The sequence below is a fragment of the Thermostichus sp. OS-CIW-26 genome (assembly GCF_054058395.1).
In genome coordinates this window covers 114887-170022 of sequence record NZ_JBSSAG010000001.1, presented here as the reverse complement: position 1 = coordinate 170022, position 55136 = coordinate 114887, and the positions used below count along the sequence as shown (strand labels likewise).

The following is a 55136-nucleotide window of genomic DNA, read 5'->3' as shown; positions in this document are numbered from 1 at the left end:
TTACAAAGAGACACCAAACGTTAGGATAGAAACAGGCAGGGCAAGGGAACACCATGTTGCAAGACCCAAAGTTGATCCGGCACTATCAGGCTTTGACCGATGCTCTGGTGGATACCTGGCAGCGGGGCTACCGGCGCACCGATGAGCTACGTCTGCTGGTGGATGGCTATCTGCTGGCCTTGCGAACTGGCAAACAATTGGAGCCCTTCGAGATCTATCGCATTGAGGACGAGGTCAACCGCTTCCTCTACGATCCGTCCAACTTCATAGATCCGGAATTGGAGCCAGAGGCGGAGCCGATGCGGGGTTATTGATTTTGTGAATCCCTGTTGGCGATCCCTAGAACAGGTGGGGCAAAGTTTTGATTCCAACCTTTTCTGATCTCCCCTCGCCCCTTGGGAGAAAGACTAGGGGGGAGGGCGCTGAGTAAACTACCCGGCTCCGACCGCTAAGCGGTACGGAGCGGGCTTTCAGTAGCCCTGAGCCTGTTCTGCTCTACCAGAGAACAAAACAAGCCCGGACCTCTAGGCTGGTTTACGACAGCCCCCAAGAGCGCAATCACATTCGCACCATTCAAATCCGCATCCCCTTCCCATCCACAGTGCCCACACTTGAACGACTTGCCACTGCGGTAGGATTGCGCAGGATCGGGATGGATATGCAAACACTTGTGACAGGTCTGCGACGTGTAGGCAGGCGGAACAAGAATCAGAGAAACCCCTGCAACCCTCGCCTTGTACTCCAGAAACTGACGTAGTTGGTAGAACGCCCAACTGTTGGCCCTGCGCCGCTCGGCTTTGCTGCGCGGCTGTTGATTGACTCTTTTCCGGATCCCTGTCAGGTCTTCCAGAGCAATAGCGCTGTTGGTAGCTTTTGCCCTAGAGACAATAGCTTTGGAGATGCGATGATTGACCCACGCCTGAAAGCGCCTCTCCTTGCCAGACAGCCGTTGCAACAGTTCTCTGCATCTGCGCCGCGAACTGCGTGTGCCCTTACTGGCTTTGCGTTGGAGTGCCGCCCTCAGCTTGGAGTAGTGGTCTCGGACTTTGTTCAACTGCTGTCCATTCCAGTTATCACCCTCTGACGTATGGGCAATATCTGTCCTGCCCAAGTCCACCCCGATCACCCTGTCGGTATCTTGTTGCTTGGGTGGCTTTTTCTCTACGCAAATCTGGATGTAGTAGGAGCCGTCCTTCCGCTGGACTAGGGTGGCCGATTTGGGGCTAGAGCCAGCCAGCATTCCCCTCTGGTAGTTACCAATGGCTAGTTCAAAGCGTTCTCTCCCTTCCACCGTGGTCAGCGACACCGTCCAGTCTTTCTCGCGGAATGAAAAGATACGTGCATCGTAGGTAACGAACCTACGCTTGAACTCTTTAACCGGACGGTTGCGCTGTCTCGCCACTTTGCGAGCGCCTGCCACCCGTCTGCACACCTGTTGAGCCAAGTTACTGGACAAGCCGAACCGGGCGCGAATCTCGTAGTAGCAAAGGGATTGCAGTTTGACCGCGTTGACGATCTTCTCCGGCGTGTTCTGGTTGACCCAGTTCAATGCCTGCACAAAGGCATCCATCGTCGCGTCCAATTTGGCGGCTTGTGACGGGAACGCCTTGAGCTTACAGGATATGGTCAGGACTTGGCTCATAAGTTCATTGTACTTCATCAAAGCGCATTCCTTCCGGCACTGACCCTACGGGTACAGTGCGGGGCTCCTGCGATTTCTAGCTGACTGAGTTCTGGTTTTGTCGAGCATCTTGCGCCTGGTAGGCTGAGAGGGATCGATTCGTTCCTGATTCCAGTCGTATCGGTTCTATGGCGGTTTGGGATAGGGTGATGACCTCCCGGCATCTGCCCCTGCTGGGATCCGGCTTGGGGGTAGCCCTGATCCTCTGGTACGGGGTGTTTGGCTACCACGTGCTGCAGATTGGCCTCTGGCTGCTGAGCATCCTGCTGGTGGGGTTGTATTGGGCGCAGTTTTCCCCGGCTCAACCCCCTTGGGATCCGACGCGGCTGCGCTGGCAACAGGAGCTGTTGCACCTGGGGCTGTTGGTGTTGGTCTTTGCCCCGATCTACCTCTACGACCTGCCCAACATCCCTTTTCAGATCAATACTGACGAGATTGTGATCACCTCCATGGCCCGTCGCGCCTCAGGGGTGCGCTATCCCGATATCTTTGGGCTGATGCCGGAGTATTTCTATTTCCCCCGCTTCATGTTCAGCCTCTTCGGCGGCCTGACGCGGCTGATGGGGGGAGTCACGCTGCTCAATGTGCGCACGGTACATGCCGCCTTCGGGGTGATCACCATTTTGGTGGCTTACGGGTTTTTTCGGGCATTTTGGGGATCCCGGCTGGCTTTGGCGGGGGCGGCCCTCTTGGGATCCAACCACGCCTTGCTGGGCATCAGCCGCATGGCCATGCGGGAAAACCTGATTGTGCTGGTGGAGTGTGCGGCCCTGGCCTTGCTCCTCAAGGGCGTGCGGGAAAAAAATCCCCTGTTGCTCTATCTGGGGGGAGGAGCGGCGGCTTTCTCCCTCTACGGCTATTTGCCGGGGCGGGTGGTGATCCTGCTGGGGTTGCTGTTTGGAGTTCTGTACCTGCTCCTGGGCCGGGAGGATCTCCGAGGAGAAAACAAGCAAGCTAATCCCCTCTGGGTCCTGGCTAAGCTGACGGTGCCCGCGGCGCTGGGCTTTTTTCTGGTGGCTGGGCCCATTCTGGTGGCCACGGTCACAGCACCTGCGGTGAGCGCCGAGTACTCTCGCCAACAATTTCTCTTTTTCCCGGAAGGGCGGGCGTTACAACAGATGTGGGTGAATGCGGCTACGCCAGAGGAGGCGGTCTGGCGCAACATCTTCAACGGCCTCAGCATGTTCAACGACCCCGGCCAGCACGACCGCGGCTACATCTATCCCAACTACGGCCATGCTTTTGTGGATCCCTTGACGGGGGCTTTGATCTGGCTGGGGCTGGGATCCGGCCTCTACCGCCTTTTCAAGAAGCGCAGCCAACCCCACGACTGGCTGTGTATCGGCAGTTTCCTGTTTCTTTACTTGCTCTTTAGCTTGGCCATCACCAAAGCCCCCAACTACACCCGCCTGCTGGTGATCCTGCCCTTTGTAGCCTATCTAACCTTGGAAGGGATCCAAGTGCTGGCAGGTCTCCTGGAACGCTGGGGATCCCGGGCCGGGAGTTGGCTGCCGGCGGCGGCGATGGCGGGGGCAATCCTGCTGATTGGGGGGTGGAACCTGGCCATTTTTGGAGACTTTGTCCACAAAGGCTGGACGCAGGGCAACGATGTGGGGGCCACCGGGCGCTATGTGGCAGCTCGCCAAATGGATCCCGACTACCGCTTCTATCTGGCGGCTAGCACTGCCTACCCCTATTTCAGCTGGGGAGAGCCTATCTACTGGCAAAGTTGGATTCAATTTTTTGCTGGGCCGGAGCAGGAGGTGAAGGTTTTTTCCCCAGAGACATTGCCCGGCCAAGACCTAGAACCGCCGTTTACCCTGTTCATGAACGAGTGGGTATGGGATCAGCAGGGGGCAGAGCTGCAACGGCGCTTTCCCAAGGGGCAGTTGCATCGGATCCCTGCCGAGCGGGGGCTATGGGCCTTTGAGGTGGCGGATCCCTAGAGCTCCCCCCTGGTTTGGCCAACCCACTGTTCGCGGGACGGAGTCCTTTCGCGTCAGCGGGACGGAGTCCTTTCTTTTTACCAGGCTAAAAGTAGCTGAAAGCACACTATGCAGATCCAGAGCCGCCAACAGTAGAAGAAGTAGAAGAAGATGATAGCGTTCCAGGGATCCCAGACGTGCGTTTTGATGCCTACGACCCGGGCGAGGGGTTTTACGACGAGCTGTTTTTGGGGCGTAACCAGCCCCGTCCTGAGGCGATCCCGCTGATTGAGCGCATTCATTCTCTGGAAGAAGGGGAACTGCAGCAGCGGCAAGCGGCGGCGCAGGCGGCCCTCTTTCAAATGGGGGTGACCTTCAACGTCTATGGCGATAGCCAGGGCACGGAGCGAATTTTCCCCTTTGACATCATTCCCCGCATCGTCTCGGCTTCCGAGTGGCAGCGGCTGGAGAAGGGTCTCAAGCAGCGCATCCACGCCCTCAACCTGTTCATCGACGATGTCTATCACGACCAGAAGATCCTTAAGGATGGGGTGATCCCTGCCGAGCTGATCGAGACGGCCAAGGGATTTCTGCGGCCCTGTGTGGGGCTCAACCCACCGGGGAGAATTTGGTGCCACGTCACCGGCACCGACTTGGTGCGGGATCGGGACGGGACTTGGTACGTGCTGGAAGACAACCTGCGCTGTCCGTCGGGAATCTCCTACGTGCTGGAAAATCGGCGGGTGATGAAAAGCACCTTTCCCTCCCTGTTCAACACAATGGGGATCCGCCCGGTGGACGATTACCCCAGCCACTTGTTGGATACTCTGCTCTACCTGGCGCCGCCGCAACTGGCCAATCCAACGGTGGTGGTGCTCACCCCCGGCATCTACAACTCCGCCTACTTCGAGCATTCTTTCCTCGCCCAGCAGATGGGGGTGGAGCTGGTGGAAGGACGGGATCTGGTGGTGGCAGATGGCTATTTGCAAATGCGCACCACCAAGGGGCTGCAGCGGGTGGATGTGATCTACCGCCGTATCGACGACGACTTCATCGATCCGCTGGCCTTTCGCCCCGATTCTCTACTGGGGGTTCCGGGCCTGTTTGAGGTTTATCGGTCAGGGCGGCTGGCGATTGCCAACGCTTTGGGAACAGGGGTGGCGGACGACAAGGTGATCTACGCCTATGTGCCGCAGATGATCCGCTACTACCTGGGAGAAGAGGCCATTTTGCCCAACGTGCCCACCTACCTCTGCTGGGATCCCAAGGATCAGGCGTATGTGCTGGAGAACCTCGACAAGCTGGTGGTGAAGGCAGCCAACGAGTCGGGTGGCTACGGCATGTTGATGGGATCCCAGGCTACACCGGCAGAGCGGTCTGCTTTTGCTGAGAAAATCCGCGCCCAGCCGCGCAACTACATCGCCCAACCCACCCTGTGCCTTTCTCGCGTGCCCACCTTGGTGGATCGGGGAGAAGGCCCCCGTCTAGAACCCTGTCATGTGGACTTGCGGCCCTACATCCTCTATGGCAAGGACATTTATGTTCACCCAGGGGGGCTGACCCGCGTCGCCCTCAAGAAGGGATCCCTGGTGGTGAACTCCTCCCAGGGGGGCGGCAGCAAAGATACCTGGGTGCTCTGTGTGGATCCCGGCTGTTGAGAGACGGCTGGCAAAATAGGCTCAAAGTCGCTCGCCCGAACCTCTGCTCCACCGGCCAAAGCGGCTGGCATGCTGAAGCGCCAAATCCACGTAGTGCTGAGCGTGAAGGCGCAGTTGCTCGACCTCTTCCTCGGTGAGGGTGCGGATAACCTTGGCCGGGATCCCCGCCGCCAAAGAGCGAGGTGGCACAGACCGGGTGACCACCGCTCCAGCTCCCACCATGCTGCCTGCCCCGATGGTGACCCCGTTCAAGATAATGGCCCCAATCCCGATCAGACATCCCCCCTCGATGTGGGCACTGTGGATGACCGCTCGATGGCCTACGGTCACTTCCTCGCCAACCAGGGTCGGCTGTCCGGGATCCCCGTGCAGAATGGCTCCATCTTGGATGTTGCTGCGGCGGCCAATCACAATGGGCGAGAGATCCCCCCGCAAGATGGCCCTGTACCAAATGCTCACCGCTTCCGCAAGTTGGACATCGCCGATCAGTGTGGCATTGGCGGCAATAAAGGCTGCCTCATCTACTCCCGTCGGCTGCCGATCCAGCCCAATTGGCCAGGTGTCCTGTTTTTCTCGTTGCATTTAGAGTCGAGGCCGTTCATGTCAGTTGGGCTTGACGTTGAGAGAGTAGAGGGGATTCAGACGGTTGCAAGGGGCGAATGGCAAAGAAAGTTTCGTAGATGCAATCGCCAACGTGGTTCATTTGTAGCTGCAATTTGTCGAGAAACTCATGTAAGCCCTGCTCCATAATGTCGTCGATGGTCAGGTAGTCCAGCTCAGAACGCAGGCGGCCCAAAGCTCGCTCGCTGGGATCCCGCCAAGTATCGGCTGGGGTGCCGGTGATCTGGTGCAGGGATCGATCTGCGTGAATAAGACAAAACTGAATGGAGCGGGGAAATTGCCGATCCAAAATGAGAAAAGAGGCCACCTCTCTGGGATTGATGCGGTGCTGGCGGCTGTATTTCCGATACATTTCATAAGCACTGGCCGACTTCAGCAAGGCGATCCACTGCAACTCATCCAAAGCCGTACCCACATACTGCAGAGAGGGCAGCAAAATAAAATACTTAACATCCAAAATGCGCGCCGTTTTGTCCGCCCGCTCCAAAAGACGGCCAATCTGGCCAAAATGCCAACCTTCCCCGTGGGTCATGGTGGCATCCATCACCCCGGCGAATAGGTGGCTGGCCAGCTTCACTTCCGTGAAAAAATCATGGAGCTGACTCAGGTGGGGGCCTTGCTGAGCCGCTTCTTTGACCATCAAATAAAAGCGGTTGACCCGCTCCCACATTTCTGAAGAAATGACCTCCCGCACAGAGCGGGCATTTTCCCGCGCCAGCCGCAAACAGGAAAGGATGGAGTTGGGGTAATCCCTATCAAAAGCCAGGAACTGGATGACTGTTTCTTGGGTTGCCTGGCCATAGCGCTGGTAAAACAGCTCCTGATCCCCAGTGGTGTAGACGATGGGATCCCACTGCTGAGCGGGACCGCTGGGCAAGTCTAGGATGAGGTTGAGATTGACATCGATGAAGCGGGCGATGTTCTCGGCGCGCTCCACGTAGCGGTTGAGCCAGTAGATGGAATCGGCCACGCGACTCAGCATGCTGTTACCTCCTCTGGAGTTTCTTGTCTCCGCGCTCCGTTCAAACCCAGCAGGCGGAGCAGCCGCCGCACCTTCACCAGCAGCACCCCCGTTAGGCCAGTCAGGATCCATCCTATCCAGTCGGCTGGGGTACCCAGATAGCGCACCTGCACGCGATGATCCCCCGGCGGGATCCGCACCTGCAACAGCCCCAGTCCATTGTGCTCGGCAGATGTGAGGCGACCATCCACCTGTACCCGCCAAGCAGGGTAGTAAAACGTGCGCAGGACTACCCATCGATCCTGAGCAGTGGGGTTAACGGCCCGAAAACGACGGTAGCCATAGCGCCACTGCTCCACTTCCAACAGTGGCTCCAGATCGCTTTGTTCTCGTCCAAAGTTCACCATGTCGCCTTGCCACCGCAGCAGCGGATCCACCTCTGGGGGCGGCATGGGCAGGGTTGCTTGGCGAGGTCGGTACTCCAGCACATCCACCAGCGCCAGCCCATCGGGAAAGATCCAGTGCCAGTGAAGAAAAGCGATGCCCGGTCGCTGCTGGGGCTCATTGGGAAATGGCTTAGCGGCAGACAGCTCTTGAAAAGTCTGGATGGTTTGCGGGTCAAACCTGGCTCTGGACAAGACCTGCCAGCCCTGCCAGCTTTGTATCCCCATTGCCAGACCTATCCCCACAATCAAGAGGATCCTCCAGCCCTTTTGCCCCCACCCCCAGGCGGCCAGGGATCCCAACAGCCAGGGCACCGTTACTGATGTCACCGCCATCCAGCGCCAAGAAAACTGAATGCGCCGCAGGGGCAAAATCCACTCGTAGAGCCAACCCAGCAGATCCGTCATCATCAGCAAGGCCACCAAGCTGGCCCCCAAGCTGTAGAGCAGGATGGCTTTGGCCAGGGGAGCAGAGGATTCTAAGGCACCATGGGACTCCGTCTCGCCAGCACGAGCGGAATGGATCGGGGTCATCCCCCTTGTCCTGCGGGCCAGCCAAGTTGGGAGAATCAGGATTCCAACACCCAAGACAACGGCTACCATCCAGAGCCAGTACCCTACCAGGCCGCTTTCAAACCAGTGCTGCGTCAGTTGCGGCTGGAGCCGGGTTAGCCCACTCACCATCAAACGATGTTGGGGCATGTACTCTTCGACGAAATTGACGAAGTCCACCTGGACAAAGCGCTGATCCCAAAAGGCTGGCAGCAGATAAAACGCCGTCCACCCCAGCCCCAGCCCAAACCCCAAGTAGCAGCGCCCCACCCTGGGCCAGAGGGGATCCCAGCGGCCCAGCACCCAAGGCAGAGGCAGCCAAGTTAGCGTAAAGACCAGCAAAGTGGGCAAGTGAGATAGGGCCAACAGGTCGTAGCTAATGGCTAAGGCCACAATCGGCCAAAGGGACTGGGGCCGGCAGATCACCTGGACTGAGGCCCAGAAAATCCAGGGAGAGACAGCAATGGCCCACACTTCCCCAATTGCCCCCCGTTGGTAAATATCCACCAGCCAATAGGGGCCGGCCATACCCGCCAGAGCCAAAACCAGAGCCCAAGCCCAGGGGATGAGTTGCCGGAGAAGGGCATACAGCCCTGCGCCAAAGACTGCCATCGCCAAGCCCATGCTGGCCACCAGGGATCCGGGCATATCCAGCTCCAGCAGGCGAAACGGCAGAGGGGCCACCATGCACAGAGGGGGGTAAAAGGCAAAGGTAGGATTGCCGTAGCCGAAGTTGGAATACTCCAGCCAGCGGGGGTAAAACTGCCCGCCGAAAAACTGTCGTTGATACTGAAAGGCCCAACTGAGGTTGAAGTGGGTGGAATGAGTGATGGGATATCCCTGGTGCAGCATGGGCCAGAGCAGCACCACGACTCCCACCAGCAACCCTATCCCAACACCCCTCTCCGGTTGGCACAACGCTTTTAGCATTTCTCGGCGTTATCCCGATCCTCTGCCTCGAAAGGCCCAGACTTCCCCCCATACTTGCGCAGCAGCCGGATGTGTTCGATCACCATCGTCTTCTCCAAGGCCTTGGCCATGTCGTATAGGGTGAGGGCAGCCACCGAAACTGCTGTCAAAGCCTCCATCTCCACCCCTGTTTGGGCGTTGGTTTTCACTGTAGCGGTGATCAGAAAGCCGGGCAGATGGGGATCCGGATTCAGATCCACGGTGACGCTGCTCAAGGGGAGAGGATGACACAGCGGGATCAGATCGGCGGTGCGCTTGGCAGCCATGATCCCGGCCAGCCGGGCTGTTTCCACCACATTCCCTTTGGGCCCTTGACCGGCCAGAATAGCCTGCAAAGTCGTTTCTGACATGCGTACCTGCCCTTGGGCAGTGGCCAAACGGGCAACCATGGGCTTGTGTCCCACTTCCACCATTTGTGCTCGGCCAGAGGCGTCCAGGTGGGTGAGGGCTTGCCCAACAAAGGACTCTGTCCTGCTGGCGCGACTAGAACTCGAATCCGATGGCACCCCGGCCTCCCACAATCCTTGAGAGCTGAAGAGTTGGCTTAGGCTCCGATGAGGTCGGCAAATCGGCAACCAGACCCGCAGGGACTTGACAACTAGTAGCGAATCCAGGCATAGGCGGCATCAGAGAGCACCGGCACCTCGGCATAGTGGCCGCGAATGTTTTGCACCCAGGCGTAGACGGTGATGGCAATCACCCCCAAGAGAGCCGTGGTGGCCAAAATGCTGACCATCGCTGCCAGGCCAAGGTTGCCAAAGAGCATGCCGAACACCTGCATCAGCACCTGCACCAAGAACAAGGCAATGCTGAGCAAGAGCGCCTGGATGGTGTTGAAGCGAACAAAATGGGCTACGCGGGTGTTGCGGATCACCAGGAACAGCAGAACCAAAAACACCCCCATTCCCAGCCAGCCCGTGGCCAGGGGCACCAGACGAAACAGAGGCGCAAAAATGGGGATCAGCCCTGGCAGAGATTGAAACAGCCCAGAGGGCAAAAAGCCCAAGGGCAGAGCCGATACCAAAGGCAGAAGGTAGGGAAGGGATCCCCACAGCCGATTGATGGGAGTGATGTCGCCGCGCCAGGTCATAATCCGTCGATCCCTATTAGGTGCAGTGGTCATTGAAGTGAAGTTTGCTTGTCGGTGCGCTTCCAGGATCCTCACCAGCTAAAGATTCAGAGAGAGAAAGCAACACCCAAGCCTTGGGCCTATTGTAGTCGATGGATTTGGGTGGCTCAACGCGCTTGGCCGCAAGCTGGCTTCTGCTTTCCAGTGAGCAGAAAAACTGGAGGCCAAAACGTTCAGAGTGAGCGCTCCGATGAATCCAGGCTGATATAATCAACGGCAAATTCTGGCTGCATCACCGGTTTTTCAGGTTCTCTACATTTTTCAGCTTCCACCATGAAGATTTCATCGTCTCCCGCTGCTCGCATCGTCGGAGCTTTTGTCTGGCAAGTTTGGTCTGGGCTCATTGGTTTTCTCAACGACCGTCTGTTGCCGGAGCGCTATCACATTCGGCCCGAAGCTTTGCCGGAGTGGATTGCCCAGGTGTGGGCAGGCTATCTGCGCTATCGGGAAGCCTCTCGTCCGGGGGCGATCCAGTTTCGCGGCTTGACGGTGGATCCCAGCCGAGAGCTGCGCTCGGCTCACCTCGGATCCCGTCCGCTCCGCTACCGCGGCAGCCCTGTGGAGACGGTTGCCCGACCTGGGGATCCTTCTCCTACCGCCCAACCCATCCCTGAAAAGGCTTTTGTGCCCCCCTACTGGAAACTCCTCAATACGCTGCGCTTGAAGTTGAGCCTGGCCGATATTGATCGCTACCCCGTCACTCCGGCCCTGCAGCGGGTTTACCGAGGTCGAGAGTTTTAACACCGCTCTGCTGCTCTGCACGACAGTGGAGTTTTAAGGCTGGGGATCCCTGCAGTGGGTGGGGATCCCTTTTTGGATTTTGTTCGCGACAGCGGGACGGAGTCCCCAGATCGGACTTGTGGGTTTGGGTGAGATTGCGATCGGGTGGTTTCTCCTGAGGGGAAAGCTGAGAAAGACTGCAAAAAAACTTAAGGTCACTTTCCCGCTGTGGGATAGTGGATAAAGAAGAACATGGTGCTCCGCACCGCCAACGCGATGAGCCTTGTTATGTCCAAAAGCGGCGTGCTCCTACTGAACTTGGGGGGGCCAGAGACCCAGGCTGATGTGCAGCCCTTTCTTTACAATCTGTTCGCCGATCCCGAGCTGATCCGCCTGCCATTTCCCTTCTTGCAGCGGGCCTTTGCCTGGGCCATCTCCATGCTGCGGGCCGAAAAATCCCGTCGCAACTATGCGGCCATTGGGGGGGGATCCCCCTTGCGGCGCATTACTGCTGAGCAAGCGCGAGAACTGCAGGCCCACCTGGTGGCTGAGGGCTATGACGTGCCGGTGTATGTTGCCATGCGCTACTGGCATCCGTTGATCGAGTCGGTGGTGCAGCAGATCAAGTCGGATGGGATCACCCGCTTGGTGGTGCTGCCGCTCTACCCGCAGTATTCCATCAGCACGACGGGATCCAGCTTTAAGCTGCTGGATCGGCTCTGGGCTGAGGATCCGGAGCTGGCCCACATCGAGCGCTGCCAGATCTGCTCTTGGTACGATCAGCCCCAGTATGTGCAGGCGATGGCTAGAGGGATTCGGGAACAGTTGGATGGGTTTGCCGCTCCCGAGGGGGTGCATGTGCTGTTCAGCGCCCACGGCATTCCCGAAAGCTATGTCACCGAGGCCGGGGATCCCTACCAACGGGAAATGGAAGCCTGCGTGCGGCTGATCTGGCAGCAGGTGGGACGCCCCAATGACCACACCCTCTCCTATCAAAGCCGGGTGGGTTCGGTGCGGTGGCTGCAACCCTATACCGAACGGGTCATCCTGGAGTTGGGATCCCGAGGTGTGAAGCAGTTGCTGGTGGTGCCGATTAGCTTTGTGTCGGAGCACATCGAGACCCTGCAGGAGATTGACATCGAGTATCGGGAACTGGCCCATCGAGCTGGGATTGCCGATTTTCGCCGTGTGCCCGCCTTAAATACCGACCCTCTGTTCATTGCCGGCTTGGCGGCGCTGGTGCGGCCTCATCTGCTCACTCCGGGCTTGGCAGCTCCTGCCTTTGTCCCTGCTGCTGTGGGCGGCTCGCTGCTGGAGCGGTAGGGAAGAACGCCAGGCATTTCATTGTTGCTCTGCTCATTGTTGCTCTGCAACGCTGACCCGACCAGACGAGGACGCTGACTTCATACCCCCAGAAGCGTTCTCCTACCACCCCAGGTGTCTCATCTTCATGGAGTTTTGACTGGGAATGACCCTAAGCCCGAGCGAAGCCTTGCTGACGAAGTGGCTGCTGACCTATTTTTACCAACGGCTGCCTTTCCCCCAAGAGTGGCTGCCGCAGAAAAGCTATTGGGTAGGGGGATCCCTGCGGGATGCTTACCTGGCTTGGCTGCAGGGCCGTGCTGCTGGGGATCCCGCTCGCGACGGTGGGATGGAGTCCTCAGCGTCGGTGGATTTGGACCTGATGTGCGCTGTGGATCCCGTGGGCTGGGCGGCAGGGGTGGCGCGACGGCTGGGGGCAGGCTTTGTGGTGTTGGATCCCGAACGGCAGATTGCCCGCATTGTGTTGGCAAAGTTGACCGTGGACGTGGGGCTGCAGGCGGGATCCACCCCTGAGGAGGATCTGAGGCAGCGGGACTTCACCTGCAATGCCCTGGCCTTGGATCTGCAACGGGAGCAACTGCTGGATCCCACAGGCGGACAAGCCGATATTCGCCAGAGCCGGATGCGCATGATCCACCCCGACAACCTCAGTGCTGATCCGGTGCGGCTGTTGCGGGGTTATCGACAGGCGGCTCAGCTGGGGTTTGTGCTGGATCCGGCTACGCAAGAGGCAATCCGGGAGCGGGCCCCCCTTTTGGCCAACGTGGCGGCAGAACGAGTGCGGGCAGAGGTAGTGGCCCTCTTGGAGGCAGGGATCCCCGGGCTGGCTCACCTACAGGGGGCGGTGGCGGCGGGGTTGCTGCAGGCTTGGCTGCCCCATCTGAAACCGGAAAGTCCGGGCTTCCCTCAAGCTCAGGCGGTGTGGGAGTGGGCCGAACGCTGGCGACTGCTGTATCCCCGCACGCTGACAGAGCTGGCCCAGCCCTTGACATCCTCACGCGAAGGGCGCGGCAGGCTGTTGGCAGTGGTGCTGGCGGCCTTGTTGTGGGATCCGGCAGGAACCAAGGCCTCCGTCCCACTGACACAAACGGCAGAAGGGGTGGAAACCGAGCTGGAGCGGCTGCGCTTCAGCCGGGCAGAAATGCGGGCCATCCAAAAGCTACACCATCTTCTGCCTCAGCTTCAGCTTCTCCTGACGGACTCCCCCACCCCTGCGCAACAGTGGCGGCTTTATCAACAGGCGGGATCCCTGTTCGGTGGCCTGGCGCTGTTGGCGGTGGCTACGGGCGGCGACCCTCAAAAGCTGGAGTCTTGGCTCAAACGCTACGAAGACCCCCAGGATCCCCTGGCCCATCTGGTGCCCCTACTGGATGGCCGCGATCTGCTGCACAGCTTGGGGGCCAAACCCGGCCCCTGGGTAGGCCAGTTGCTGCAAGACCTCCAGGAGGCGCAGGCTTGGGGGCAGATTCAAACTCGTGCCGAGGCGCTCTCTTTTGCCCGCCGGTGGCGTGGCCAGCAAAAAGACTAGCCGAAGCGATAGCCGAACCCGCGCACCGTCACCAAATACTCTGGGTTACTGGGATCCAGCTCCAATTTTTCCCGCAGCCAGCGGATATGTACATCGACGGTCTTGCTGTCGCCCATGAAGTCGGATCCCCAGATGCGCTCCAGAAGCTGTTCCCGCGTCCAAACGCGGCGGGGATTGGACATAAACAGCTCCAACAGGCGAAATTCCTTGGGGGAAAAACTCACCTCAACGCCCCGCACCAACACGCGGCACTCCTGGGTAAACATACACAGATCCCCGTAACGGAGCACCGTGGCATCGCTGGCTTGGGCCAGTTGTTGCCGGCGCAACACCGAACGACAGCGGGCGATCAGCTCCCGCATGCCGAAGGGCTTGGTCAGATAATCGTCGGCCCCCAGTTCCAAGCCCACCACGCGGTCGGTTTCGCTACTTTTGGCCGTCAACATCAGGATGGGAATCGTGTTGCCCTCCCTGCGCAGCAGCCTGCACAGATCCAGACCGTTCAAGCTGGGCAACATCAAATCCAAGATCATCAAATCCAGCCGCTCAACCGTATGCACCATCTCAAGGGCTTGCCGACCATCAGCGGCTTGTAAAACCTGATACCCCTGCTCTTCTAAAGCCAGGGCAACCGTTTCCCGAATGGCATCCTCGTCATCCACCACCAGCAGGGTCTCCAGATGGGGAGCAGCTTCCTTGGCTTGAGGAAGTGAACCAGTCATGGAGAGGGTTGCTTCCATACAGAACTCCGTTGCGCCTGCACGCAAGTGCTCCGCACCGCCGTCACGAACGCGGAAGCGTCACGTAGCGATAACAGCCTCACAGGGTGAGAAGGGCAAGTGCCGCCACCTTCAACAGCAGCCCCCCGATAGGATATCAAACTTCCAGGGCAGGCCAATAAAGAGAACAGGGGCGGACTGACTTGCACAGGGCCTTGAGACGGCGAATGGAACCGAAAGGATTCCAAAAACCTGCAATTCAGGATGATTGATAATTCAGGATGATTGATTTAAGATCTCTAATGTGGAGCCGCCCCTACCCACGCCTCATGGTGCTCTGCACCCCTCCCGCGAACGGCAACTCACGCTTTAAGGACTCCGTCCCGCTGTCGCGATTGGCCGGAAACCGGTTATGTCTGCTTCCCCTTCTGCACTCTGGGCCACTGGCGGAGCCATTCTGCGGCTGTTGCGCTGGCATAAGCCGGCAGGGCGATTGATTTTGATGATCCCGGCGCTGTGGGGAGCTTTTTTGGCCGGACGGGGAACGCCCCCTTGGCCGTTGGTCGGGATCATCATTTTGGGCAGCCTGGCTGCCAGTGGGGCAGGCTGTGTCATCAACGATCTTTGGGATCGAGATTTGGATCCGCTGGTGGAGCGCACCCGCCATCGCCCGTTGGCCAGCCGGGAGTTGACCGTTGGCGTCGGGATCCTGATGGCGGTGGTGAGTTTGGCCTGTGCGGCAGGGCTGGCGCTGTTTCTCAACCCGGTTAGCTTTGCCCTCTGTGTGGCGGCGGTGCCGGTGATCCTGCTCTATCCGGGGGCCAAGCGGGTGTTTCCGGTGCCGCAGTTGGTGCTGGCTCTGGCGTGGGGATTTGCCGTGCTCATCAGTTGGACGGCGGTGAGCGGCCAAGATGCCAACACACCCCTGTGGGAAGAGGGGCTGGGCTGGCTGTGGCTGGCCACGGTGTTGTGGACACTGGGATTTGATACCGTCTATGCTCTTGCGGATCGGGAGGACGATGAGCGGGCCGGGATCCATTCCAGCGCCCGTTTTTTCGGGCAGCGGACGCCGACGGCGGTAGGGCTATTTTTTTTGGGCACTGCCATCGCGCTGTTGGGGGTAGGCCTCAGCCTACGGTTGCATGGAGTTTATTTTGTCAGCTTGGCCATCGTCACTGTCCTCTGGGGCCGGCAAACCTGGCAGCTCCACCAAAGGAATGCCTCTCCCACCTTGTACCTGGCCATCTTCGGCCAAAATGTGGTGCAAGGGTTTATTCTGCTGGCGGGGATGATCGGCGGGTCCCTGCTGGCCTGAGGGATCCCCTGGCCTCTCGCATGGCCAGATGCCTCTCTGAAGAACGCCTTGCCCCTCAGCCGACGCTGGGGCTGCCTCTTTGGGAAGGGATCCCGACAAATCTCCGGACTGGCAGGAATCGGCCCAGGGCCATGGGCAAACGGTAGAATGAGACGATTAATTGCAGGATCCCAGCCTCCGATGGCCCCACTGAGCAGCGGTGAGCCTCCCTATGACATTCTTATTCTCTCAAACGGCCCTGGAGAGCTGACCACCTGGGTGCGTCCGGTGGTGATGGAATTGCGCCAGCAACTGCCTCAGGCACGCCTTTCTCTGGTACTTTCCCCCTGCCCCCATGCTTCCGGGCAGGAGATGAAGATAGCCCAAGCGTTCATCGATGTGGATCGGGTGCAGGATCCCGATTTTTTTCTGGCTTTTTTGCTTACCGGCCAAACCGAAGAAGCCTGGGATTGGGCCAAGCAAGGGGTGGTGCTGTTCCTGGGGGGAGATCAGTTTTTTGCCGTCTGGATTGCTCGCCGCTTGCGCTATCGGCTGGTGGTCTATGCTGAGCATCAACCCCGTTGGCGGCCTTGGGTACATGCTTTCGCCGTGCGAACCGAGGCAATCAAACGCCGCTACGATGGCGGACGGCTGCTGGGCCACCCTTGGGCCCACAAAATGCACGTTGTCGGGGATTTGATGGCGGATGGCGTAGCCAGCGCTGTCTATTTGCCGGGGGTGCCCCTTTCCGGCTGGCTTGGCAGCAGATCTCCTGCCGCTGCCTCCAAACCCACGGCAGGCTTTTCTTCCCCAACCCAAGCCTTTGGCCTGCTCCAAGATGCATCTCCCAGCTCCATCGGCGAGGGGGAGCCTGTAAGAACTGCGCCAGAGAGAGTGGGGAACCGCTTCACCGATCGCGTAAGCGGGCCGGAGGCCTTTCGCGTAAGCGGGCCGGAGGCCTTTGAAGAATTGCTACCGCGCGGCTGGCAGCGTCTGAGCGATGAGAACCGCACCCACTATCAGGTGGGGCTGCTCCCAGGCTCCAAGCCAGCCAAGCTCTCCTTGGGGGTGCCATTGGTGTTGGCTGTGGCCGATGAGCTGCGACAGATGCTGCCGAATGTCCGCTTTGTGATCCCGGTGGCCCCAGGACAAACCCCCCAGTCATTGGCAGCCTATGCCCATCCCAAGCTCAATCCCGATATGGCTTTGATCTATGGCACCTCAGCCATTCTGGAGCAGACCAATCTGGGATCCCAGTTTGTTACCCCCTTTGGCAGCACGGTGCAATTGTGGACAAGCTTCCCTGCCTATTCTGTGCTGGCCAACTGTGATCTCTGTCTGACCACCATTGGCGCCAACACCGCCGAGCTGGCCTATTTGGGGGTGCCGATGGTTGTGGTGATCCCTACCAACAAGCTGGAGGCAATGCGCGCCTGGGATGGGATTCTTGGCCTGTTGACCCGCCTTCCAGGCTTGGGCACTTGGCTGGCCCGCGTCTTCAATAGGATTGCTCTGCGTTGGCTGGGCCACTTGGCTTGGCCGAACATCTGGGCGGGGCGAGAGGTGGTGCCAGAGTTGCGGGGCCATTTGCGCCCGGTGGCCGTGGCCGAGCAAATGCGAGTTCTGTTGGAAGATCCCCAGCGCCGTCAGCAAATGCAGGCAGAGTTGCAGCGGCTGGGGGGCAAGCCGGGAGCCGCGCAAGCCATTGGAGAACTGGTGGCTCAGCAGTTGAGTAAAGGCTAGGGCAGAAGGCAATTTGCTTGAGCTCGACCCAGTGGAGAGTTGCGCGAGGAGCTCCCTTGGCGCGATTGGAGATCTCTCCTTGCTGCCGGCAAAAAGTGCTAAAAGGGGAGTGGAGGTTCCTAAACGGAGACCATTCATGCTGACGGAGGCCGAGCAGTCGGCGGTGGAAAGCCCCAAAACGGGGGAGGGCAATTCTCTCCCTGCTGGCAAGCCGGAGCCAAAACTGGGGTTCTGGCAGCAATTTTGGGAGGATGTTGATTGTGTCTTCGATCGGGATCCGGCAGCACGCAATCGCTGGGAGGTCATCTTCACTTATCCCGGTGTGCATGCTCTGTTTTTGCACCGCATCGCCCACTGGCTGTGGAAACGGCGCTGGTTTTTCCTAGCGCGGCTGCTCAGCTTCTTGGCTCGTTCTTTCACATTGATTGAAATCCACCCGGCAGCCAAGATTGGGCGGCGCTTTTTCATTGACCACGGCTGTGGGGTGGTGATCGGTGAGACGGCAGAAATTGGCGATGATGTTACCCTCTACCACGGGGTCACCTTGGGGGGTACCTCTTGGAACAAGGGCAAACGTCATCCCACCCTGGAAAATGGGGTGATTGTCGGCACGGGGGCAAAGATTCTGGGGCCGGTTCGCATTGGGGAAAAAGCTCGTATCGGAGCCAACGCGGTCGTGATTCAGGATGTAGCTCCCGGCATGACGGTGGTTGGGATCCCAGGCCGTGCGGTCATCCCGCCCCATCAGCGCCGCATCCCCGCCCATGGCATTGACCTGGATCACCATCTCATGCCTGACCCGGTGGGGCGTGCAATCGAGCAGTTGCTGCACCGTATTCAAGATCTGGAGGCCCAGGTGGCCCGCCTTAACCGGGAACGGGAACAGGCTCGGCAGGATCAGGTTAGAGGCGAAGCAGACTATTCCTGAGAGGACTCCGTCCGAGCAGCGCGAACGGGCTCTGTTCACTTTTGAACACCATTGTGCTCCGCACCGCTGATGCGAACGATATGAACCAGGTGGCTGGACAAGAGGGTCCAGCTTTCGGGGTATGCTGTGAGAGCGCTGGCCAGCTTTTTCCTCTGAATCTCTATTGGGTAACGCCGTCCGATGTCCCTTGTTGCTCCGCAACCCTGTCGCGACCAGGATTCTGTACCGTTGGCTTTGTTGAGTGTATCCGACAAAACCGGACTGATCCCGCTGGCCCAGTCCCTCGTGCAAGAGCATGGCTTTCAACTGCTCAGCAGTGGGGGAACCGCCAAGGCGCTCTCAGAAGCTGGGATCCCGGTCACCCCTGTCTCTGCCCACACTGGCGCGCCGGAAATCTTGGGGGGAAGGGTGAAGACGCTGCACCCCCGCATCCACGGCGGCATTTTGGCCCGCCTGGAATGCAGCGAAGACCGGGCAGACCTAGAGGCGCTGGGGATCCCTCCCATCCAACTGGTGGTGGTCAACTTCTACCCTTTTGAACAGACAGTGGCCCAGGCAGGAGTGTCTCTGGAGGAAGCTTTTGAGCAGATCGATATCGGCGGGCCCACTTTGGCGCGGGCGGCAGCCAAAAATTATCCCTACGTTACGGTGCTGACGGATCCCAGCCAGTACCCCCAGTATTTGCAACTGCTCTCCGGGGCCTATGGGGAAACAGAGCGGCTGGCGTTTCGCTTCCAGTGTGCTCGTCGGGCCTTTGAGCAGGTGCTGGCCTACGACCGCGCCATCGTCACCTACCTGGCTCGCCTGGAGCTAGCAGGTCCCTCCCAGTCCTCCGCAGCTGCCGCTGAAGACAGGTTTCAACTGCAAGGGATCCTGTGGCAACGCCTGCGCTACGGGGAAAATCCCCATCAAGCTGCCACTTGGTATGTGACGGATCCGGCTGCCCCCGGCTGGCATAAAGCCAAACAGTTGCAAGGGAAAGAGCTGAGCTACAACAACCTGCTGGATCTGGAGGCGGCCCGTGCCCTGGCGGCAGAGTTAACCTTGTTACTCCGCAATGCTGATGCGACGCGGCCCACTGACGGGAAGGGCTCTGTGTCTTCTGGCTCTGCTCGGAGGGAGTTCTTGCAACCTGAACAAGCGGTGGCGGTGGTGGTTAAGCACAACAACCCCTGCGGGGTGGCCATTCGCCCATCGCCGGCTGCCGCCCTCGAGGCTGCCCTGGCTGCTGATCCAGTTTCGGCCTTTGGGGGCATCGTCGCCCTCAACCAACCCTTGGACGCAGAGACCGCCCGACGGCTGGTGGAGCCTTTTTTGGAGTGTGTGGTGGCTCCCGATTGCACTCCAGAAGCGGCTGAGCTACTGTCAGTCAAAAAGAACTTGCGGGTCTTGATCTTGCCGGACTTGTGTGTGGGGCCTGCCCAAACAATCCGCACCCTGGCCGGGGGCTTTCTGGTGCAAGACGCCGATTCACCTGTTGCTCTGCAACGCTGTCGCGACCAGGAACCGACGCAAACCGACAGCCCCCCTTCTTGGCAAGTGGTCACCCAGCGCCAGCCCACACCGGAGGAGTGGGCGGATCTGGAATTTGCCTGGATAGTCTGCAAACATGTGAAATCCAACGCCATTGTCGTCGCCAAGCAGAGGCAGACGCTCGGCGTCGGAGCCGGACAAATGAATCGGGTGGGAGCAGCGGAGATCGCTCTCCAGCAGGCGGGATCCCAAGCAGCAGGAGCTGTTTTGGCCAGCGATGGCTTCTTCCCCTTTGCCGACAGCGTGGAGATGGCTGCCCAAGCAGGGATCCGCGCCATCATCCAGCCGGGGGGGAGCATCCGCGATGCCGATTCCATTGCTGCTGCCAACGCTGCCGGTATTGCCATGGTTTGCACCGGCATACGTCACTTTCTGCACTGAGCCCGCCTTTCTGCTCAAGAGAGAAATCTTCCCAAGAGAGACAAAAAAGAGTAGGGAGTATCCTCAACTTTAGGGCAACCCCCAGGCTCTGGCCCGCTCTGTCAGCCAGCCCTCAGCCCGCAAATTCTCCAGTTCTCGGCGCACCCGCAGCCGCAATTCGGCGTGCTGCAGCCCCTTGGGCATGGCAATGCCCAGCCCCACCGTTGCCAAGGGGGATCCCAGAAATTGAAACTGTTGCTCCGCAGCGCTGTCGCGACGGGGATGCTCTGCTAGCCACCCTGCCAGCACCGAGCGATCTGCTGCCCACCCCTGCACCGCCCCTTTCAGGAGCAGTTCCGCCCCTTCTCGGTAGGAATCGACAGGCACCAACTCCACCCCTGGCAGGTATCGATTCAGCAGGGGAATGGCGCTGGAACCGCGCAAGACTGCAACGCGACCGCCCCGCAAGTCCGACCAGCTTTCCCAGTTGTGGGAACGAGCCACAACCAAGCTGGGGCCATCCTGATAGTAAGCAGAAGTGAACTCCACCTGGCGCGCCCGATCCGGGGTAATGCCGATCTGAGCGATGGCCAGATCCACTTGGCCATCAGCCAACACTTGCAGCCGCTCTACATTCGAGACCGGCACCAACTCCACAGCCTCTGCCGAGCCCAACAGCCGGGATCCCAGCTCACAAGCCAGCTCGATCTCAAACCCCTGCAGATCCCCTTGGGGAGTGCGAAACCCCAGCGGCCTCAAGTTGTCTTTTACGGCAACGCGCAGCCGCCCAGAATCCACAATCTCCGGCCAAGGACGAGCCACAGTAGGGATCCCTCTCCCCAGGCAGGCGAGGGCCAGAATGGCTGCCAGGAAGGACTTCTGGATAGCCGTCGGAACCTGATACATTCACGCTGAACTCTCCTGAACATGGTTCAGGAAAGAAGCGATCGCATCCTGCCTATCTCTGAGCAGGAAGGCGGTATCCCGCAAAGCCCTGAGGAATACCCCCCGAGCGCTTTCCCCCTTCACTTCCCGGCAACCGTTGCGGTGGACTCAAGGATCAGGGGGAAACTTGGTCTACTATATCCCTCTCAATGACTTTTGCCAAACCGCCTAAAGCTCAGTAAATTCAGCAAAGTTCAGGGTTTTGGGGGTTAGAGGCATGCTCCTCAGGAGGCGCGAGACTGGCGCGCTGCCTCCACCACCTGGGTAAAGGCCTCTGGATCCAGGAAAGCCAAGCGGGCCAACATTTTGCGGTTGAGCTGGATATTGGCTTTTTTGAGACCATCGATGAACTCGTGGTAACGCAGGCCCTGGGCACGGGTGGCCGCGTTGATGCGGGTAATCCATAGGCGACGAAAATCCCGCTTCTTGCGGCGGCGATCCCGGTAGGCGCTGCGCAAAGCCTTCATCACCTGCTGGTTGGCGGTGCGGAACAGCTTTGAACCAGCTCCCCGAAAGCCTTTGGCCAGCTTGAGGATCTTTTTGCGGCGCTTGCGGGCGACATTGCCCCGTTTGACTCTCATGGCAGTAACTCAATAGGAACTTGAACAAACTCAAACTGAAGGGTAGAAGCACTCCGTCCTGCTAACGGGATCGGAACTGCTGTCGCCAATGCCAGCCCCTGAAATCTTCTTGCCGGCGCGAGCGGGATCCCGGCTAGTGGGTGTTGGGCAACATCAGGCGCACATTGACCACATCCCGCTTGTCCACCAGGGCCACACCGGCCAATTTGCGTTTGCGCTTGCTGGTTTTGTGCTCCAGCAAGTGGTTGTGCCCGGCCCTGCGACGCATAAACTTGCCGCTGCCGGTCAGGCGGAAGCGCTTGGCTGCTGCCTTGCGGGTTTTGATTTTGGGCATGATGACAACCCCAGAATATGCGGGGCCAGAGCTAAAGGTCACAGCTTTCTAGGATAAGCCATAGAAGAACAAGAGGGCAAATGCCAAGGTTCGTCCCGCTGAGGCAAGGGAAAGGGGTCGAGAAACTCTCAAGAGACCGAGTTTTGCGGCTCCAGCAGCAGCACTTGCCAGCGCAGCAGGCGTTGCAGTTGCTCAAAGCTCAGGGGGCACTCTAGGCCAGCCTGGATCTCTTGGACGGTGCGGATCCCGTCCACCTGTTGGAGAAAGGCGAAGGCTTCTTCGCTCAGGGAGATGGCTTCGTAAGCATAGTTGAAAATGCTCCGCCCCGGCCACAGGCCCAGACAGGGGCTGAGGTGGGCAATGGCTGATGCTACACTTTCCGGGCTTGTCCATTCCCAGCAGCGGATGGGGGGCTTGCCGAGAAACAGCTCGTAGTGGGCTACCACCGGATCCAGCAGCTCGATCAGGCGATAGCGTTCCGGTTCCGGCAGCTGAGCCGCCTGAGCCAGCAGGGCCTCGTCCTGGCCCAACACCCGCTCCAGCCGCCAAAACTCCGGGTTGGAAAAGCGCAGAAACTGCAGTCCGGAAGCCCGGATTAATTCAAACAGAGTCTCGATGGTGTAGTCCACTTCCTGGGGGTGCAGGTACATATCGGCGAAGCATTCGTCGTCCACGTTCTCGATGGCCCAGCGGGCCCGTTCTTGCTGCTGGATGCGGTTGGTTTCCGGCAAGATCTCGAAAAGGCGGCGGCCCACCTGGAGACCCCTCTGCAATTGCTCCGCCGAGGCAAGGGTCTGGTGTTCAGAACCCGTTACCAGCAGGCGGATGGCCTTTTGCATGAGGCGGATTTCGTGGCGGCCCAGCTCACCATACACAAACAGGTGCAAGAGCCCGCCGGGAGCCAATTTGCCGGCCAAAGCCTGCAGCCCCGCTAGCGGATCGGGCAGGTGGTGGAGCACGCCCACGCAGTTGATGAAGTCAAACTGCCCCGGCAGCTGGTCGATGTCGTAGACGTTGAGCTGGCGAAACTGCACCGGCGGTGCCTGGGAAGCCCGACAACGGGCCTCGGCAATCTCCAGGGCGCGGCTGCTCAGATCAAAGGCCCAGATTTCTGCGTTGGGGTTTTGGTGGGCAATGTATTCCGTTCCCACTCCCGAGCCACAGCCGGCATCCAGAATGCGCACCTTGCGCCGACCCGGATGGGATCCCGTACAAAAGGCATGGGCCTGGGGCCAGCTCCAGCGCCAATTCCACCCTGGCGGGGGAACAGTGCCGACGGGCTGCGGGGGGAAGGGGTAGAGCTCGTAGAGCTGCCGCACTTGGTTGAGGACTTGTTCGGCGCTGGGGGAGTTGGGCTGCATGGACTATCTGTTGGAGCCAGCAAGACTATAGTGACAATATCCCCCTCCCAAACTCCTGCTGAGCCTACTGTTATGAAAGTGCTTCGCACTGCCAGCGCAAAAACTTCTTCTCATCCTCTACAGACCGGCCTCACCTTCGACTGGATCAGGCTGACGGCTGAGCTCAAAAAGATTCTGGATCCCCAGCGGGTGATCAGCAAGCCGGAGGAGCTGCTGGTTTACGAATGCGATGGGCTGGTCAGCTACCGGCAAAGGCCGGCGCTGGTGGTGCTGCCCCGCACAACAGAAGAGGTAGCGCAGGTGGTGAAGCTGTGCAGCCGCTACCAGGTGCCCTTCGTGGCGCGGGGATCCGGTACTGGGCTATCGGGGGGGGCCCTGCCGGTGGAAAATAGCGTCGTCATTGCCACCACCCTGATGAAGCAAATCCTGGAAATCGATCTGGACAACCGCTGCATGGTGGTGCAGCCGGGGGTCATCAACACCTGGATTACCCAGGCCGTTGCCGCCCAAGGCTACTTTTATGCGCCGGATCCCTCTAGCCAGTCGGTTTGCTCCATCGGCGGCAATGTGGCGGAGAACTCCGGCGGTGTTCACTGCCTCAAATACGGCGTAACAGCCAACCACATTCTCGGCCTGACGGTGGTGCTGCCGGATGGGGAGGTGGTGCGCTGGGGGGGTAAGCTCCCGGAGATGCCCGGCTACGATTGGGTGGGGCTGTTTGTGGGATCCGAGGGCACCCTGGGCATTGCCACCGAGATTACCCTGCGCTTGCTCAAGGCCCCGGCTCAAGTGCAGGTTTTGCTGGCAGACTTTGACAGTGTGGAAGCGGCGGGATCCACCGTCTCCGACATCATTGCTGCCGGGATCATCCCCGCCGGCCTGGAGATTATGGACAACTTCAGCATCAATGCCGTGGAGGATGTGGTGCAGTTGGGCTACTATCCGCGGGATGCGGCGGCCATTTTGCTGGTGGAGGTGGATGGGCTGGAACTGGAGGTGGAAGAAGCCAGCCAACAGGTGAGGGCGCTGTGCTTCAAAAATGGGGCGCGACAGGTGCAAGTCGCATCCGACCCGGAAGAGCGGGCGCGGGTGTGGAAAGGACGTAAGGCAGCATTTGCCGCCATGGGCAAGCTCAGCCCCAACTACTACGTTCAGGATGGGGTGATCCCCCGCAGCCAGCTAGCCTTTGTCTTGAAGGAAATCGAGCGCCTCAGCCGTGAGTACGGTTATCCGGTGGCCAATGTGTTTCACGCCGGCGACGGCAATCTGCACCCCTTGATCCTCTACGACGAGTCGGTGCCGGGATCCCTGGAACAGGTGGAGAAACTGGGGGGCGAAATCCTCAAGCTCTGCGTGCGCCTGGGGGGCAGCATCTCCGGCGAACATGGCATCGGGGCAGACAAACGCTGCTACATGCCGGAAATGTTTACGCCTGCGGATCTGGAGAGCATGCAATGGGTGCGGCAGGTGTTCGACCCCCAGCACATCGCCAACCCCGGCAAGATCTTTCCCACCCCCCGCACCTGCGGTGAGTCAGCCCACGCCCACAGCCAACCAGAATGGCAAGGGATCCCAGTCTTTTGATTTTGAAAGTTTGAAGGTGCTCCGAGCCGCTGGCGTGATGGGAATAGCCCTCAGGCTGGGATCAGCCGGCTTGGCGTTGCTGCTGCAGCTCGGCAAAGGCTCGACAGAAGTCTTCCTGTTGGATGACCAGGGTTTTGGCATCCACCGTCTCGGAAGTGGCGCGGTGGCGGCGGATGGCGGCAATGGCGGCGCGGTTGCTGAGCAGGGCCAGGTCGGCACCACTCCAACCTTCGGTCTGCTCGGCCCACCCCTGTAAGTCCACATCAGGCCCTAGGGGACGCTTGCGGTTGTGAACGGCCAAAATTTCCCGTCGCCCGCTGCGATCCGGCAGCTCCACGCTCAGGTGCAGCTCCAACCTGCCGGCCCGGGTGAGGGCGGGATCCAAACTGGCTTTGCGGTTGGTGGCGGCCACCACCAACACCCCCTGGCTGGGGCGGATCCCGTCCAGCTCTGCCAGCAGCTGCCCCAGAACGCGGTCGCTGACCCCACTATCCCCGGAGTAGCTTCCCCGCGCCGGGGCGAGGGTGTCGATCTCGTCGATGAAGATGACACAGGGGGCGCATTGGCGGGCGCGGGCAAAAAGTTCCCGTACCGCCTGCTCGGAGGATCCCACCCATTTGCTCAAGAGCTCCGGGCCGGAGACGGCAATGAAGTTAGCCTTGGCCTGGGAAGCGATGGCTTTGGCCAACAGGGTTTTGCCAGTGCCAGGGGGGCCGCTGAGGAGGATGCCCTTGGGCGCTTGGGCCTGAGCCTGCTCGTACAACTCAGGGTGCAGCAGGGATCCCTCGATGGCCTCTTGCAAAATCTGCTTGGCGTGCTCCAGGCCGCCAATTTGATCCCAGCTCACCTGCGGGGATTCAATCTCCACCGAGCGCAGCACCGCCGGCTTCACCTGTTGCAGAGCCTGTTGAAAATCCGCTGCGGTTACCGTCAGGGACTCGGGGATGGGGGATCCCAAATCGGGCACCTGCCGCCGCAAAGCCGCATAGGCTGCTGCCTGGCACAGGCCCCGCAGATCTGCCCCCACAAAGCCCAGCGTCTGATCCGCCAGGCTGTCCAGATCCACATCCTCCGCCAAGGGCATGCCGCGGGTGTGGATGGCCAGGATCTCCCGCCGCCCCTCCCGGTCCGGCACCTTGAAGATCACCTCCCGATCAAAGCGCCCCGGTCGCCGCAGAGCCGGATCCAGAGCCTCGGGCCGGTTGGTGGCTGCCAGCACCACGATCCCCTTTTGGGCCACAAACCCGTCCATCAGCCCCAGCATCTGGGCCACCAGGCGTTTTTCCACCTCCCCCTCGACAGTGGCGCGGTTGGGCACTAGGGCATCGATTTCGTCAATAAACACCAGACAGGGAGCCGATTTGGCTGCCTTTTCAAACAGTTGCCGCAGGCGCGCCTCCGCCTCGCCGTAGTACTTGCCGATCAGCTCCGGGCCGACAATGGCGATGTAGTTCACCCCCAGGCTCTCGGCCAGGGCGCGGGCCGTCAGGGTTTTGCCGGTGCCGGGGGGGCCTACCAACAACACGCCGCGGGGCGGATCCAATCCCAGCTTGGCCAGCAGATCGGGCCGCTTGAGGGGGATCTCCACCATCTCCCGCAGCGCTTGGAGCTGTTCCCTCAGTCCCCCCACATCCTTGAGGCGTGGCCCAGCCCAAGACTCTGGGCGGTCGGCAGAAGTTGCTGGCGGGTCGGGCACAGCAGCCTGGGATGGTTCCTGAAAGCGGGTTGCAGACACCACTCGGGGCTCGCTGCTCCAGGGGGGATCCCCCGTTTGGGCAGGGCTGCGGCGGCGGGGGATGGAGCCGGAAGGGGGAATAGAACTGCCCAGAGGACGGGCCTGGATGCGGACTTCGGTTCGCAGCTCTCCACTTTGCTTTTTCTCGTCCAGCTTCTGAGCCAGCTCGATCAACTGCTCAATGCCCTGTACAAAGTCACTTAAATTGGCCATAGCCGGGATTTTCCATCCACACAAGTTATCTGCAAATTGACCCGCCAGAGGTGCTAACTCATCCCCTGCCTGGCCAGCTCAGGTGAGGAGAGTTCCACGGCTAGATGCTCAGTATGATACCCTTCACTGCGGCTGCCGTCGGTGTTGGGCAAGGAGAATCTGCTCTCGGATCCAGCCCAGCCAGGGCTCCAGCCCGTCACCCGTCTTGGCAGAAAGACAAAAAATCGGCACAGAAGGGTTGATCTCGCGGATATTGGCCTGGATCCGATCCAAATCCACCTCCAACACAGGAACCAGATCCACTTTGGTGATCAGCAGACAATCCGCCTCTCGAAACATGATTGGGTACTTGAGAGGCTTGTCTTCCCCTTCTGTGACGCTGAGCAGTGCTACCTTGGCGTGTTCCCCCACCTCAAACTCCGCCGGGCAGACCAAGTTGCCGACATTTTCCACCAGCAGCAAATCCAGTTGTTGGGGATCCAGCAGTGCTTCCAATTGCTGCAAGCCCCCGGCCACCATGGCCGCATCCAAATGACAGGCCCGCCCCGTGTTGATGGCAATCACCGGGATCCCGTAGCGACGCAACCGCTCCGCGTCCAGTTGGGTCGTCATGTCTCCCTCGATCACCGCCAGGCGCAGCGAGCCGGCAAGAGCGACCACGGTTTTCTCCAGCAAAGACGTCTTACCCGCCCCCGGCGCGCTCATGAGGTTCAGACAGGTTACTCCCCAGGCATCAAAATGCTCCCGGTTGTGGTCGGCCTGGTGTTGATTGGCGTGGAGCAGGTTAATCCCCAGATCCAAGACTTGGTGCATGGCACAACCCGCGTTGCAGTTGAGGAGAAAACGCTCTAGCTGCGGAAAGAGCTGGATTCGGCCACCGTAGGGGTGGGAGAAGGGCCGACGGAGAGTTTACGCACCTCGGAGCAGAAAGAAGCCATGCTGAAGCCACCGAACCGCTTGACAGTGCTGGCCCGCAGGCGCAAGTTGGGGCTGGCAAACCAAATGCGCTCTTCCGACTCAGTCATCTCATACTGGGTGTAAAGGGTAAGGGCGCCATCGGATCCCATGACATAGGTACCGGCCACCGGTACTTTCTCAGCGTAGCCCTGATCCCGCAGCAACTGCCCGCGCATGGGATCGGTCTCATCGGGGATAGGTACCAGCACCACGTCTCCCTTGTACTCTTCGTTGTCCCACTCCTGCTCGCCATCCCACCGCACCCGCGCTGCTCCCACAGCTCGTCGGGGATCCACCCTGAACAACTCGCAAACCCGGATGACTGCTGGATCGGTTGCCGCAAGGGTGGCAATTTGTAGCCGCGACCTCCCACCCTCAGAGCGGCGAAAAGCCAAGTGATGGCTGGTGCGTTGGCACATCCACTCCCCAGCACTGAGGGCGAAAAACTCCATTACGGTCATCATGGCCGACGCGGATCCTCATCGATGGAACAGGGTTTGCCGATCTTAGCTTGCAGAGCAACTCAACGATTTAGCTAACGGTGGTGCGGGGGCAATCAGTCCTGCGCTCTACCCGCAGGGTAAGCACCGGGATACAGGGATCCCCACCATACCCCTGAGCGAAATCTGTAGCAAAACCTACTTATGCTGGTGTAACCTACAAGCACCGGATTGATCCAGATGCCTCCCAACAAGCCGCTCGCGTCAGCGGGACGGAGGCCTTGCTGTTGGCGTGGCTGGAGATTGGCCGGGACGTATACAACTACACTTTGCCGGAAATCAAAGAGTGGATAGCATCTTGCTCTTGGCCGGTGGACAGGGGTTCCTGGGTGCAGGAGTCCATCCTGTCTGCCGATGCACCGTTCCCTGGGATTAGACTTGTTTTGCGAGCTGGCAGTAGCCAGGGAGGCTGGGGAAGGGAAACTGCCTGTTCAGTCGGTCTGTCGGGGGTTGTAGACCCAGACAAGTGGCGTGGGGCAGGAATGCCCGACCGCGAGGTAAGGACTCCGTCCTGCTGACGGGAAGGGTGGCCAGCGCTCTGTCCACAGGAGGAGCGCCGGGAGGATGTCACCATACTCCCCTGCCCAAAGGCAGAGGATTCTGGCTCTTGGTTCCAAGACAGCACTTGCCGTATCGGGTTGCCCCTTTACGACAGCGGTGCCCATCTCCCCAAGCGGGGCAGTTCCCTTCTGCCCTAAGTACCGTTGAAGAGAAAGGGCAAAACCTATTTAGGTTGCTTGCGTAGTCGCCGGACTACCGGGTTTTTTAAGTGGTTGACTACTCTACTACTGGTCTAGAGTACAGCACAAAAGCTGCCGTGAACGGCAGGGCTTTAGACCCAATTCTTTGGTAAAACAATTGCCAATAAAATGCCAATAAAAGGCTACCCGCTTGCTCGCCTTGCAGGGGCCAACTCAAGCGCTAGACCAAGAGAGCCAAGGTTTTTTTAACTCAGCACAGGTGTCTTTGGGGCAAGGGATCCATCCGACAAGCGCCAACCGACTGCCAGTTGTTTCTAAGTAAACTACCCGACCCTGACTGCTTCGCAGTACAGGGCGAGCTTTCGGTAGCCCTGCAGTTGGCAAGCCAACCACGAACCTCTAGGCTGGTTTACAGCAGCCCCCAAAAGCGCAATCACATTCGCACCATTCAAATCCGCATCCCCTTCCCATCCACAGTGTCCACACTTAAACTGCTTCCCATTGCGGTAGGATTGCGCAGGGTCGGGATGGATGTGCAAACACCGGTGGCAGGTCTGCGACGTGTAGGCAGGCGGAACCAGCACCACAGGTACTCCGGCAATGGCAGCCTTGTAGACCACGAACATCCTAAGCTGGTAGAATGCCCAGTTATTGGTTCTGCGGCGCTCAGCTTTGCTGCGTGGCTGTTGATTGACCCTTTCCCGGATCCCTGTCAAGTCTTCCAGAGCAAGAGCGCTGTTTGTCGCCTTTGCCCTAGAGACAATAGCTTTGGAGATGCGATGATTGACCCACGCCTGAAAGCGCCTCTCCTTGCCAGACAGCCGTTGCAACAGTTGACGGCATCTGCGCCGCGAACTGCGTGTGCCCTTACTGGCTTTGCGTTGGAGTACCGCCCTCAGCTTGGAGTAGTGGTCTCGGATTCGGTTCAACTGCTGTCCATTCCAGTTATCCCCCTCTGACGTATGGGCAATATCCGTCCTCCCCAAGTCCACCCCCAGCACTCTGCCCGTGCGTTGCGGTGGGGATGGCTCCGCTTCCACACAGATCTGAATAGAGTAGGAACCGTCTTTACGCTTGACCAGAGTGGCGGATTTGGGGTTGGAGCCTGCCAACTGTTCTCTCTGGTAGCGGCCAATCGCCAGCTCAAAGCGCTCCCGACCCTCCACCGTGGTCAGCGACACCGTCCAGTCTTTCTCGCGAAACGAAAAGATACGGGCATCGTAGGTCGCAAAGCCTCTCTTGAACGCTTTGACCGGACGGTTTTTCTGTCGGGCAACTTTACGGGCACCGGCCAGCCGTCTGCAGACCTGCTGGGCCAGATTACTGGACAAGCCAAACCGAGCGCGAATCTGGTAATAGCAAAGGGACTGGAGTTTGACTGCGTTGACTACTTTTTCTGGTGTGTTTTGGTTGACCCAGTTCAACGCCTGCACAAAGGCATCCATTGTCGCATCCAACTTTGCGGCTTGCGACTGGGACACCTTGAGCTTGCAGGAGACGGTCAGGACTTGGGTCATGGTTCTATCGTAACTTCCGCATTCCTCCCGACACTGACCCTACGGGTACAGTGCGGGGCTCCTGCGATTTCTAGCTGACGGCCACGGGCGACTTAGCGGCAGCAGCAGCGCGATTTTCCTCTTCCTCAGGAGGGACAACGGCAAACTCGATGTGATTGAGCAGGGTGGTCACGAAGGCGAAGAGCAGGAAAGGCAGGGAGATCACCAAAATCAGAGCAATGGTGAGAAAAGCGTAGAGGGGGCTATTCATCAGGGAGAGGGCAGCGGCCAAGCTGGCAAAGATGACAATCAGCCAAACGATGATCTGGCCGTAGATATCTCCAAAGGAGAGGGTGCAGGTGAAGCGGTAGCGGGTGTGGGTGTTCATGGCAGTTCCTCTGGATAGCCTGGATGGTTCGATCCTAAGGACAGATCAAGCCCCATCCTGAGAAATATGTCGAGATTTTAGACGAGAGACGAGGAGATGCCTCTCTTTGCTAAGAAATATCTCAAGAATCGGCTGAGAAAGAGGGGATCCGCCGTCTGGAAGGAGGCAGGATGCTACCCTCAAGATTGGGAACCGTTTCTTGCAGGCAGCAGCCATGTGTATTTGTATTCACTGCTACTACGTGGATCGCTGTACCACCTACCATGCCGTGGAAGCGCAGCATCAGCAACCTCATCTCACGCTGACGCCGGATTTTGAGCCGCAGGGCCCCCAGATCAATGTCAATATCCGCAATGGGGGCACCGAGATGGAATGGGATGTGGTGGGCTGCCAGAGCTTTCGCGAGGAACGGAACAAGTGGGCGCGACTTCGTCCCTATGAGGCGGTTCCCACGTAAGATCCAAGAGCGGCCTGGATTTCCAGGGAGTTTCTTGCCCGGCCAAGTTAGAACTCTTCAGTTTGGCAGTTCGGCTCTCCCAGTCTGAGAGGTTTGATGGGGGCTGGAGAGGTTTTTGTCGAGTTTCGAGAGATTGGAAGACTATGATGCTGGCCTCAAGCCCTACAGCGCTGCCAGTGGATGCCCGTCAACAGGTGAGCCAATTCATGCAGCGCCTACAAGATGACATCTGTGCCCGTCTGGAGGCCCTAGACGGAAAAGCCAAGTTTCGGGAAGACCGTTGGGAACGCCCTGGAGGAGGGGGCGGGCGCTCGCGGGTCATTCAGCAGGGAGACGTGTTTGAGCAGGGGGGAGTCAATTTTTCCGAGGTGTTCGGATCCCATCTGCCCCCTTCGATTCTGAAACAGCGTCCAGAAGCAGCAGGGCATCCTTTCTACGCCACAGGCACCTCTATGGTGTTGCATCCTCGCAACCCCTATGTGCCGACGGTACACCTGAACTATCGCTATTTCGAGGCGGGGCCGGTTTGGTGGTTTGGGGGCGGGATGGATCTCACCCCCTATTACCTGTTTGAGGAGGATGCGGCCCATTTTCACCGCACCCTCAAGGCAGCCTGTGACCGCTTGGATCCCGTCTACTACCCGGTTTTCAAGATCTGGTGCGATCGCTACTTTTTCCTACCTCATCGCGGCGAGGCGCGCGGCGTTGGCGGCATTTTCTTCGACTATCAGGATGAACGCCCTGGGCTGCTCTATCGGCCCGAAGGTCAGGCGGAAGGGGATCCCGAACAACTGGCTTCTGAGCCACCATCGTTACAGGTGCGGGTGGGACCCCGCAGTTGGGAACATCTTTTCCAGTTGGTGCAAGCCTGTGGCGAAGCCTTCTTGCCGGCCTATGTGCCGATTGTGGAGCGGCGGCAGGGGATGGAATGGGGAGAGCGAGAACGGCAATTCCAGCTCTATCGTCGCGGGCGCTACGTGGAGTTCAACTTGGTCTATGACCGCGGCACGATCTTTGGACTCCAGACCCAGGGCCGCACCGAGTCGATCTTGATGTCTTTGCCGCCATTGGTGCGCTGGGAATATGGCTACGAGCCCCAGCCGGACACGTGGGAAGCTAAGCTCTACCAGGTGCTCCGCCAGCCCCAGGATTGGGCGTAGGCCGGCCATACCCCGTCTCTGCTTCTGAGGATCCGTGGCGTGTTTTCTCCTTTCCCCCTCACCTACCGCGTTCAGCCCCCCCGACAGGGCGGCTTAGGACCCGCGCCTGCGTTGGTAATGCTGCACGGGATCGGCAGCCACGAGGGGGATTTGTTCCAGTTGGCCCCCTATCTGGATCCCCGGTTGGCGGTGATTAGCTTGAGAGCCCCTATTCCTTGGAGTGTGGGCGGGTTTGCCTGGTTTGAAATGGCCTGGACGCCAGAAGGGCTGGTGGGGGATCCCCAGCAAGCGCGCAATAGCCTCAAGCTCCTGAGCCGCTTTCTAGAACAGACGCTGCCCAATGGGATCCCGGATATTGCCTTGGATCCCAGGCAGGTGTATTTGCTGGGGTTTAGCCAGGGGGCGATCATGAGCCTGTACTTGGCTCTGACCCAGCCGGAGAAGCTGGCGGGGGTGGTGGCAATGAGTGGGCGCCTATCTCCAGAGATCCTGGCCGAGGCGGTGGAGCCGGAGCGGATGAAACACCTGGCCATCCTGGTGGTTCATGGCACTGCTGATGCTGTTTTGCCGATTGCTTTTGGCCGTCAGATCCGGGATTATTTTGCCCCGCTGCCACTGAACTTTACCTATCGCGAGTACGAGATGGGCCATGAAGTTTCCCCGGAGAGCCTGCGGGATATTCAGGTGTGGTTGCAAAACCTGTTGGATAGGAGAGATTCGGAAGTGAAAACCTGAAGAAGTTTGACCCAATTGGGATGACCCTAATTCAGGTGTTGAGCAAGGCTGTGCAGCACTTAGCAAGCTCCTCAATGGCACAGCTCCGGTTCTCGCCATCTTCAGGGTTTCGAGGGGCAAGTGATAGGGATCCCTGCCCCATTCAGTTTTCCGGCTCTCCTTCGGGTTCGGATGTCAGAATATGGTGATTAATTGTTAAAGCGTTAAAGCCGGGCAGAATGAGCACTTAGTACCGATGCTCCCCTACCCAGAGGCCGACCAATGCTGCCTTGCCCCAGGGATCCACTTTCACTTCTGCCCGCGTGGCTTCAGGGTAACGCCGAATATCCTCTTCCAAGGCATCTCCAATCGCTTCGGGAATAAAAAATTCTTCGATTCCCAACTTGAGCTGCCACCCGTCAAACCAGCCTCGCAGCACTTTCTCTTCAGGCTGCAAATCTTTGGGCATCTCCCGGCTGACACCGATTGCTTGCCAAGGTTGAGTGGGATCCCCTTCGGGGAGAGCTAAGCGCAGATAAAGGATCCCTGGGGTCTCCAATTCAGGTGACCAACCCGGCAGTTGCTCTAGGGTGGAGCGTCGAGCGACGACGTAGCCCAAGGTCACGTACCGGCCCCGCAAAAGGTCATAGGGATCCACAGGGGCCGTTTGCAGGTAGATCGTGGTTCCGACAGCAAGAGTCAGCGCTTGCCGAGCCGGTATCAGCAGAACGATACCCAGTTGCAGCAGGAGGGGTAGCCAAAGCCGCCATTTGGGCAGGGATCCCTTCTGAGAAAGATTCGACGGGCTAGCCATAGCAGCCAGAGAGAGTGACCTCTCTCTTATGGCACAGGTTCGCCGATCCCGGACAGAAGCGGGTAGAAGTGCCCCACTGGCCCCTGACCTGACCCGATGGCCAAAGGATGTCGCAGAGCTTCTGTTACATAGGCTTTGGCCGCCACCGTGGCCGCAAAGGGATCCCTGCCCCAGGCCATCTGTGCTGCAATGGCCGCCGAGAGGGTACAGCCGGTGCCGTGGGTGTGGCGGGTGGGGATCCGCTCTGTTTTCAGCACTTCCAGTCGCTCGCCATCGAACCACACATCCACCCCCTGCAGTTCCCCCGGCATACCCCCACCTTTGACCAACACCGCTCCACAGCCCAGGGTGCGAATCTGCTGAGCCGCCGTTTGCATATCCGCCAGGGACTGCAGCTGCAGCCCCGTTAAAATTTGCGCCTCATAGCGATTGGGGGTCAGCACCTGGGCCAAGGGGATCAGCCGCTCGCGGATGGCCTGAATGGCTTCATCTGCCAGCAACTTCGCTCCCGTGCGGGACACCATCACCGGATCCACCACCAGAGGCCGCAACGTCCAGCGCTCCACCTGACGGGCTACCTCCAGCACGATCTCGGCATTCAGCAACATGCCCGTCTTGATCCCTTGCACCCCAATGTCCTGCACCACGGCCTCAATTTGGGCGGCCACGGCTTCGGGGGGCAGCGCATCCACCCGGCTCACCCCAAGGGTATTTTGGGCAGTCACGCAGGTCAGGGCAGAGGTACCGTGTACCCGTTGGAAAGCAAAGGTGCGCAGATCCGCTTGGATCCCTGCCCCTCCACCACTGTCGGATCCAGCGATGGTGAGGGCGACAGGGGGGTGCTGCTCGGCCAGCAGTGGAGCCGGAGTTGGTTCAGATGCAGAGACAGACATTGGCCAAACGACAAAAATGGGCAAGGGTACCGATAGCCATTTCCATCAATCAATATGAACCATCTCTTTAACGTAGCAATGAAACTGTTGGTTCTCGATTGGTCTGAGACCACTGGGGTATTGGGAAAACTCTTGCAGACGTCTGTCAAGAAGCTGACTAAGAGTGAGTTGTCCTAGTCTAAATCCGAGCAGTCCTCATCAGTGGTGGCGACCACCTCAACCCAGGCTCTATCCCCCTCCACCGCCGTCAAGCTCCAGCGCAGAAGCCGAGCCGGCTGGCCCAGCTCCCGGTCAACTTGCTGACAGAGGGATTGCTCCAGTTGCGGGGCAGAGAGAGGCGAGCTCAACGGCAGAGATAGGTGCAACAAATGCAACTTCACAGGAGTCGAGAACTGATCTCGCCAAGGAAACAGACTTACTTTCGATAACTTCTAACACTAAGAATCCAACAATATAAACTAATGTAGTATTTTCAGATTAGGCTGAGACAGCCGGGCTACTGAGAAAAACCTTTTGGGCCCCTGCATTATTGCTCCGCAACGCTATTGCTCCGCAACGCTGACGCGAAGACGCGACCAAGGTTTTAGTTGTGGGTATAGTGTCCTAGTTTGAATCGAAATGACTACAACACCTAGTGACATACTCCCGACCCCGACTGCTGGCAGTACGGAGCGGGCTTCTCGCTTCATCGGGGAGCCTACGCAAGAACCCTCCACGAGCAGACACGGAATGTCCTACCGCGTAGTTGCACCAGATTCCGGCAAAAGCCGTTTTGTGCAACTACTCCTATCATACACCATGTGGGGGTATCTGTATCTCGGCACTGACCCTACGGGTACAGTGCGGGGCTTAGCTACCCCCACACCCCCATAAGCTAACAAGTAGACCTGAACAGAAATCCGGCACGGTTAGGAGCCAAACTGCAAACGGTAAACCTCTTCCTCTTGATCGGTCTCCACCTCCAAATCGGAGGTAGCATAGGCTACACACAGCAGCACAAACCCTTGGGCCTGCAGTTCTGGCCCAATCCCCATTGCCTCTGTCTGAGTCACAGATCCCGACCTCAGCCGCCCCGCACAGGTAGTGCAAACCCCCGCCTGACAAGAGGAAGGCAGCTCTATCCCGTGCTCCAGAGCAGCTTGTAAAACCGTCTGATCCGCAGAGGCGGGGAAGCGGTAGGTTTGGCCGCGGTGATGAAGGGTTACTTGATAAGCCGTAGCAGACATCAGGAACGGGCTCCCGACGGAGTACGGGTCACCGTCAGAGACTGTGGCTGGCGCATTTTCTTCACCAGAGCCTGGATCTTTTTGGCTCCTTCCTTTTGCAGGTCGGCGATGTAGTGGCCTTTGAGCCGCTCCGCCTCAGCTTCATCGGAGAAGGGGCCGTAGTAGTAGGTGCAGTCCTCGGTGGTGATCTCGATCCAGACCGATAGGCCGCGCAGCTTATCCAACAGATTGGCCAAAAGGTTGCTCACGGGATCCATCCCCCATTATCAAGTCTAGCAATCATTGGATGTCCTTTTGCAATCCCCTAGATTCTACTACTTTTATTGACGATTTGTTGAGGAATGTATCAATCTCGGCACGTTTGAGGTGGTGGGGAGAGCGCTGCCGGTGGATTTCGTAGAGGGCAATGCCGGCGGCCACAGAAGCATTCAAGCTTTCAGTACGGCCTGCCAAGGGAATGGACAGCAGTTGGTCACAATGGCGCTGTGTGAGCAGGCTAATCCCTTCCCCCTCGGATCCCACCACCAAGGCAATGGGCCGTTGAAAATCGGCTCTATAGATGAGGTCAGTCCCTCGGCTGGTGGTGCCATAAACCCAAAACCCCTGCTCTTTGAGGTATTCCAAAGCCCGATTCAAATTCACCACCCGCGCCACCGGCAAGGTGGAGAGGGCTCCCGCCGCTACCTTCATCACCGTCGAGGTTACCCCTGCTGCCCGCCGTTGTGGGATCACCATCCCTTGCATGCCAAAAGCTTCTACGCTACGGGCAATGGCTCCCAAGTTATGGGGATCCTGGATCCCGTCTAGGACTACCAGCACTGGATTGGGGCTGGCCTGCCGGCTTCTTTCCACCAAATCCTCCAGGGCCACGTACTGATAAGGCGTGGCTTGGGCAGCGATACCCTGGTGGTTGGCGCCAGCCGTGAGGGCGTTCAGCCGCTTTGGAGACACTTCGTCGATAACGGTGCCCCGCGCTTTGGCTTCTTCCAACAGAGACAAAAATTGGGGGCTGTAGCGCAACTTCGGCAAGATCCAAACCCGATTGAGGGTGGCTTGACTTTTCAAAGCAGCCAGTACTGTCTGGCGACCGTAGATAATCTCTTGCTCCAGCTCGGTCTCCGGATTCCCGTCGGCCTGAGGCTGAACTTCCCCTGGCAAGATCCCTGTCTCGCCAGTAGAGAGGCCGGGATCCAGCTCGCCTACTGGTTGAGGAGCCACCTTGCCCTGGGGCCACTGCCGTTGCGCGTCGCGACGGATGGGCTTCACTGGAGCCTCTCGGAGGGCAAGCTTGGGATCCCCGTCTCGGCGTTTGGGCCGCTGTACCCGCTTGCTAACGGATTGCCCTGCCCTTCGCGGCTGCAGTTTGCCCGAGCGAGACAGCCGTGAAGCAGGTTTGCGCTGAGAAGTCTTGGGCATGGGCGTGGAAGATGGAAAGACGGAAAGACTATCCTAACCTTCCCACTCGCCTAGGGTCTCAGCCAAAACATCAGTGAGGGCGAGGATATGGCGCAGCCGTTCGGGATTGGCCAGGTAGAGATAGCCCAGAACTGTTTCCAGGCCGCTGGCGTTTTGGTAATCGGCCAGAGGCAGATGCCGGGGTGGGCGACCGCAGCCATTGCGACCCCAGCGGACAATTTCCTGCTCTTCGGGGTTGAGATGGGGCAACAGGGCCAACAGCAACTTGGCCTGAGCCGAGCCGCGCACCCGCCTCACCACCTGCTGATGATAGCGCTCCAGTCGATCTGGCGGAAATAATCGTTGCCGCCGCACGTGCAGTTCGTAAATGGCGTCTCCCAAGTAGGCCAAGGCTGCGGGCGATAGGCGACGGATCTCGGCTAAGGAGAGCCTTTCGGAAGTGGGCTCGAACAGCAGATCGTTCACAGCAGCTCACGAAAGATAGGCAGAAAAAATGTCTAGAACCGCTGTCATCGGCTCATTGCAGGATTCAGTCCATGCTAAGACAAGCTTCCTCTGGTCTGCTAGCCTGACTCGCGCTCTTTCCCCCCTTGCAGGTGATTTGGATCACGAGGCCCAGAGAGAAAAGGTGCTATCGAGTAGACAGGGCAAAGCCGGTTAAGGGGCTGATGTTATGAGCCTTGAAAAGCCAGTTGGAGTTACTGCCAAGAATCTGGAGAGCAAAATCCAAGAAATTGTGGGTGAGCTGGCCAGCGATCAGCGTGAAAGGCTGGAAGGTAAGGCCGAGCAAACAAAGGCAGCCACCCACCCTGGAGTCGAGGATGCTCGAGAAGCGATTAAAGACGTTGTGGATGATCCAACGGATGGCCAATAGCTCCAGTTAAGATGCGGGGACAAGGAGATCTGCATTCAGCAAAAGCAGGTAGGCGACGACCGCCCCCCCCATACCCCCTACCAAAAAGCCAGCGGCCAATTCGCTCCAAGATTGGGATCCCCCTACCGGCCCTATGTTGCGCTGCGAAGTGACAGTGCCGTAGAGAGAAAGGGCCGCCGTCAGAATCAAGATCAGGCCACAGGCTCCCAAAAAGCCGCTCAGCAGACCGATGGGCTCGTTGCGCAGCGGCCCCAGCTTGGCAAAGGGGCCGACCAGCCAATAGCCGTGGGCCATACCGATTTCCAAGCCCCGCCAAATGGAACTCAATCCCGGTCGGTTGATGGGCAGCCAGTCGATCAACAGCCGGACAACAGGCGCGTGGTTGATCGGTGTCCAGAGATCCCCAATTTGCGGATCTCCCTCAGGGACGGTGACGTATCCCTTATTCATGTTCAACCTATTCAACGGAGCAGGATCGGCATTGGGTTCGACCATTTCAGCAACTCTGTGTCCAGTTCAAAGGAGGATGGAAAAAAGCCTAAAAAAGCAGGGATCCCACCGGGCGTAGGTTGCGCTGGGGATCCCTGGCCTACACTCAGAACGTCAAAATGTCGGGGAAGAAGCGATTGATCTCGATGAACAGGGCAAAAACAAAGCTGGAAAACAGGATAAATGCCACCGGAGCAGTGGTGAGAAACTTGGTGAAATCAGCCATAGACGCCTCTCAAAAGTTAAATAAATCGAGTTAGAAAGCCGGGCTCAGCTCCTCAGCGGGGCGAGATGGGCACAGCCGCTTCCGGCTCTCGAATTTCGCCACTGGCAATCTCCTTGAAAGCAGCAGCAGGCCAAGCCAAAGCCGTGAGGAAACACCGCAGCGCCAGCGGTACATCGATCAGGCTTTCTTTCATTTCGGGGCTATCCTCATCCCGAACCGCGATCAGGTAAGAACGCCCGGCCCAGCCCAGCCAACCGGCGATATAGAGGAAAAGCAGGCCGGGGATGAGAAACTCGCCCGCATGGTTCAACCGACCATCTGTAACCAGGTGGGGCAGGCCCTCTTCGCCGCAGAGCAGCTTGCTGTAGCGCTCAAAGCGCTTGCTGGTTTGGGCCAGCTTTTGCTGGTAGACGGGAGCCATAGCAGGGCTGGCGTTGAGGATCTTCTCCTCTAGGCTGCTCAGGCGTTCGTTCATCAGGGCCTGAAAGGCGGGAACTTCGCTGCAAGGTTTCAGACCGATCAAGGGCTCTGCCTGCACAGATTGGGCGAGGCCAAGCGCAATGCAAAGGGCCAAAAGAAGGCTTAAAAAGGTTCGCATAGCAGGATGTGTCCTTGAGGTAGGGGTCTAAGATCTGTCCAAATGCTAAGGGATGCTAAGTGCAGAAACAGGCACCAAACGGTTAGTATCATACTCCTGAGCGCCTCGCCCCGACGGATCCCGGGTTTTAGCTCACACAATTCTTAATTCAAGTATCTCAAGTATCCCAAAGCTCTCCTATCCCTTTTGCCCAGCCTGCTCTCCCATGCCCTGCGTCCTTGCCATCGAAACCAGTTGTGACGAAACGGCTGTGGCTGTGGTGGCGGCGGATGTGGCCTGGCCGGGGTTTGCCCCACGGCAGCTCAGCTCCGTGGTGGCCAGCCAAATCGACCTTCATGCTGCTTACGGGGGCGTGGTGCCGGAGGTGGCCTCACGGCAGCATGTGGAAACCTTGCCCTTTGTGCTGGAGAGGGCTCTGCAACAGGCAGGATTGGAGGTGGCCGAGGTAGACGCCATTGCCGTAACTTGTGCGCCGGGCCTGGTGGGATCCCTGCTGGTGGGGCTGATGGGGGCCAAGACCCTGGCTTTGCTTTACGACAAGCCCCTGATCGGGGTGCACCATCTGGAGGGCCATCTCTTCAGCGGCTTTTTGGCCGAGCCCGATCTGCGCCCCCCCTGCCTCTGCCTTTTGGTGTCGGGGGGCCACACCAGCTTGATCTGGATGAAGGACTACGGGCAGTACCAGACGGTGGGTCGCACCCGCGACGATGCTGCCGGCGAAGCGTTTGACAAAGTGGCGCGGCTGCTGGGGCTGGGCTATCCGGGGGGACCGCAGATTGACCGCTGGGCTCAGCAGGGGGATCCGCAGCGCTTTCCCCTGCCCGAGGGCAAAGTGGAGCATCCCTACGACACAAGCTTCAGCGGCCTGAAAACGGCGGTGTTGCGCCTAGTCCAGCAGTTGCAGCAGCAAGGCCAGGAGTTGCCCATTGCCGACATTGCCGCCAGCTTCCAGGCCTGTCTGACCCATGTGCTCACCGAAAAGGCAGTGGCCTGTGCCGAAGCGCTGGGCCTCTCGACGCTGCTGCTGACGGGAGGGGTAGCTGCCAATCGGGAGCTGAGGGCCCGCCTCACAGAAGCAGCCCGGCAAAGGGGGTTGCGGGTGGTGATCCCGCCTCTAGCCCTCTGCACCGACAATGCCGCCATGATTGGGGCAGCTGGGCTCTGCCACTGGCTGCGGGGGGAGGTCTCGCCGCTGGAGCTGGGGGTAGCCTCGCGCATGCCCCTAGAAGGGATCCCTTCCCTCTACATGGATGGGGGCGGAGCTCATACAGAAGAACAGACGGGATCTGCCGCAGCCGTCCTCTGACGTTGCCTCACTTCCAGGTAGATCAGCAGGGCATTGATGTCGGCGGGGTTGACACCGCCGATGCGGGCTGCCTGGCCCACGGTGAGGGGACGCACCGCCGAGAGCTTATCCCGCGACTCTTTGGAGAGGGTGGGGATGGAGTGGTAGTCCAGATCGGGGGGCAGAGGGCGGTGGTACTGCTTGCTCACCTGCTCAATTTGGCTCTGCTGTCGCTGGATGTAGCCGCTGTATTTGACGGCAATTTCCGCTGCTTCCTGCTCAAAGGGATCCAGCTCCGCATCCCCCAGCCCCAGTTCCAGGAGATCGGAGTAGTGAATCTGGTTGCGGCGCAAGATCTCGGCTAGGGTGGCGGATCCCTTGATCCCCTGCCCCGTCAGTTGGCTTAGTTGGATGCCGGCCAGGTCGTGGGCCTTCACCCGCTGCGTTTCCAGGCGCTCGATTTCTGCGGCAATGCGCGCTTGCTTGGCTTGGAACAGGGCCCAGCGCCGGTCATCGATCAAGCCCCATTCTCGCCCCAGGGGGGTGAGCCGTTGGTCGGCATTGTCGGAGCGCAGGATGAGGCGGTATTCGGAGCGGCTGGTGAGCATGCGGTAGGGCTCCCGCAGTTCTTTGGTGCAGAGATCGTCGATGAGGGTGCCGATGTAGCTGGACTCCCGCGGCAGGGTGACCAGGGGCTTGCCTTGAACCAGGCGGGCGGCGTTGATCCCGGCTATGAGCCCCTGAGCTGCCGCCTCTTCGTAGCCGGTGGTGCCGTTGATCTGGCCGGCGCAAAACAGCCCCTGCACTTTTTTGGTCATCAGAGTGGGGTAGAGCTGGGTGGCCGGCAGATAGTCGTATTCCACCGCATAGGCAGGCCGCAGCATGACGCACCGCTCCAGGCCAGGCAAGGAGCGCAACATCTGGATCTGGATTTTCTCAGGCATCCCCGTGGAGAACCCCTGGATGTAGAGCTCCGGCAGATCCCGCCCTTCCGGCTCAATAAAAATCTGATGGCTTTCCTTGTCGGCAAAGCGGACAATCTTGTCTTCGATGCTGGGGCAGTAGCGGGGCCCTTTGGCCTCCACCCAGCCGCCATAGACAGGGGTTTCGTGGAGATTTTCCCGGATGATGCGGTGGGTCTCTGGGGTGGTGCGGGTCAAGTAGCAATCCATCTGCTCCCTTGGCACCCACACCTCGGGGTCGAAGCTAAACCAGCGCACATCGGGATCCCCCGGTTGCCGCTCCATGACCGAAAAATCCACGCTGCGCCGATCCACGCGGGCAGGGGTGCCGGTTTTCAGCCGGCCCGTTTCAAAGCCCAGTTGGCGCAGGGTGTCGGTCAGCCCTTCCACGGCAAATTCCCCTGCCCGTCCGGCAGCTTGCCAGTGGCGACCAATCCAGATGCGCCCCCCCAAAAACGTGCCGGTGGTCAGGATCACCGCCCGACAGCCGAAGATGGTGCCGAAATGGGTGACCACGCCCACCACCTCGTCGTTGCGCCCCAACACCAAATCGGTGACAGTGCCCTCGCGAATCGTCAGGTTAGGCTGGTTTTCCACCACCGAGCGCATCACCCGCGCATATTCCCTTTTGTCGGTTTGCGCCCGCAGCGCCCACACCGCCGGCCCCCGCGAACGGTTGAGCACCCGCTTCTGTAAATAGGTGCGGTCGGTGATTTTGCCCATCTCGCCGCCGAGGGCATCGATTTCGTGCACCAGCTGCGATTTGGCCGGGCCGCCGACGGCGGGGTTACAGGGTTGCCAGGCGATCTTGTCCAGATTCAATGTCAGCATGAGGGTGTTGCAGCCCAGCCGCGCTGCTGCCAACGCTGCCTCGCAGCCGGAGTGCCCCCCGCCGACCACCACCACATCGTAGTGATCGAGAAAATCAATGCTGTCCCGTCCAACTCTGAGCATAGGGTGGCAATTCCAAAATGAATAGCCGGGATCCCCGGTCTTTTAATTTTCAGGTTATTTCAGCTCGCTTATCCAGCTTAGCGATGGCGGCAACGGATAGGGTTATTTGCGACCGGCCTGAGGCAGGCAGAGCAGTAGGGAAAGTTTTCTGTTGCCCTGGGAAATAAAGTTGGGTAGAGGCTCAGTTCCCAGCCTAAGTCACCTGATTGAAGAGTTGAAGAGACCTCAGGGCGCTGGGATCAGCTCCCCCAAGGCTGCCGATAGCAGGGGATCCCAGAGGAAAGGGCAGAGTCGCCCAAGGGATGTTGCGGCTCATACAAACACCAGACAGCCCGCCTGAGAGAGCCAAGCACCGATTCCGTTATCCTCAACCGGATCTAATCCAGACTATTTTAGTCGGGTTTAGTTGACGCGGCAGATTGCGGGTGATAAGATTCCCCCCAACGATAGGTAAGTTCAATCCAGCGCCCACCCTTTCCTTCACCTTGAGGCTGCCCATGTCCCAAACTCTTTCCGAACGCCCGCTCAGCCCTGCCGATTCCCCGTTGGCCTCTGCCTTGCACAGCTCCAAGGTGGGCTTCAGCCGTTTGCGCTGTCGGGAGTGTGGCGCCGAGTACGAGCCGGTCGCCAAGCATGTTTGTGAGCTGTGTTTCGGCCCCCTGGAAGTGGTTTATGACTACGACTGGCTGAGGCACAGCGTCAGCCGGCAGAGCATCCAAGCTGGGCCGCTGTCTATCTGGCGCTATCGGCCTTTTCTGCCAGTAACTTCTGAAAAGCCCATCGATGTGGGCACTGGCATGACCCCGCTGGTTAAGGCGGAGCGGCTGGGTCGGCGGCTGGGGTTAAAAAATCTTTACATCAAGAACGATGCCGTCAACATGCCCACCCTCAGCTTCAAGGATCGGGTGGTGTCGGTGGCGCTGACCCGTGCCAAGGAGCTGGGTTTTACCACCGTTTCCTGCGCCAGCACGGGCAATCTGGCCAACTCCACCGCTGCTATTGCCGCCCACGCCGGCTTGGACTGCACCATCTTCATCCCGGCGGACTTAGAAGCGGGCAAAGTGCTGGGATCCCTGATTTACAACCCCACCGTCATGGCGGTGGAGGGCAACTACGACCAGGTGAACCGCCTCTGCGCCGAGGTGGCGGATCGCTACGGCTGGGGCTTCGTCAATATCAACCTGCGCCCCTACTACTCAGAAGGCTCCAAAACCCTGGCCTATGAGGTGGCGGAGCAATTGGGTTGGCAACTGCCGGATCAGGTGGTGATCCCATTGGCCTCGGGATCCCTGTACACCAAGGTTTACAAAGGCTTCCAGGAGTTTGTGAAGGTGGGGCTGGTGGCGGATAAGCCGGTCACCTTCCACGGCGCCCAGGCGCAGGGATGTTCGCCCATTGCCCAAGCCTTCCGCGAGGGACGGGATTTTGTCACTCCGGTTAAGCCCAATACCATCGCCAAGTCCATCGCCATCGGCAACCCTGCTGACGGGATCTACGCCCTGGAGATCGCCCGCAAAACCGGCGGCCAGATCGAGACGGCTGCCGATCCGGAGATTGTTGCCGGCATCAAGCTTTTGGCCGAGACCGAAGGCATCTTCACCGAAACCGCCGGCGGCACCACCATTGCCGTGCTCAAACGCCTAGCAGAGTCCGGCCAACTTGATCCCGAGGCGGTTACAGTAGCCTACATTACCGGCAACGGTCTGAAGACCCAGGAGGCGGTTCAAGCCCACGTAGGCCATCCTCTGGTGATCTCGCCCAGGCTGGAGAGCTTTGAACAGGCTTTGGAGCGGGCCCGCACCCTGGAGCGGCTGGACTGGCAGGAGGCATCAGTATGAACTCGGTTTGCAGGGAAGACCCTCTCCATTGCCTCTTAACAGAATCTTAATGAAGAACTGTTAAGATCCCTGGCGTAGACCTATTGGCTCAGGAGCTTTGCACGATGCCTATCTTTCCTTCTGTTCAGCGCCTTGTTCGCCGTTGGATCCCGTTGGCGGCTGTAGTGGCCCCGCTTGTCTTTGCTCCTGCGGCCCAGCCTCAAGGGCTAAACACCATTGCCGTTGAGCTGGAAACTTTGCCCAGCAGCTACTCGACGCTGGCGGCAGCTTTGCGGGCGACGGGCCTGAATACGGCGTTGGCAGGGCCGGGGCCGTTCACGGTCTTTGCCCCTTCCGATGTGGCCTTTGGGCAACTGCCGCCGGGTACGGTGGAGACGCTGTTGCAGCCGGCCAGCCGGGCTCAGCTCACCCGCATTCTCACGTATCATGTGGTGCCGGGGCGGATTACCTCGTTTGACCTGCGGCCCGGCCAATCGACCACTCTGACTACCTTGGCAGAGCTGCCGCTGCAGGTGCAGGTGGGATCCGAGGGCAGCATCCGGGTCAACGGGGCTAACGTGAACCTGGCGGATATTCCAGTTTCCAACGGCGTGATTCACGGCATCGATGGGGTGCTGCTACCCTAGTTTTTTGATGTTGGTTAATGGACGAGGCATTGGGCTATGGCAGTCAAGGTGCTGATTCCCAACACGCTGCGGGCGCTCACCCAGGATCAGGGGGTGGTGAATTGCGAGGGATCCACCATCCGCGAATTGTTGGATGCTTTGGAACAACGCTGTCCGGGGATTAAGGCGCGGCTGTGCGATGAGAAGGGGGAATTGCGCCGCTTCGTCAACTTTTATGTGAACAGCGAAGACATTCGCTTCCTCAAGGGATGTGACACCCCTCTGCAAGATGGGGATGAGGTGAGCATCGTCCCTGCCGTTGCTGGGGGCTGAGGGCTGCCAAGCCTGCCGTGGACGCTGTGGAGTGGTTGAGCCAGCCGGCCCCGCTGGTGGCACCTGCCTTGCTGGGCATGGTTCTGGTGCGGCAATTTGCCGATGGGCTGCAGGTGCGGGCCCAGATCGTAGAGACGGAGGCCTACACGGCTGGGGATCCGGCCTGCCATGCCTACCGCCGCAAGACCCAACGCAACCAGGTCATGTTTGGCCCGCCAGGGCATCTCTACATCTATCGCATCTACGGCCTCTACCACTGTCTAAATATCGTTACCGAGCCAGAAGGGATCCCGGCGGCGGTTCTGATCCGGGCAGCTCAGTTGGATCGCCTGCCAGACTGGATCCCGGCCAACAAACAGAATCAGCCAGCACGGGCGGCGGCGGGGCCGGGCCTGCTCTGTCAAGCCCTGCGCATCGATGGATCCCACAACGGCTGGCGGCTAGAGCGGGCGGAAGCCGGCCAGGAAGGCATTTGGCTGGAGGGATCCCCCTCTTGGCAAACGCAGTTGTCCATCGTCCAAACCACCCGCATCGGCATCACCCAAGGAGCCGAGATCCCCTGGCGCTGGTACATTGGTGGACATCCGGCGGTGTCGCGCTATTAGTGGGGGCAGGCGGACAATGCTCGCAGAAGGCAGTGGCCAAAGGACTCCGTCCCGCTTACGCGAACGGCAGGGGCTGCCTGGGCTGGTCAGCGGGGTTGTGCTGCTCTTGCTGGGGTTGCCCGCGTTGGCCCAGCCTGTTCCAACTTTTCCAGGACTCTTGACGATGCAAGCCCAGACCCACTTCACCTATCGCACCGGGTTTCAGCGCTGGCGGGCGGGAGAAGCTCAGGGGTTTCAGGACTGGTCAACCCAAGGGATCCGCCTGAACGCCCGAGGGCAATTGGTCTTGGATCCAGAGGGTTTGCGGCAAGAAGTCAGCCTTGAAGAGCCTGAGGTGGCGCTAAGGACTCCGTCCCGCTTACGCGATAATGCTCCGCACCGCTTACGCGAACGGGGGCGCCCTTTCTATCCCCTTGGCCCCTACTGGGTGGGAGAAGCCACCAGCCCAGCAGTCCCCACCAGCTTCCCTATGGTCGGGGCAATCGCTTCCTGGAATGCCACCACGCCCCCCGGCACCTGGTTGGAACTGTGGATTCGGGCCAAGCTTTCAGACCGCTGGACAAAGTGGTATCACGGCGGGGTATGGGCTGCGGATCCCTTGACTCTGGCCAGCCACTCAGTGCAAGGACAAGGGGATGAGGATGGCAACCTGTACACGGACTTGCTGGTGCTCAAGGATACCCTCAACGGAGCAGAAGCCTTCCAGGTTAGGGTGCGCCTGTTCACGCAAGAGCCAGGCCGTTCTGCCGTTGTGGATCAGGTGGCAGTTGCCATTTCCAACGAGCCGGTCAAGCCCAGCCGCCTATCCCCTGGGGATCCCAGCCGCTGGGGCAAAATCTTGGATCTGCCTTGGTGCTCCCAGATGGTGTACCCCGATGGGGGAGAGGTCTGGTGTAGCCCCACCTCTTTGGCGATGGTGATGGCCTACTGGAAGCGGGATCCCCGTCCCTGTGAGGTGTTGGTGCGCGCAGCGGTGGCCGGTGTGTATGACCGGGTTTACCAGGGCCATGGCAACTGGGCTTTCAACGTCGCCCATGCTGCCGAGCAGGGTTTGTCCGGCGTGGTGGCGCGGCTGGAGAGCTTGGCCCAAGCAGAAGCCTGGATCGCGGCAGGGGTTCCGGTGATCCTCAGCTATGCTTGGGGTGAGGGAGAACTGGAAGGGGCGCCAATTCCCAGAAGCAACGGCCATCTGGCGGTGCTGGTGGGATTTGCTCGCGGCAGCGGTGCGGAGCAGTTTAGCCACGGGGATCCCATCGTCCACGATCCGGCGGCCAAAACCAACGAAGAGGTTCGCCGTACCTACCGCCGCGAACAGCTAGAGTCGTTGTGGCTGGAGCACTCCGGGGGTACCGTCTACTTGATTCATCCGCGAGAGTGGCCTGTCCCCACTCTATAGCCGAACCGGGCGAACGCGGGCAGCATCGACTTACAGCGCTACCGCTATGGCCTGGATGATTTCCTGGCCGCTGAAACTGCTATCTGGTCTTTCGGTGGGGATTTGAGTAAGGATAGATGGAGTGAGGAGTGCGACTCACCTGCGGGTGAGGATGGTTGGTCATGAATAGGAATGCGGTTCAGGGGCCAAGGCATTGGTCGAGGTGGCTCCTGCGGCAGAGAGGGTGCTGGGCAATTCTCGCCGGTTTGTACGCTGATGAAGGTAAGCGTGGGGGTTTGGGTTTCCGCCATTTCCCAGTTTGTGGGAGGGGATGAGCTGCATCATGCCACGACGGGCTTCCCTGACACCGCTACCTTGGCCTGCGCTGAGTGCCTTGGTGCTGGCTCTCTCGGGCTGTGGCGAGCTTTCTTCTTCTAGTCTGTCTCCCAGCGTTGTTCCCCCTGCGGCCCTACAGCCGGTTTTAACTCCAACTCCTCTCCCTCCCTCCCCGCTTTCTCTGACTTTCGAGCAAGCGCGTCAGGCCGGCTTGTCGGTGCCCAGCAACCGCATCGTTCTGCTGCTCCAGGAACAGGGATCCGATCTGGTGGCCCAGCTACCGGCCTCAGAGGTGGATCGCTGGCTGGCTCGCACTCCCACCTGGCCGGGAGTGGAAGGGATCGACCTGAGCATTACCCTGGGCACTTATCGCCAAACCGCCACTGCCCCTCTGCGCCTGGGGCAACCGGCCACTTTCACCTTCACCAATCCTCCCGCCGGAGAAGCGGAGCTCAGCGCCATCGCCTATCGGGGATCCACCACTCTGGCGCAGGGGAAGGGATCCCTGACCCTTTCTGCCCGCTCTGGGAGTTCTGGCAGTGTCAATCGTCCTCCCCAAGACACAGAGCGCCAGCGCCGCCTTTCGATGTTGGTGCTCTCTGAGGTGGGGGTACCGCTGCTGCACACCAGCTCGGCAGCGCCCACCCTTGGCCAGCCGTTGCTGCTCTCAGGGGAAAATTTGGAGCGGGTGGAAACGGTTCTCTTTGCTGCAGCAGCCAATCCCGAGCGCATCCTGAAGGGGGAAATTCGCTCCCGCAGCGGTGACCGCCTGGTGGTGATGCCGCCTTCTTCTCTTTCCGGCTCGGTTTGGGTTGCCGTTGCGGATGCTTCCGGGCAAGGGCTGGGCACTCTGGTCTACGATTGGCCTGCCGCTACTCCTTCCCCCAGCCCCTCTCCCACCCCCACTGCTCCGGCAGCATCGGCCTGGGTGGTGGAAACTTTGCTGGATGGCCGCACCTCGCCCGCGGCAGATCCTGTCGGCAACGCCCCTGATAACACCGGCACCGAGTCCAGGATCTACCTGCAGCAAATCAGCGGCATTGCTGTGGATCCTGAAGGAGCCTTCTATTTAGCCGATAGAGCCCAGCACCGCATCTTCCGGCTGTCTCCAGAGGGGGAATTGGAAGTTTGGGCCGGCACAGGCCAAGCAGGCCGCCGCGACGGAGCAGCCAATCAAGCTCAGTTTGACTCCCCACAGGGGCTGCTCTGGGATCCCAAGGGGGGATTGTGGGTGGCCGACAGCGGCAACCATTGCCTGCGCTATATCAACCTGCAACGACAGGTGAGCACCTTTGCCGGCACTTGTATAGCCGGATACCGAGATGGGGGGCTTGACCGAGCTCAGTTCCGGGAGCCATCTGGGCTGGCTTTGGGTTCAGATGGCAGCCTCTACGTTGCCGACCGCGCCAATCGCCGCATCCGCCGCATCACCCCTGCAGGTGAAGTGACCACGGTTGCCGGCACCGGCCAGCCGGGATCCGTCGATGGCCCAACAGAACAGGCCCAGCTCCTGCAGCCCACGGCTCTGGCGGTGGATAAGGAGGGGAACCTCTGGATTGCCGATGGACATCGCCTGCGCCGGCTCTCTGCTGGCGGACGAGTGACCACCCTCTCCGGGGCAGAGCCAGGCTATCGGGATGGCCCCCTGGCAGAGGCCCGTTTTCAAACCCTGGGGGGGCTGGCCTTCGATGCGGCAGGCAACCTCTGGGTGGCCGACCGAGATAACCATCGCATTCGTCGTCTTCAGCCTGGGGGACAAGTTTCCACCTTGGCCGGACAGAATCAGCGCGGTTGGCAGGATGGCCCCACCTCGGCAGCCCGGTTTGAGCAGCCTGCCGGCTTGGTAGTCTTAGCGGATGGCAGTGTGGTGGTGGTGGATGCCGGCTTGCCGGGCTTGCGTCGCATAAGCCGCGTTGCTTCTGGGCCTGTCACCCCAACCCCTGGGGGATCTCTGTAGGCTCTTGACAGGCCGCCGTCTCTCAGGTTTCACAGGGATCCCCATCTACTCAATCACCACACTCTTCGGGCCGGCGTTCACCTCTGGGCGACCCTGATTGAAGTTGGCCAGGAAGGTGTCTGGATCTTTGAGGCTGAAGACCAGCTTTTTGCAGGGCAGTTGCAGCCCTACCGGCCCCAGCAAGGGAATAAAAAGAGGCTTTTCCTGCACCAGTGGAATGGCAATTACCCCTTGGGTGCTGGTGACCGGGCCAACGATCCCCTGAAAATCGGTGCGCACGCCCAGTCCGTAGTACCAAGGCCAGGGGAAGCGCTCCCCTTGTCCCAACTCGCTCAGGGAGAACGTCTCGTTGAACAGGCTGCCCGCCCGCACAATGAGCTTGTCTTGCAGCAGATCGACATAGGCCGCCTCGCTGCTCACCCCAAACAGAGCCAGCGGCAAACTGGCTAGGGGATTGGAGTCGATGGCCATGTAATAACGCATGAGAAGTCTCCGAGTTCACAGATGGGTGACCAGGTGAGCCGCGGCCCCCAGCCTTGCCAATTATAGAAAATCTTCCCCGTTGCCAGACTGACCAAAAGGGATCCCATCTGCCCATTAGCTAACCGAGTATGATGGGTTGCTTGGAGCGTCCTTTGAGGACTCCGTCCGAATAGCGCGAACAGCAAGCCACTGGCCAGCGAGGAAAACAAGATGGATCTGCGAGCCCTCATTCGCTTGGTGCCCGATTTTCCCAGACCCGGCATCCTCTTTCGGGATATGACCCCCCTGCTGCAGGATCCGGCAGGCTTCCGGGCGGCTATTGAACAGTTGGCCGCCGGCACCACCGGCATGGGATCCCTAGATTATGTGGTCGGCATCGAGTCGCGGGGGTTCATTTTAGGGGCTGCTTTGGCACAACACCTGGGCTTGGGCTTTGTCCCGGTTCGCAAGCCAGGCAAACTGCCGCCGCCGGTGCTCAGCCAGACTTACAGCCTGGAATACGGCCAAGACCAGCTCCAACTGCACGCCCACGCCCTGCGGCCTGGAGAGCGGGTGTTGATCGTGGATGATGTCATTGCCACCGGGGGTACAGCCGCTGCCACCGCCCAATTGGTGGCCCAGAGCGGCGCTGAGGTGGGGGGATTTGCCTTCTTAATCGAGCTGGCCTTTTTGTCCGGCTGCAAGGCTCTTCCCCCTGGGATCCCTGCCCATGTGGTGATGGTAGAGGAAGGCAACTGAGTTCCTCAAGTAAGGTGCACCGACTGTTGGACGAGGATCCCTGGTGTTTTGGGCAAAGGTTGGCTCAAGCGGCTGATCTGAGCCTGGGCCTGCAGTTGTTCGTCAATCCAGTCCGCCAGTTCCCGCATGTAAAGCGCCACATGGATCGCCTGGTCGCGCTGTGCTGGCTCCACACCTTTTTCCGCCAGGCGGGCCAGAATTACGGGATCGCTCAGCTCCTCCAGGGCGGCAAAGTCTTCCGGTTGGTCGAACCCCAGCTCTGCCATTTTCTCGAACACATACCCCAGCCGCAGGCCGGTGGCCTCGCACTGCCCCTCCAGTTGCCAGGGATCCCTCAAGGCCAGGGCAACAGTTCGGTAGGCGGTTTGGGCGATGGAGCGCCAGGTGCCGCGGTGGATGCGCAGGCTGAGTTGCTGCCGATCCCAGCCCAGGGCTTCTCGCACCAACAGGCCGCAATTGCAGCGGGTGCTGTCCCGCCAGCAGTACTCCCAGTCCCAGAAGCCCCAGTGTTGGGATTGGATACGATCCGCGGTGCGGCGCAGGAGAGCTGCCAACTCAGGTGTGGGGCGCATGAGGCAACACAGAGCTAAACAAAAAACAACAAAACAAAAAACAACAAATATAGAGCGCCTCCAGTCTAGGCAGGCGAGCGATGGAGAACAAGCCCAGCTCAATCTTCTTTACATTCCTGGTCGCAACAGCATTGCGGAGCAACATATTCCTGTTCGGGCCTGTCCTCCGAGGGCAAAGCTCGTTGCCGTTGCCAAGCCCCCCAAGCCACCCCTGCCAACACCAGCGAGGCCCCGCCCAGGTAGGTGCCTCCTGCCGGCAAGCCCGCCAAGGCCAAGGCCAGGGATCCCCCCCAGAGGGTCATGGCATAGATCAGCAGCACTGAATGCCGATGGGATAGGCCGGCTTTGAGCAAGCGGTGGTGCAAGTGGCCTTTGTCGGGATGGAAAGGCGACTTCCCCCTGGCCAGCCGCTTGAGGATTACGGTGGACATATCCAGGATCGGCACCGCCAAGATAAAGAAAGGCAGAGCCACTGCCAGCGTGGTCACCCCCTTGGCCACCCCGATCACCCCGATCCCAGCCAGGGTAAAGCCCAAAAAATAGGCCCCCCCATCCCCCATGAAGATCTGCGCTGGGTTGAAGTTGTAGCGCAAAAAGCCTAGGCAAGCTCCCGCCAAAGCCGCCGCCAGCATGGCCGCCGCCGGTCGATCCAGCAGCAGGGTTACGATCAGCATCACCACTGCCGCAATTCCCGACACCCCTGCCGCCAGCCCATCCAGCCCGTCCATGAAGTTGATGGCGTTGGCCATCCCCACCAGCCAGAACAGGGTAATCAGCAGGCTCAACCACACCGGAAAGGGCCAGATCCCTCTCCCGGGCAGACTGATGAACTCAATGCGCACCCCTACTCCCCAAGCGGCAGCAGCCACGCCGAATTGCATCAACAAGCGGGAAAAAGGCGACAGGTGAAACAGGTCGTCCGCCAGGCCAATCAAAAAAAACAAAACCCCACCGATCGTCACCCCCCAAATCTCGTACTCCTGCTCGGTGCGCAAGCCCCCAAAAGCTCCGGCTCCCCAGAGCAACAGCAGGGCCACCAAGTTCCCAAAAAAGATGGAAACCCCCCCCAGGCGCACCATCGGTTGCTGGTGGATCTTGCGCTCGTCGGGAAAGTCCAACTGGCCACTGCGGATCCCGACCGCCTTCACCACCGGGGTTGCCCACAGAACCACACAGGCAGCAGCCAGAAAGGCAACCAAGTAGGGCATAGCAAGCCGTGGCGAGGATTGCGGTTATCCCAAGTGGGGGTAGAGGGGGAAACGACGACAGAGCTGAGCCACCCGCTGGCGACACTCTTCCAATACAGCAGGCTCCTCAGGCTGAAACAGACAATCGGCGATGATCTCCCCAATTTCCTCAAATTCTACTGGCCCCAAGCCGCGGGTGGTCAAGGCTGGGGATCCCAGACGCAGGCCGCTAGCTACAAAGGGCGGCTGTGGGTCGAAGGGAATGGTGTTTTTGTTGGCGGTGATGTGGATCTCCCCCATCAGCCGATCCGCCCGCTTGCCTGTCATCACCGGATCCGCCGCCCCCACTTTTTCCAGCACCGCCGAAACCGAGCGCAGATCCAGCAGCATCAGGTGATTGTCGGTGCCCCCGGAAACCAGTCGAATGCCTCGCCGTTGCAGGGATCCCGCCAGGGCTTGGGCATTGGCGATAACTTGGGCCGAGTACTGGGCGAAGCCGGGCTGCAGGGCTTCCCCAAAGGCCACCGCCTTGCCGGCAATGACATGCTCCAGCGGCCCCCCTTGACTGCCGGGGAACACCGCCTTATCCAGCTTTTTGCCCAGCTCTGGGTCGCGGGTGAGAATGAGCCCTCCACGCGGCCCTCGCAGCGTCTTGTGGGTGGTGGTGGTCACCACATCGCAGAGGGGCACCGGGTTGGGGTGGTGTCCGGTGGCCACCAGGCCGGCAATATGGGCAATGTCGGCCAGCAGATAAGCTCCCACCTCATCGGCAATGGTGCGGAAAGCGGCAAAGTCGATTGCCCGCGGGTAGGCGGAGTAGCCGCAGATGATCAGCTTGGGCCGATGCTGCAAAGCCAGATCCCGCACTTGATCGAAATCAATCCGCTCCGTTTGGGGATCCACCCCGTAGTGCACCACGCGGAACCACTTGCCGGAGACGTTTACCGGGGAGCCGTGGGTAAGGTGGCCGCCGTGGGCCAGATCCATGCCCATGATCGTGTCCCCCGGCTGCAGCAGGGCCAAGAAAACAGCAAAATTGGCCTGAGCCCCCGAGTGGGGCTGCACATTGGCGTGGGCTGCCCCGAACAATTGCTTAGCCCGGTCAATGGCCAGTTGTTCAATCTCGTCAATAAACTCGCAGCCGCCGTAGTAGCGCTTGCCCGGCAGCCCTTCTGCATACTTGTTGGTGAGCACCGAGCCCTGGGCTGCCAAGACGGCAGGAGAAGTGAAGTTCTCGCTGGCGATCATCTCCAGGTGATCCCGCTGTCGGTTGAGCTCTTGCTGGATCAGGCGGTAAACCAAGGGATCCGTTTCCGCCAGGATGGCCAAGCTATCCCGTAGGGTGGTCAGACTTTGTGGAGCAGCTACCATGATGACGCCAAGACCGAACTTCGCAGGAGGAATGGGCAAGAACTGCTTCGCCGTCGCGACGGCGTTGCGGAGCAACATCGTAGCATGACCCGCAAACCAGCAGCGCAGGCCCCGGCCTTTCTGCCTGGGGTAAAACCCCAAAACTGAGAAAGAATCCCTTGCTTTAGGGGTGGGGAGAATGTCAGTCGCGACAGCGTTGCGGAGCAACATCGATCCAAGCAGAGGATCTGGGAGCCACGGTCAAGCGGGATGGGCAAGGGCTGCTTTGTAAAGAATGTTGAGCTTTTCTTCTCGGTGTCAAGGCTACCCCTCAAGCTACGGTAGAGTGAGGGGGCTGACTTTTGTGCAATTCCACTGTTAGGGAGTTGGTTATGACGGACGCACAAGTTTTCACCATCCTGGCGATTGCCTTGGTGCCGGCAGTGATGGCTCTGCTTTTGGGATCCGCCCTGGCCCGCAGCTAAAGCTCCTGCATCTCCCAAAAAGTGCCTCTGGATCCCTTCGGCCTGCCCCGTCACGACAGTGTTGCGGAGTAATAAGGCAGGCTTTTTTCTTTATCAAGGAATGGAAAGTGTGGCTTGCGCTGCTGCACTCCTTCGGTTGTCCTGCCGTTGTTGGCTAAAGTTGGATTGATAAGGAGCACTCCCGGCAGCCAAGCAACTTGAGCCAGGTGGATCTACAGCGGCTTCAGCGCGCCCTTTCCCTAGAAGCAGAGGTGGGGTTTACCGACCTGCGGGGGCGAGAGCAGACCTTCTCCCAATTTTTGGGGAGCGTGTTCGGACAGGA

Annotated in this window: 56 protein-coding genes (1 of these 56 cut by a window edge); 25 read left to right on the top strand and 31 right to left on the bottom strand. The window is 59.6% G+C overall.

From position 1 onward, the window contains the following. The first annotated feature begins 53 nt into the window (after nt 1-53). Nucleotides 54-314, top strand: a complete 261-nt coding sequence (locus ACVW0C_RS00755; RefSeq protein WP_011434405.1) for a DUF6761 family protein — start codon at nt 54-56, stop codon at nt 312-314. A 134-nt stretch (nt 315-448) separates the two neighbouring features. Here the strand turns inward: ACVW0C_RS00755 and ACVW0C_RS00750 are convergent, their stop codons facing one another. After that, a complete protein-coding gene (locus ACVW0C_RS00750; protein ID WP_457384042.1) occupies nt 449-1642 on the bottom strand; it encodes an RNA-guided endonuclease InsQ/TnpB family protein in 1194 nt (397 codons plus the stop codon). A 188-nt stretch (nt 1643-1830) separates the two neighbouring features. Between ACVW0C_RS00750 and ACVW0C_RS00745 the strand changes: the two genes are divergently transcribed. Both ACVW0C_RS00745 and ACVW0C_RS00740 read left to right on the top strand, forming a co-directional pair. After that, complete coding sequence (locus ACVW0C_RS00745; RefSeq protein WP_457383989.1) at nt 1831-3627, top strand: glycosyltransferase family 39 protein; 1797 nt, start codon at nt 1831-1833, stop codon at nt 3625-3627. A gap of 176 nt (nt 3628-3803) precedes the next feature. Then, nucleotides 3804-5264, top strand: coding sequence for a circularly permuted type 2 ATP-grasp protein (locus ACVW0C_RS00740; RefSeq protein WP_457383988.1), 1461 nt, complete (start codon nt 3804-3806; stop codon nt 5262-5264). A 21-nt stretch (nt 5265-5285) separates the two neighbouring features. Here ACVW0C_RS00740 and ACVW0C_RS00735 read toward each other — a convergent pair whose 3' ends face one another. The 5 genes from ACVW0C_RS00735 to ACVW0C_RS00715 form a co-directional block, all read right to left on the bottom strand. Further along, nucleotides 5286-5846, bottom strand: a complete 561-nt coding sequence (locus ACVW0C_RS00735) for a gamma carbonic anhydrase family protein (protein ID WP_457383987.1) — start codon at nt 5844-5846, stop codon at nt 5286-5288. A 16-nt stretch (nt 5847-5862) separates the two neighbouring features. Further along, on the bottom strand, nt 5863-6867 hold the full coding sequence (locus ACVW0C_RS00730; RefSeq protein ID WP_457383986.1) for an alpha-E domain-containing protein: 1005 nt from the start codon (nt 6865-6867) through the stop codon (nt 5863-5865). Next, nucleotides 6861-8720 carry a hypothetical protein gene (locus ACVW0C_RS00725; protein ID WP_457384040.1) on the bottom strand — a complete coding sequence of 620 codons (1860 nt, stop codon included), beginning with the start codon at nt 8718-8720 and terminating at the stop codon, nt 6861-6863. The genes ACVW0C_RS00730 and ACVW0C_RS00725 overlap by 7 nt, the downstream gene beginning before the upstream one ends. Before the next feature lie 44 nt (nt 8721-8764). After that, nucleotides 8765-9316, bottom strand: coding sequence for a cyclic pyranopterin monophosphate synthase MoaC (gene moaC, locus ACVW0C_RS00720; protein ID WP_011434399.1), 552 nt, complete (start codon nt 9314-9316; stop codon nt 8765-8767). A 92-nt stretch (nt 9317-9408) separates the two neighbouring features. After that, the gene (locus ACVW0C_RS00715; protein WP_457383985.1) at nt 9409-9900 is read right to left on the bottom strand and encodes a Tic20 family protein; all 492 of its coding nucleotides are present in this window, start codon (nt 9898-9900) and stop codon (nt 9409-9411) included. Nucleotides 9901-10212: 312 nt separating this feature from the next. Here ACVW0C_RS00715 and ACVW0C_RS00710 point away from each other — a divergent pair, with 312 nt between their 5' ends. From ACVW0C_RS00710 to ACVW0C_RS00700, 3 genes are all read left to right on the top strand, one after another. Beyond that, nucleotides 10213-10680, top strand: coding sequence for a hypothetical protein (locus ACVW0C_RS00710; protein ID WP_457383984.1), 468 nt, complete (start codon nt 10213-10215; stop codon nt 10678-10680). Between the two features lie 267 nt (nt 10681-10947). Further along, nucleotides 10948-11982 carry a ferrochelatase gene (gene hemH / locus ACVW0C_RS00705; protein WP_457384038.1) on the top strand — a complete coding sequence of 345 codons (1035 nt, stop codon included), beginning with the start codon at nt 10948-10950 and terminating at the stop codon, nt 11980-11982. 145 nt (nt 11983-12127) lie between these two features. Beyond that, complete coding sequence (locus tag ACVW0C_RS00700) at nt 12128-13510, top strand: CCA tRNA nucleotidyltransferase (protein ID WP_457383983.1); 1383 nt, start codon at nt 12128-12130, stop codon at nt 13508-13510. Here ACVW0C_RS00700 and ACVW0C_RS00695 read toward each other — a convergent pair. After that, on the bottom strand, nt 13507-14250 hold the full coding sequence (locus tag ACVW0C_RS00695) for a response regulator (RefSeq protein ID WP_011434394.1): 744 nt from the start codon (nt 14248-14250) through the stop codon (nt 13507-13509). The genes ACVW0C_RS00700 and ACVW0C_RS00695 overlap by 4 nt on opposite strands. Nucleotides 14251-14641: 391 nt before the next feature. On the opposite strand from ACVW0C_RS00695, the gene ACVW0C_RS00690 reads away from it, so the two are divergent. The 4 genes from ACVW0C_RS00690 to purH all read left to right on the top strand — a co-directional run bounded on the left by ACVW0C_RS00690 (nt 14642) and on the right by purH (nt 20108). Then, nucleotides 14642-15544 (top strand): 4-hydroxybenzoate solanesyltransferase, encoded by a 903-nt coding sequence (locus tag ACVW0C_RS00690; RefSeq protein ID WP_011434393.1) that lies wholly within the window; start codon nt 14642-14644, stop codon nt 15542-15544. A gap of 180 nt (nt 15545-15724) precedes the next feature. Further along, nucleotides 15725-17266 (top strand): hypothetical protein, encoded by a 1542-nt coding sequence (locus ACVW0C_RS00685; protein WP_457383982.1) that lies wholly within the window; start codon nt 15725-15727, stop codon nt 17264-17266. 136 nt (nt 17267-17402) lie between these two features. After that, on the top strand, nt 17403-18194 hold the full coding sequence (gene cysE / locus ACVW0C_RS00680; RefSeq protein ID WP_414424610.1) for a serine O-acetyltransferase: 792 nt from the start codon (nt 17403-17405) through the stop codon (nt 18192-18194). 180 nt (nt 18195-18374) lie between these two features. Further along, the gene (gene purH / locus ACVW0C_RS00675) at nt 18375-20108 is read left to right on the top strand and encodes a bifunctional phosphoribosylaminoimidazolecarboxamide formyltransferase/IMP cyclohydrolase (protein ID WP_457383981.1); all 1734 of its coding nucleotides are present in this window, start codon (nt 18375-18377) and stop codon (nt 20106-20108) included. Nucleotides 20109-20177: 69 nt separating this feature from the next. On the opposite strand, the gene ACVW0C_RS00670 is transcribed toward purH, so the two are convergent. The 4 genes from ACVW0C_RS00670 to ACVW0C_RS00655 form a co-directional block, all read right to left on the bottom strand. Beyond that, nucleotides 20178-20993: a transporter substrate-binding domain-containing protein gene (locus ACVW0C_RS00670; RefSeq protein ID WP_457383979.1), complete on the bottom strand. Its 816-nt coding sequence runs from the start codon at nt 20991-20993 to the stop codon at nt 20178-20180. A gap of 263 nt (nt 20994-21256) precedes the next feature. Continuing rightward, nucleotides 21257-21613: a 50S ribosomal protein L20 gene (rplT, locus tag ACVW0C_RS00665; protein WP_011434388.1), complete on the bottom strand. Its 357-nt coding sequence runs from the start codon at nt 21611-21613 to the stop codon at nt 21257-21259. A 133-nt stretch (nt 21614-21746) separates the two neighbouring features. Further along, nucleotides 21747-21947 (bottom strand): 50S ribosomal protein L35, encoded by a 201-nt coding sequence (rpmI, locus tag ACVW0C_RS00660; protein WP_011434387.1) that lies wholly within the window; start codon nt 21945-21947, stop codon nt 21747-21749. A 128-nt stretch (nt 21948-22075) separates the two neighbouring features. Beyond that, on the bottom strand, nt 22076-23308 hold the full coding sequence (locus tag ACVW0C_RS00655; protein ID WP_457383977.1) for a class I SAM-dependent methyltransferase: 1233 nt from the start codon (nt 23306-23308) through the stop codon (nt 22076-22078). A gap of 72 nt (nt 23309-23380) precedes the next feature. Between ACVW0C_RS00655 and glcD the strand changes: the two genes are divergently transcribed. Continuing rightward, a complete protein-coding gene (glcD, locus tag ACVW0C_RS00650) occupies nt 23381-24892 on the top strand; it encodes a glycolate oxidase subunit GlcD (protein ID WP_457383976.1) in 1512 nt (503 codons plus the stop codon). A gap of 61 nt (nt 24893-24953) precedes the next feature. Here glcD and ACVW0C_RS00645 read toward each other — a convergent pair whose 3' ends face one another. From ACVW0C_RS00645 to ACVW0C_RS00625, 5 genes are all read right to left on the bottom strand, one after another. Further along, the gene (locus ACVW0C_RS00645; RefSeq protein ID WP_457383975.1) at nt 24954-26840 is read right to left on the bottom strand and encodes an AAA family ATPase; all 1887 of its coding nucleotides are present in this window, start codon (nt 26838-26840) and stop codon (nt 24954-24956) included. Between the two features lie 123 nt (nt 26841-26963). Further along, entirely contained in the window at nt 26964-27653 is a 690-nt protein-coding gene (hypB, locus tag ACVW0C_RS00640) for a hydrogenase nickel incorporation protein HypB (protein ID WP_414343585.1), read from the bottom strand. 35 nt (nt 27654-27688) lie between these two features. Further along, on the bottom strand, nt 27689-28258 hold the full coding sequence (locus tag ACVW0C_RS00635) for a phycobiliprotein lyase (RefSeq protein ID WP_011434381.1): 570 nt from the start codon (nt 28256-28258) through the stop codon (nt 27689-27691). Nucleotides 28259-29321: 1063 nt separating this feature from the next. Next, nucleotides 29322-30515 (bottom strand): RNA-guided endonuclease InsQ/TnpB family protein, encoded by a 1194-nt coding sequence (locus tag ACVW0C_RS00630; protein ID WP_457383974.1) that lies wholly within the window; start codon nt 30513-30515, stop codon nt 29322-29324. Between the two features lie 70 nt (nt 30516-30585). Further along, entirely contained in the window at nt 30586-30882 is a 297-nt protein-coding gene (locus ACVW0C_RS00625; RefSeq protein WP_011434379.1) for a hypothetical protein, read from the bottom strand. Between the two features lie 214 nt (nt 30883-31096). On the opposite strand from ACVW0C_RS00625, the gene ACVW0C_RS00620 reads away from it, so the two are divergent. From ACVW0C_RS00620 to ACVW0C_RS00610, 3 genes are all read left to right on the top strand, one after another. Beyond that, on the top strand, nt 31097-31339 hold the full coding sequence (locus ACVW0C_RS00620) for a Ycf34 family protein (RefSeq protein WP_011434378.1): 243 nt from the start codon (nt 31097-31099) through the stop codon (nt 31337-31339). Between the two features lie 146 nt (nt 31340-31485). Next, entirely contained in the window at nt 31486-32499 is a 1014-nt protein-coding gene (hemF, locus tag ACVW0C_RS00615; protein WP_457384036.1) for an oxygen-dependent coproporphyrinogen oxidase, read from the top strand. A 39-nt stretch (nt 32500-32538) separates the two neighbouring features. Beyond that, nucleotides 32539-33234, top strand: a complete 696-nt coding sequence (locus tag ACVW0C_RS00610) for an alpha/beta hydrolase (RefSeq protein ID WP_457383973.1) — start codon at nt 32539-32541, stop codon at nt 33232-33234. Nucleotides 33235-33460: 226 nt separating this feature from the next. Here the strand turns inward: ACVW0C_RS00610 and ACVW0C_RS00605 are convergent, their stop codons facing one another. The 7 genes from ACVW0C_RS00605 to ACVW0C_RS00575 form a co-directional block, all read right to left on the bottom strand. Then, nucleotides 33461-34027 carry a GDYXXLXY domain-containing protein gene (locus ACVW0C_RS00605; protein ID WP_457383972.1) on the bottom strand — a complete coding sequence of 189 codons (567 nt, stop codon included), beginning with the start codon at nt 34025-34027 and terminating at the stop codon, nt 33461-33463. Nucleotides 34028-34053: 26 nt separating this feature from the next. Continuing rightward, nucleotides 34054-34920, bottom strand: a complete 867-nt coding sequence (thiD, locus tag ACVW0C_RS00600) for a bifunctional hydroxymethylpyrimidine kinase/phosphomethylpyrimidine kinase (RefSeq protein ID WP_457383971.1) — start codon at nt 34918-34920, stop codon at nt 34054-34056. Between the two features lie 173 nt (nt 34921-35093). Then, a complete protein-coding gene (locus tag ACVW0C_RS00595; RefSeq protein WP_457383970.1) occupies nt 35094-35300 on the bottom strand; it encodes a hypothetical protein in 207 nt (68 codons plus the stop codon). Nucleotides 35301-35828: 528 nt separating this feature from the next. Then, the gene (locus ACVW0C_RS00590; protein WP_414342213.1) at nt 35829-36146 is read right to left on the bottom strand and encodes a 2Fe-2S iron-sulfur cluster-binding protein; all 318 of its coding nucleotides are present in this window, start codon (nt 36144-36146) and stop codon (nt 35829-35831) included. Continuing rightward, nucleotides 36146-36403: a DUF1816 domain-containing protein gene (locus ACVW0C_RS00585; protein ID WP_414384163.1), complete on the bottom strand. Its 258-nt coding sequence runs from the start codon at nt 36401-36403 to the stop codon at nt 36146-36148. The genes ACVW0C_RS00590 and ACVW0C_RS00585 overlap by 1 nt, the downstream gene beginning before the upstream one ends. Before the next feature lie 22 nt (nt 36404-36425). Further along, nucleotides 36426-37562: a 23S rRNA (guanosine(2251)-2'-O)-methyltransferase RlmB gene (gene rlmB / locus ACVW0C_RS00580; protein WP_457383969.1), complete on the bottom strand. Its 1137-nt coding sequence runs from the start codon at nt 37560-37562 to the stop codon at nt 36426-36428. Nucleotides 37563-37595: 33 nt separating this feature from the next. Then, nucleotides 37596-38027 (bottom strand): ribonuclease III domain-containing protein, encoded by a 432-nt coding sequence (locus tag ACVW0C_RS00575; protein WP_414349937.1) that lies wholly within the window; start codon nt 38025-38027, stop codon nt 37596-37598. 208 nt (nt 38028-38235) lie between these two features. Between ACVW0C_RS00575 and ACVW0C_RS00570 the strand changes: the two genes are divergently transcribed. Next, nucleotides 38236-38436 (top strand): CsbD family protein, encoded by a 201-nt coding sequence (locus ACVW0C_RS00570; RefSeq protein ID WP_041436874.1) that lies wholly within the window; start codon nt 38236-38238, stop codon nt 38434-38436. Nucleotides 38437-38442: 6 nt separating this feature from the next. Here the strand turns inward: ACVW0C_RS00570 and ACVW0C_RS00565 are convergent, their stop codons facing one another. The 3 genes from ACVW0C_RS00565 to ACVW0C_RS00555 all read right to left on the bottom strand — a co-directional run bounded on the left by ACVW0C_RS00565 (nt 38443) and on the right by ACVW0C_RS00555 (nt 39749). After that, nucleotides 38443-38931 carry a photosystem I reaction center protein subunit XI gene (locus ACVW0C_RS00565; RefSeq protein ID WP_414332284.1) on the bottom strand — a complete coding sequence of 163 codons (489 nt, stop codon included), beginning with the start codon at nt 38929-38931 and terminating at the stop codon, nt 38443-38445. Nucleotides 38932-39031: 100 nt separating this feature from the next. After that, on the bottom strand, nt 39032-39151 hold the full coding sequence (locus ACVW0C_RS00560) for a photosystem I reaction center subunit IX (protein WP_011434365.1): 120 nt from the start codon (nt 39149-39151) through the stop codon (nt 39032-39034). A gap of 52 nt (nt 39152-39203) precedes the next feature. After that, complete coding sequence (locus tag ACVW0C_RS00555) at nt 39204-39749, bottom strand: Photosystem I reaction center subunit III (RefSeq protein ID WP_414342216.1); 546 nt, start codon at nt 39747-39749, stop codon at nt 39204-39206. Between the two features lie 205 nt (nt 39750-39954). Between ACVW0C_RS00555 and tsaD the strand changes: the two genes are divergently transcribed. Next, on the top strand, nt 39955-41055 hold the full coding sequence (gene tsaD / locus ACVW0C_RS00550; protein WP_457383968.1) for a tRNA (adenosine(37)-N6)-threonylcarbamoyltransferase complex transferase subunit TsaD: 1101 nt from the start codon (nt 39955-39957) through the stop codon (nt 41053-41055). On the opposite strand, the gene mnmG is transcribed toward tsaD, so the two are convergent. Then, entirely contained in the window at nt 41013-42950 is a 1938-nt protein-coding gene (mnmG, locus tag ACVW0C_RS00545) for a tRNA uridine-5-carboxymethylaminomethyl(34) synthesis enzyme MnmG (RefSeq protein WP_457383967.1), read from the bottom strand. The two genes, tsaD and mnmG, sit on opposite strands and share 43 nt — an antisense overlap. A 497-nt stretch (nt 42951-43447) precedes the next feature. Here mnmG and thrC point away from each other — a divergent pair, with 497 nt between their 5' ends. From thrC to ACVW0C_RS00515, 6 genes are all read left to right on the top strand, one after another. Next, nucleotides 43448-44788, top strand: coding sequence for a threonine synthase (thrC, locus tag ACVW0C_RS00540; RefSeq protein ID WP_457383966.1), 1341 nt, complete (start codon nt 43448-43450; stop codon nt 44786-44788). 104 nt (nt 44789-44892) lie between these two features. Further along, nucleotides 44893-45414 (top strand): fasciclin domain-containing protein, encoded by a 522-nt coding sequence (locus tag ACVW0C_RS00535; protein ID WP_457383965.1) that lies wholly within the window; start codon nt 44893-44895, stop codon nt 45412-45414. Nucleotides 45415-45450: 36 nt separating this feature from the next. Then, entirely contained in the window at nt 45451-45726 is a 276-nt protein-coding gene (locus ACVW0C_RS00530; protein ID WP_011434358.1) for a ubiquitin-like small modifier protein 1, read from the top strand. 26 nt (nt 45727-45752) lie between these two features. Continuing rightward, the gene (locus tag ACVW0C_RS00525) at nt 45753-46331 is read left to right on the top strand and encodes a DNA-3-methyladenine glycosylase (RefSeq protein WP_011434357.1); all 579 of its coding nucleotides are present in this window, start codon (nt 45753-45755) and stop codon (nt 46329-46331) included. 16 nt (nt 46332-46347) lie between these two features. Continuing rightward, nucleotides 46348-47727 (top strand): peptidase C39 family protein, encoded by a 1380-nt coding sequence (locus ACVW0C_RS00520; RefSeq protein WP_457383964.1) that lies wholly within the window; start codon nt 46348-46350, stop codon nt 47725-47727. 322 nt (nt 47728-48049) lie between these two features. Next, entirely contained in the window at nt 48050-49999 is a 1950-nt protein-coding gene (locus ACVW0C_RS00515) for an NHL repeat-containing protein (RefSeq protein ID WP_457383963.1), read from the top strand. A 45-nt stretch (nt 50000-50044) separates the two neighbouring features. Here ACVW0C_RS00515 and ACVW0C_RS00510 read toward each other — a convergent pair whose 3' ends face one another. Beyond that, nucleotides 50045-50482, bottom strand: coding sequence for a hypothetical protein (locus ACVW0C_RS00510; protein ID WP_457383962.1), 438 nt, complete (start codon nt 50480-50482; stop codon nt 50045-50047). Between the two features lie 210 nt (nt 50483-50692). On the opposite strand from ACVW0C_RS00510, the gene ACVW0C_RS00505 reads away from it, so the two are divergent. Continuing rightward, a complete protein-coding gene (locus ACVW0C_RS00505) occupies nt 50693-51220 on the top strand; it encodes an adenine phosphoribosyltransferase (RefSeq protein ID WP_011434353.1) in 528 nt (175 codons plus the stop codon). A 5-nt stretch (nt 51221-51225) separates the two neighbouring features. Here ACVW0C_RS00505 and ACVW0C_RS00500 read toward each other — a convergent pair whose 3' ends face one another. The 3 genes from ACVW0C_RS00500 to glyA all read right to left on the bottom strand — a co-directional run bounded on the left by ACVW0C_RS00500 (nt 51226) and on the right by glyA (nt 54350). Continuing rightward, nucleotides 51226-51792 (bottom strand): hypothetical protein, encoded by a 567-nt coding sequence (locus tag ACVW0C_RS00500; RefSeq protein ID WP_148202776.1) that lies wholly within the window; start codon nt 51790-51792, stop codon nt 51226-51228. 98 nt (nt 51793-51890) lie between these two features. After that, the gene (locus ACVW0C_RS00495; protein ID WP_414349946.1) at nt 51891-53000 is read right to left on the bottom strand and encodes a glycosyltransferase family 4 protein; all 1110 of its coding nucleotides are present in this window, start codon (nt 52998-53000) and stop codon (nt 51891-51893) included. 24 nt (nt 53001-53024) lie between these two features. After that, a complete protein-coding gene (gene glyA, locus ACVW0C_RS00490) occupies nt 53025-54350 on the bottom strand; it encodes a serine hydroxymethyltransferase (RefSeq protein ID WP_457384034.1) in 1326 nt (441 codons plus the stop codon). A gap of 371 nt (nt 54351-54721) precedes the next feature. Here glyA and psaM point away from each other — a divergent pair, with 371 nt between their 5' ends. Both psaM and recG read left to right on the top strand, forming a co-directional pair. Then, on the top strand, nt 54722-54814 hold the full coding sequence (gene psaM / locus ACVW0C_RS00485) for a photosystem I reaction center subunit XII (protein WP_011434349.1): 93 nt from the start codon (nt 54722-54724) through the stop codon (nt 54812-54814). Between the two features lie 206 nt (nt 54815-55020). After that, nucleotides 55021-55136, top strand: the start of a protein-coding gene (recG, locus tag ACVW0C_RS00480; RefSeq protein ID WP_457384032.1) for an ATP-dependent DNA helicase RecG. 2398 nt of this gene lie beyond the right edge of the window; the window shows 116 of its 2514 coding nt (coding positions 1-116); its start codon is at nt 55021-55023; its stop codon lies beyond the right edge, outside the window.

Excerpts from the sequence above, each read along its gene's own strand:
- ACVW0C_RS00755 (WP_011434405.1), top strand. The coding sequence starts at position 54 with ATGTTGCAAGACCCAAAGTTGATCCGGCACTATCAGGCTTTGACCGAT.
- ACVW0C_RS00750 (WP_457384042.1), bottom strand. The coding sequence starts at position 1,642 with ATGAGCCAAGTCCTGACCATATCCTGTAAGCTCAAGGCGTTCCCGTCA.
- ACVW0C_RS00745 (WP_457383989.1), top strand. The coding sequence starts at position 1,831 with ATGACCTCCCGGCATCTGCCCCTGCTGGGATCCGGCTTGGGGGTAGCC.
- ACVW0C_RS00735 (WP_457383987.1), bottom strand. The coding sequence starts at position 5,846 with ATGCAACGAGAAAAACAGGACACCTGGCCAATTGGGCTGGATCGGCAG.
- ACVW0C_RS00730 (WP_457383986.1), bottom strand. The coding sequence starts at position 6,867 with ATGCTGAGTCGCGTGGCCGATTCCATCTACTGGCTCAACCGCTACGTG.
- ACVW0C_RS00715 (WP_457383985.1), bottom strand. The coding sequence starts at position 9,900 with ATGACCTGGCGCGGCGACATCACTCCCATCAATCGGCTGTGGGGATCC.
- ACVW0C_RS00710 (WP_457383984.1), top strand. The coding sequence starts at position 10,213 with ATGAAGATTTCATCGTCTCCCGCTGCTCGCATCGTCGGAGCTTTTGTC.
- hemH (WP_457384038.1), top strand. The coding sequence starts at position 10,948 with ATGTCCAAAAGCGGCGTGCTCCTACTGAACTTGGGGGGGCCAGAGACC.
- ACVW0C_RS00700 (WP_457383983.1), top strand. The coding sequence starts at position 12,128 with ATGACCCTAAGCCCGAGCGAAGCCTTGCTGACGAAGTGGCTGCTGACC.
- ACVW0C_RS00695 (WP_011434394.1), bottom strand. The coding sequence starts at position 14,250 with ATGGAAGCAACCCTCTCCATGACTGGTTCACTTCCTCAAGCCAAGGAA.
- ACVW0C_RS00690 (WP_011434393.1), top strand. The coding sequence starts at position 14,642 with ATGTCTGCTTCCCCTTCTGCACTCTGGGCCACTGGCGGAGCCATTCTG.
- ACVW0C_RS00685 (WP_457383982.1), top strand. The coding sequence starts at position 15,725 with ATGGCCCCACTGAGCAGCGGTGAGCCTCCCTATGACATTCTTATTCTC.
- cysE (WP_414424610.1), top strand. The coding sequence starts at position 17,403 with ATGCTGACGGAGGCCGAGCAGTCGGCGGTGGAAAGCCCCAAAACGGGG.
- purH (WP_457383981.1), top strand. The coding sequence starts at position 18,375 with ATGTCCCTTGTTGCTCCGCAACCCTGTCGCGACCAGGATTCTGTACCG.
- ACVW0C_RS00670 (WP_457383979.1), bottom strand. The coding sequence starts at position 20,993 with ATGTATCAGGTTCCGACGGCTATCCAGAAGTCCTTCCTGGCAGCCATT.
- rplT (WP_011434388.1), bottom strand. The coding sequence starts at position 21,613 with ATGAGAGTCAAACGGGGCAATGTCGCCCGCAAGCGCCGCAAAAAGATC.
- rpmI (WP_011434387.1), bottom strand. The coding sequence starts at position 21,947 with ATGCCCAAAATCAAAACCCGCAAGGCAGCAGCCAAGCGCTTCCGCCTG.
- ACVW0C_RS00655 (WP_457383977.1), bottom strand. The coding sequence starts at position 23,308 with ATGCAGCCCAACTCCCCCAGCGCCGAACAAGTCCTCAACCAAGTGCGG.
- glcD (WP_457383976.1), top strand. The coding sequence starts at position 23,381 with ATGAAAGTGCTTCGCACTGCCAGCGCAAAAACTTCTTCTCATCCTCTA.
- ACVW0C_RS00645 (WP_457383975.1), bottom strand. The coding sequence starts at position 26,840 with ATGGCCAATTTAAGTGACTTTGTACAGGGCATTGAGCAGTTGATCGAG.
- hypB (WP_414343585.1), bottom strand. The coding sequence starts at position 27,653 with ATGCACCAAGTCTTGGATCTGGGGATTAACCTGCTCCACGCCAATCAA.
- ACVW0C_RS00635 (WP_011434381.1), bottom strand. The coding sequence starts at position 28,258 with ATGACCGTAATGGAGTTTTTCGCCCTCAGTGCTGGGGAGTGGATGTGC.
- ACVW0C_RS00630 (WP_457383974.1), bottom strand. The coding sequence starts at position 30,515 with ATGACCCAAGTCCTGACCGTCTCCTGCAAGCTCAAGGTGTCCCAGTCG.
- ACVW0C_RS00625 (WP_011434379.1), bottom strand. The coding sequence starts at position 30,882 with ATGAACACCCACACCCGCTACCGCTTCACCTGCACCCTCTCCTTTGGA.
- ACVW0C_RS00620 (WP_011434378.1), top strand. The coding sequence starts at position 31,097 with ATGTGTATTTGTATTCACTGCTACTACGTGGATCGCTGTACCACCTAC.
- hemF (WP_457384036.1), top strand. The coding sequence starts at position 31,486 with ATGCTGGCCTCAAGCCCTACAGCGCTGCCAGTGGATGCCCGTCAACAG.
- ACVW0C_RS00605 (WP_457383972.1), bottom strand. The coding sequence starts at position 34,027 with ATGGCTAGCCCGTCGAATCTTTCTCAGAAGGGATCCCTGCCCAAATGG.
- thiD (WP_457383971.1), bottom strand. The coding sequence starts at position 34,920 with ATGTCTGTCTCTGCATCTGAACCAACTCCGGCTCCACTGCTGGCCGAG.
- ACVW0C_RS00590 (WP_414342213.1), bottom strand. The coding sequence starts at position 36,146 with ATGTCTGCTACGGCTTATCAAGTAACCCTTCATCACCGCGGCCAAACC.
- ACVW0C_RS00585 (WP_414384163.1), bottom strand. The coding sequence starts at position 36,403 with ATGGATCCCGTGAGCAACCTTTTGGCCAATCTGTTGGATAAGCTGCGC.
- rlmB (WP_457383969.1), bottom strand. The coding sequence starts at position 37,562 with ATGCCCAAGACTTCTCAGCGCAAACCTGCTTCACGGCTGTCTCGCTCG.
- ACVW0C_RS00570 (WP_041436874.1), top strand. The coding sequence starts at position 38,236 with ATGAGCCTTGAAAAGCCAGTTGGAGTTACTGCCAAGAATCTGGAGAGC.
- ACVW0C_RS00565 (WP_414332284.1), bottom strand. The coding sequence starts at position 38,931 with ATGGTCGAACCCAATGCCGATCCTGCTCCGTTGAATAGGTTGAACATG.
- ACVW0C_RS00560 (WP_011434365.1), bottom strand. The coding sequence starts at position 39,151 with ATGGCTGATTTCACCAAGTTTCTCACCACTGCTCCGGTGGCATTTATC.
- ACVW0C_RS00555 (WP_414342216.1), bottom strand. The coding sequence starts at position 39,749 with ATGCGAACCTTTTTAAGCCTTCTTTTGGCCCTTTGCATTGCGCTTGGC.
- tsaD (WP_457383968.1), top strand. The coding sequence starts at position 39,955 with ATGCCCTGCGTCCTTGCCATCGAAACCAGTTGTGACGAAACGGCTGTG.
- mnmG (WP_457383967.1), bottom strand. The coding sequence starts at position 42,950 with ATGCTCAGAGTTGGACGGGACAGCATTGATTTTCTCGATCACTACGAT.
- thrC (WP_457383966.1), top strand. The coding sequence starts at position 43,448 with ATGTCCCAAACTCTTTCCGAACGCCCGCTCAGCCCTGCCGATTCCCCG.
- ACVW0C_RS00535 (WP_457383965.1), top strand. The coding sequence starts at position 44,893 with ATGCCTATCTTTCCTTCTGTTCAGCGCCTTGTTCGCCGTTGGATCCCG.
- ACVW0C_RS00530 (WP_011434358.1), top strand. The coding sequence starts at position 45,451 with ATGGCAGTCAAGGTGCTGATTCCCAACACGCTGCGGGCGCTCACCCAG.
- ACVW0C_RS00520 (WP_457383964.1), top strand. The coding sequence starts at position 46,348 with ATGCTCGCAGAAGGCAGTGGCCAAAGGACTCCGTCCCGCTTACGCGAA.
- ACVW0C_RS00515 (WP_457383963.1), top strand. The coding sequence starts at position 48,050 with ATGCCACGACGGGCTTCCCTGACACCGCTACCTTGGCCTGCGCTGAGT.
- ACVW0C_RS00510 (WP_457383962.1), bottom strand. The coding sequence starts at position 50,482 with ATGCGTTATTACATGGCCATCGACTCCAATCCCCTAGCCAGTTTGCCG.
- ACVW0C_RS00505 (WP_011434353.1), top strand. The coding sequence starts at position 50,693 with ATGGATCTGCGAGCCCTCATTCGCTTGGTGCCCGATTTTCCCAGACCC.
- ACVW0C_RS00500 (WP_148202776.1), bottom strand. The coding sequence starts at position 51,792 with ATGCGCCCCACACCTGAGTTGGCAGCTCTCCTGCGCCGCACCGCGGAT.
- ACVW0C_RS00495 (WP_414349946.1), bottom strand. The coding sequence starts at position 53,000 with ATGCCCTACTTGGTTGCCTTTCTGGCTGCTGCCTGTGTGGTTCTGTGG.
- glyA (WP_457384034.1), bottom strand. The coding sequence starts at position 54,350 with ATGGTAGCTGCTCCACAAAGTCTGACCACCCTACGGGATAGCTTGGCC.
- psaM (WP_011434349.1), top strand. The coding sequence starts at position 54,722 with ATGACGGACGCACAAGTTTTCACCATCCTGGCGATTGCCTTGGTGCCG.